Genomic DNA, 57,327 nt, shown 5'->3' on the forward strand with positions numbered 1-57,327 from the left:
CAGCCGATTTACTGCTCACTGTTTATGATGCATACAAACAGGGTGACATTTACCATCGACAGCCCTTACACATAACGTGCATAAAAACGAGACACTGCTGATATTATAGTATTCTCGTTTTTTCACTGCCTTTTCCGCCATCCAGTTTATAAGGATGGCCGTAACCGAAGGCCCCGTAAACGCCGCACGTCTTTGCAGCCGTCTGCGCCGCTTCATGTAAAGCGCAAGAGATGTCCTGTTTTTCATAAAAGGACGTCAAAAAACCTGCAATAAATGAATCTCCCGCTCCAAGTGTATCTATTATATCAGTTTCAACAATGGGCTGATAATGAATGCGCCCGTCCGCATATAAAACGGCGCCATGCTCCCCTCTGGTCATACAAACCATTTTCGCCCCGTACTGATGAGCCTTCTCCGCAAGCTGACGGCACTCTGCTTCGCTCAGATCGCTTCCTGAAAAAAACGCGTAAGTCACGTAAGGACAAACCTTCTTCATATACTCCTCCTCGCGATTTGTGGAAAAATCAAAGGAGACCGGAAGCAGCAGGCACAGTTGGGGCAGATCATTCTCGATACGGCTGTAGACGCTTGTATGCAGCAAATCGTGCTCTGCCGCAAACGACAAATCATGCTCCTGAAAAACAATCTTTAGACGAGACTGTATGCCGCCTTTATTTGATTTGACGAATACTCTGTCTCCTCTCTCATCAAGGGTGACAACCGCCATTCCATTTTCGCCGAAAGCCTGCCGAAGGTGATCTGTATTCACTTTTTCTTTCTTCAGCACCTTCACAATGTGCGAAGCGGCTTCATCGTTTCCGACAATGCCGATATAAGAAGCGGCGTGCCCCAAACGCTTAGCCAGCACCGCCACATTCAAAGCATTTCCTCCGGGATAAAACGTCTCCTGATCCTGATAATAATCCACCACATTATCTCCTACAGCAATGAGTTTCATCGTGTTCCTCCTTCATCCTTTTACACTTCCGTTTGCAATACCGCGGACAAAATACTTCTGCATCAATAAAAATAAGATAATAATCGGAGCGGCCGAAATGGTTAAACCAGCTAACAAGACGCCCCAATCCGTCTGAAGTGCATCCCTGAACTGCATCAGCCCGGCCGGAATCGTCCGTAAATTCTCATCGTCAATGAAAATAATCGCAAACATAAATTCATTCCACGTATGATAAGCGGTCAATATTCCGGAAGTGACCAAAATCGGCACACTCATTGGTAAGAATATTCTGAAAAAAACTCCAATACTTGTACACCCATCCAAATAAGCCGCTTCCTCCAGTTCTTTAGAAATGGAAAGAAAATATGAGCGGATCAGGATGATAGTAAATGGAATCCGATAAGCGGCATACGGCAATATCAGCGCCCAATACGTATTGTAAAGCCCCAGCGACTGAATAATCGAATAGAGCGGCACAAGGCTGACCTGCGGCGTCAGCATCAAACCGCCGAGACAAATCACTAAAAAGAACCCCTTGCCTTTGAATTGGAATCTCGAAAGTCCATAGGCCGCCCATGCGCTGACAAACACGGTGATAAGACAAGTCAGCACCGTTACGATGACACTGTTCATAAAGTATGAGGAAATACCCTGATTCCAGGCGGATGCATAGTTTTCAAAGTGCCATTCTGATGGCAAAGACCAACTGTTCGCAAAGATATCTTCAGAGCTTTTAAAGGAGCTCATGACCATCCAAAGAAGCGGATACGCAATCGCAATCAGATAAATAAACAAAAAAATCCACACTGATGTTTCTCCGGCGTACCATTTTCGTTTGGCCGTTCTTTTTCCTTCTGTCTGCCGGTCCGGCACGGGATCTAATTGGAACGAATCTGTCTTCTGAGGCAGCATATTAATCCTCCTTTCCTGTGTTAAAAAATTTCATCTGCATGAGCGACAATGTGAGCGTGATGAGTAAAACAACCGTGGCAATCGCGGACGCATAGCCCATCATATCCTTTGTAAAGGCGCTTTTATATAAAAAGGTGCTTAACACTTCGGATGCGTTCCCCGGCCCGCCGCCTGTCAAAATATACGGCTCGTTAAACACCGTAAAGGCGCCCGTCAGCGTCATGACCACTGCTACAAACGACATCTCCTTTGTCTGGGGCACTGTAATATGAAAAAATTGCTGGAGTTTGCCCGCGCCGTCAAGCCGTGCCGCCTCATACAATTCATCGGGAATTTTTTGAATGGACACGATGTAAAGCATAGCGATATAACCGACAGACTGCCATTGGGAAACAAAAATAACCGACATCATAGCGGTGCTGTCATCCCCAAGCCACGCCCTCGTAAACTGATCAAGCCCGACAGCCTCCAACAGCTGGTTTAAAAGCCCGATCTCAGGATTATAAATGAAGTCAAACAACAGGGCGATGACCGTCATAGAGATGACAACGGGAAGGAAAAACACCGTACGAAAAAAAGGCGACCATTTTCTTACCAGCCTGTCTTCCAGCACCGCCGCCAATATCAAACCGCCAAACACTTGGCAGACGATAGATATAACGGCATAAAGGACATTATTGGTGAGCGCCTTGTAAAAGACAGGGTCATGAAACAAATCACTATAATTTTTAAGGCCGATAAACGTTTTTTCTGGAGAAAAAGAACTCCATTGAAACAAACTGAGGAAGATATTTTCAAAGATCGGAATGTAAACGAATAGTAAAAAAACAAGAGCGGGCAGTAAAAACAAATAGGGGATTATTTTATTTTGGTTGACCAAGGCTAAACTCATCTCCTTTATAAAAAGAAAAGGCGCGAGTGTCCCACCTTTTCTTCGGTTTATTCAGCAGCCGCTCTCACTTGTTTGGCTGCTTTTTGTACGGACTTCATCACCTCAGCCGGCGTCATATCGCCTCCGAGCATTTGCTGGACACCGCTCAAGTACACATCCGCGATTTCCACATCAACATCCATATCAAACCAAGACACCATTGAGTCGGCATCAATGATTTGCTGGACGGCTTCGCGCTGCGTCGCTGTGGAATTTTCCTCTGTTGCCGTTCCTTGCACTGCGCTGTATTTGCCGACATCCTTGACCAGCTTTTCACCCATTTTTTTCGAGGTCAAAAATTGTAAAAATTCCATTGCTTCTTTCGGATGCTTCGTTTTGGAGGAGATCATAAATCCTTCTGGAGCGCCGGTCAGCGAATTGGACGATCCTTTTTGTCCTGTTATGTCAGGGAATGAAAATAAGCCTAAATTAACAGGATCAACCAGCTTGATTTCTGCTGTTTCAGCATACATCATCGCCGATTTACCGCTTTTAAACTGCTGTCTTGCGTACTCATGATCAATGGAATTTACATGCTCGTTAAAGTAAGGCATTAGCTCTTTCAGCTTCTCGAGAGCCTTTACATAACCTTCATCCGTAAATTCTCCTGTTTTTGCGTCGTAATCCCGTTCTCTCGTTTTTTCGTCCACCATCCGCTGATTCAGCGTGCCGATATAATGGGAGATCGTCCAAGGCGCCTTTGTGCCGAAGCTGATCGGTGTATAGCCGTTTGCTTTCAGCTTTTTTGACACTTCGATCAATTCTTCCCATGTGGAAGGCGGCTTCAAATTAAGCTTTTCAAAAATGTCCTTATTGTAAAAAAACGATTTGGCATCCATTTGCCAAGGTACGCCATATTCTTTTTCTTCATAAGTAAACGGCTTAATTTGTGTCCCCACTAGTTGGGACGACCATTCCGTATCATTTTTGTAGTAGGAAGAGAGATCCAGCGCCTTGTTTCCTCTGATGAACTTAGCAGCAAACTCGTCACTCCAAGAGAAGAAAACATCCGGCGGACTGCTTGTTCCCAGCATAACCTTGATTTTATCCTTATACGAATCATTCAGAACCGCTTCAGTTTGAATATGAATATCCGGATGCTCTTTTTCAAATTCCTTCACGACTTCTTCAAAATAGCGTCTTTCGGGCTCTTTCGGCCATCTGTGGAAAAACTTTAATGTGACCTTTCCGTCTGAAGAGCTGCTTTGGCTTGAACAGCCGGAGATGGCAAGCATACATACGGACGCAATAACTAGGAAGAAAACAAATTTTTTCAAAGGGTTGGCCTCCTGTGGATATCAGACTATAATGTTATATAACATTATAGTCTGACGCATAATCTATCCATTTTTTAGATCAATACTCTACCTTCCACATGTATCTTCTATGAGATAAAGGATGATTTCTTGCTTCAGCCAATGAATCTGCATAGCTTCTCAACACACGATTCAGCACAAGCGGAGCAAGATAACCCTTAACTGAATCGTCAATTGCGGAGAAGTCATAAGCGGCAGCATCCAGAACCGTCAGCTTTTTGCCATATTTTTTCGAGAAGGAAAGCGCCCGCTCTTCAAGTGGTCTTGTTTCGTCTAAGCCGAGCAGGATGATAAAAGGAACGGATTCATCAATAATTTCAAACGGTCCGTGAAAATATTCTCCGGCATGAATGGCGTGGGAATGAATCCATTGCATTTCCATGAGAATGCAGATGCTGTAGGAGTAGGCGACACCGTAGTTTGCACCGCTCGCCATTGTGTAAATAATGTTTTCTTTTTCGTGTGTCTTAGCAAATTGCTGCGCGTTGCCTGACTCCTGCTTCAGCGCTTCGTCATACACGGCTTGCAGCTTATCTAACCCATCTATCGCTTGTTCAAATTTCGTATGCTGTTCTAACACTTGCAAGGCGCCGAAGACGATTTGATAAAGCACCCCATAGTTGGTGTTGATCGCCTGGGCCGCATCTCCCCAATCATATTGGGCCACATATTGGGCCTCCTGCGCCAATGGAGAATCCGGTTTAAAGGTCATTGTGATCGTAAGCGCGCCTTTTGATCTGGCAAAAGCTGCGGCCTTTACTGTTTCCGGCGTATTCCCTGAATGAGAACACAATATGACGAGTGATTTCTCTCCAAGCTGAACCGGGTTGCGGCGGATAAATTCATTCGAGCTGTACAGATCGGAGCTGATGGCTTTTGCCTCTCTGTCAAACACATATTTACTCGGGTACATGATAGCCGAAGACCCTCCGCATGCGACGAAGAATACATGGTCAATTGTCTTCCCTTTCAAATCCTGCAAAAAAGCTTGAACCTCACGATTTACTTTTGCTGTGGCCTGACTCAAATCCTTCACTCCCCTTTTTTATTATATAACGTTATATAACATTATATATTGTTATATTAATAGGCGGAGGTGATCGTTGTCAATATTATTTTCTGAAATTTCTCAAAAGTTTATGTTATGTTTTCAATGAAGAAGAATCTTCAATTCTTTCTCATGCAAAAGCCAGAGCTTAGAAAAAGCTCTGGCTTTGTTATCAATCCGCAGACTGATGGCTTATTTATAGAATACTTTGTCTATGTTGTATTTCGATTGAAGTGTGTTGATCATATATGTTTCGTAAATTTCTCGATCCATTGGATCTTCAACTAAACATACTTCAATCTTATACACTTCGTCTCTGTGCTGTTTGATTGGTGATACATTATCTTCGAAATGCTTTTTGATTCGCTGTCTTAACTTTCTTGCTTTGCCGACAAAAAGCAGCTCATCATTAATGTTATAAAACATGAAGATGCCGCCTTTATCTCTTGGAATCTGATGAAAGTCAATGAAACCGTGGATCGGCTTTATTTTCGGTTCGTTTTCATTCGCTGACTGCTGCCGTTCGGTAATGGTTACATTTGGAGCAGGTATATCAATTTTTATCAAAATCAGTTCACGTCCTCTTTTTCATTAAAGGTAAATGCTAACACAGGTAGAAAAGAAAAGCTACAACGGCTTGCTTTTATATTTGTTTGTTATGTTTCTAATTATTATGCAAGGCGCCGGCAGGATCATAATGACTAAGGTCCAATTCTGTCTGCTTTCCGAGCGCAAGCTTTGCAAGTTCTGCCCCCAGAAAAGGCCCGCTCGTCAGTCCTGAAGCCCCGAGTCCATTGGCGATCAGCAAGCCTTTCACATTCGGCAGCGCTCCGATTACAGGCAGAAAACCAGGCGTAAACGGTCGGAATCCCACTCTTTCCTCAAGTATCGTGCTTTCTGAAAGTCCGGGCGCGATTGTCAGCGCTTTGTTTAAAATGTCGGAGACTCCTCCCGCTGTCACCCGGCAGTCACCAAGTACTGCCTCATTTTCATGTGTTGCTCCTGCTACGATCCGGCCGTTAGCGAATGCGAGAAGGTATTGGTCACTTGGCGGCATGACCACCGGCCATTCGCCAGTATCATTATCAGGCATTTCGAAATGGACGATTTGCGCTTTTTGGTATGTTACTTGAAAATCCATGCCAAGCGGCTTCAAAATCTCACTTGCCCAAGCACCCGCTGTTACAATCACCTGATCTGCAAGCAGCGTCTCATTTTCCGTTTCTATTCCGCGAACGTGATTGCCTTCATACAACAATTTGGCATTATCGTATAAAATAACGGCGCCATGTTTTCTCGCCGCGCTTACAAGAGACCGGCATAGCGCTCTTCCATTTACACGGGCCGCACCGCTGATATGAACCGATTCATACTCCTCTGATAAAAGCGGAAACAGCTTCTTTGTTTCATCCGCAGACAAGCGGGTAATCTCACCGATTTCCGGTGCATCTTCACGCCGCTTATACGCCCGTTCTTCCATCTTATCAAGCTTCGCGGCATCTGTATGGATGCTGATCGCGCCAACTCGTTTATACCCCGTATCCGTCTCTCCATCCTCTTCTAATTGTTTGATTAAATCAGCATAGTACCGGGCGCCGCCTTTGGCGAGCCTGTACCAGTCCTGATTGCGGCGCTGCGAAAGCCAAGGACAGACAATCCCAGCCGCTGCGGCAGTGGCTTGTCCGGGCTCTTTTCGATCAACTAACGTTACACACGCACCCGCTTTAGCAAGATGATAGGCTGTTGATGCACCGAGAATGCCGGCGCCGACTACAATATACGTTTTCATCTTTTAACACCTTTTCTATGTTGAATCTTTTTTATAGCCTTATTTTATTTTAACAAAACATGCGCGCGGATTCACATCGCAAGTGGATGGGTACGCCCGCTCCTGCAAGAATGTGAAACAATGAAAAAACAAACAGCACAATGATCCAGCAAGGAAGGCCGCGTTATACGTGGTGACTCCGCTTGTTTGTCTGACAATCCATTGTGCGGCTCCAATCTCGCAAAGCGGTTCATATAAAAAAGGACATGAACTGGTTTTCCCAGTCACGTCCTTTTTGATTACAGGCTGATTAACCGATTGAACCTTCCATCTCGAACTTAATCAAGCGGTTCATTTCAACTGCGTATTCCATCGGAAGCTCTTTTGTGAATGGCTCGATGAAGCCCATAACGATCATTTCTGTTGCTTCTTCTTCAGAAATGCCTCGGCTCATCAAGTAGAAGAGCTGTTCTTCAGATACTTTTGAAACCTTCGCTTCGTGCTCCAATGAAATGTTATCGTTTAAGATTTCATTGTAAGGGATCGTATCTGATGTTGATTTGTTATCCATGATAAGTGTGTCACATTCGATGTTTGAGCGTGCGCCTTCCGCTTTGCGTCCGAAATGAACGATACCGCGGTAAGTCACTTTTCCGCCTTGTTTCGAAATGGATTTTGACACGATCGTAGATGACGTATTCGGTGCAAGGTGAATCATTTTCGCCCCTGCATCCTGGTGCTGCCCTTTACCGGCAAGAGCGATAGATAGTGTCATACCGCGCGCGCCTTCTCCTTTAAGGATGACAGCAGGGTATTTCATCGTCAATTTAGAACCGATGTTTCCGTCCACCCATTCCATCGTTGCGTTCGCTTCGCAAACCGTACGCTTCGTCACAAGGTTGAAGACGTTGTTCGCCCAGTTTTGAATCGTCGTATAACGGCAGTAGCCGCCTTTTTTGACGATGATTTCAACAACCGCACTGTGAAGTGAGTTTGTTGTGTAAACAGGCGCTGTACAGCCTTCTACGTAATGAACACTCGCTTCTTCATCCACGATGATTAACGTACGTTCAAACTGACCCATATTCTCAGAGTTGATGCGGAAATACGCTTGAAGCGGTGTATCCACTTTCACGCCCTTAGGCACGTAGATGAAAGATCCGCCTGACCATACAGCTGAGTTAAGCGCCGCAAACTTGTTATCAGTCGGCGGAATCACTTTTGCCCAGTGCTCGCGGAAAATATCTTCATTTTCTTTAAGCGCGCTGTCTGTGTCTTTGAACACGATTCCTTGAGCTTCAAGGTCTTCTTTCATGTTGTGGTAAACCACTTCAGATTCGTACTGCGCAGAAACACCCGCAAGGTATTTTTGCTCAGCTTCAGGAATTCCAAGCTTGTCGAACGTTTGCTTAATTTCTTCCGGCACTTCATCCCAAGAACGTTCCGAACGCTCAGACGGTTTCACGTAGTACGTAATTTCGTCAAAGTTAAGGGCGTTCAAATCTCCGCCCCATTGAGGCATCGGCATGTTGTAGAAATGCTCAAGAGATTTCAGACGAAAGTCAAGCATCCACTGCGGCTCATCCTTCATGCGAGAAATTTCTTCTACGATTTCTTTTGTCAATCCGCGCTCTGAACGGAAAATGGAAACGTCTTTGTCGTGAAAACCGTATTTGTATTCACCAATATCAGGCATTTTTTTAGCCATCCATTTTCACTCCAATCCTTTTAATTGCCGCCTTCTTCGCCAGCGACTCCTTTTTCAAGTGCTTTCCATGAGAGGGTGGCACATTTTATACGGGCAGGGAATTTTGAAACGCCTTGAAGGGCTTCAATGTCCCCGAGATCTATAGATTCATCATACTCTTTGCCTTGCATCATGTCAGAAAAAATCTTCGACATCCGCACGGCTGTTTCAATATCTTTACCTTTGATGGCCTGCGTCATCATGGAAGCGGATGCCATGGAAATGGAACAGCCTTCCCCTTCAAACTTCGCCTCTTCCACGATGTCTCCGTCAAGTTTCATTGTCAGTCTGATTCGGTCGCCGCATGTCGGGTTGTTCATATCTACGACAATGCTGTCATCCAAAACGCCCTTGTTTCGCGGGTTCTTGTAATGATCCATGATTACCTGTCTGTACAATGTATCTAGGTTTGCATTAAAAGACATTTGTAAAATACTCCTTTGTCTTTTGAAGTGCTTCCGCCAGTTTATCAATTTCTTCTTCTGTATTATACAGATAAAAGCTCGCTCTCGCAGTAGCTGATACATCCAGCCATTTCATCAGCGGCTGCGCACAGTGATGTCCGGCTCTGACTGCTATGCCCTCTGAATCAAGAACAGTCGCTACGTCGTGCGGATGAACGTCTTCAAGATTAAATGTGACCAATCCCGCACGTTCTTCTGGCCCGTAAATCGTTACGCCGTCAAGCTGACGGAAGCGTTCAAGCGCATAGGATGCAAGCTTATGCTCATGGCGGGAAATCTCATCGAGCCCGATCTCTTCAAGAAAATCAATCGCAGCGCCTAAACCGATCGCGCCCGCGATAATCGGAGTGCCCGCTTCGAATTTCCACGGAAGCTCTTTCCAAGTCGATTCGTATAACCCTACAAAGTCAATCATTTCGCCGCCGAATTCAGCAGGTTCCATGTTTTCAAGCAGGGCTTTCTTTCCGTAAAGCACACCGATACCTGTAGGGCCGCACATTTTATGGGAAGACAGTGCAAAGAAGTCGCAATCGAGATCCAGCACGTCAATTTTGATGTGAGGTGTGCTTTGCGCCCCGTCGACTACGATAATAGCCCCGTTATCGTGAGCGATTTTGGCAATTTCTTTAATTGGATTAATCGTGCCGAGCACGTTGGACACATGCGAAACGGCGACAATTTTTGTGTTGCTTGTCACTGTCTGCTTGACGTCCTCCAAAGAAAGCGTGCCGTCTTCTTGAAGCGGTATATATTTCAAGGTTGCGCCTGTTGCTTTAGCCGCCTGCTGCCAAGGAATGATATTCGCATGATGTTCCATATAGGTAATCACAATTTCATCGCCTTGTTTCAAGTTGGCGCGGGCATAGCTGAGTGCGACCATATTGAGTGAAGTCGTGGTCCCTTTCGTAAAAATGATCTCCTGCATGGATGATGCATTAATAAACTTCCGGACTTTTTCACGCGCTCCTTCATAACCGTCTGTCGCTTTTGTTCCAAGTGTATGAACACCACGGTGGACGTTGGAATTGTAATGGTTATAATACTGGTCCACTGCTTCAATAACAGCACGCGGCTTCTGGGAAGTCGCAGCGCTGTCCAAATAGACGAGATCATGTCCGTTCACTTGCTGATGAAGGATCGGGAACTGTTCCCGAATATCTGTGATATTCATTACTTCACTTTCCTTTCGATAACAGAAACAAGCTGTTTCTTAACGCCTTCAATCGGAAGTTCTTTTACTACCGGCGCAAGGAACCCGTAAATGACTAAGCGTTCTGCTTCTTCTTTAGCGATTCCGCGGCTCATCAAGTAGTAAAGCTGAATCGGATCCACACGGCCGACAGATGCCGCATGTCCTGCAGTTACATCGTCTTCGTCAATCAAAAGAATAGGGTTTGCGTCTCCGCGCGCTTTTTCGCTGAGCATAAGCACACGGGATTCTTGTTCCGCATTTGCTTTAGACGCGCCGTGTTCGATTTTGCCGATTCCGTTAAAAATCGAAGAAGCGGCATCCTTCATCACGCCGTGCTTCAAGATATAACCTTCTGAAGCCTTACCGAAATGAATGATTTGCGTCGTAAAGTTTTGTGTTTGTTCTCCTCTTCCGACAACAACGGTTTTCGTATCGCCGTATGTGCCGTCTCCGTAGAGGTTTGTAGTATTTTCAGAAATGGTGTCGCCGTCATTCATCAAGCCGAGCGCCCACTCAATTTTGCTGTCGCGTCCGCGTGCAGTGCCGCGGCGGTTCACGTATGTTGTCACACCCGCAGATAAGTTATCAACCGCACCGTACGTCACGTTGGCATTATCACCTGTGATGACTTCACTGATAATGTTGAATACAGCTTCTTTAGGGTTTACCGTACTGATGTAGTTTTCCACATAAGTGACTGAGCTATGATCTTCAGCCACAATCAGCACGTGGTTAAATAGTGTCGTGTCATTGCTTTCGTGCACATAAACAGCTTGAACCGGCGTCTCCACCTGAACATTTTTCGGAACATAAAGGAATGCGCCTCCGTTAACGAGTGCCGCGTGAAGAGCTGTTAATTTATGCTCATCTACTTTCACGCCGTCCTTCATAAAGTATTTTTCAACTAAATCGCTGTGCTCGCGCGCAGCCGTCAGAATATCTGTGAAAATAACGCCTTTGTCTTTCAGCTCTTGTGATAAAGAAAGATAAGCCGGCGTCTGATCACGCTGAACATATAACGTTTTATCAGCATTTTCAACGTCAATCAGCGCTTTTACTTCATCGGTCAAGTCTTCTAATGAAGATAAAGGTGCATTGTCTACTGTATGTTTGTCAAACTGCGTAAAGTTCCAGTTTGTGATTTTTGTTTTGTCAGGCTTTGGCATCGGCAGATCCTCAGCTTGTTCAAGAGCCTGTAAGCGCAGGTTTTTCAGCCAGGCAGGTTCTTGCTGCTTTTCAGAAAAGCTTTTGACATATTCCTGATCTACGGATAGTTTTGTTTCTAATGTCATGTTAATCCCCCTAACGCTTACGCTTCTTGGCCAACAGTTTCGTCTTCAATGCCAAGTTCTTGTTTAATCCAGTCATAACCTTCTGCTTCAAGGCGCTGTGCAAGCTCTGCACCGCCTGATTTGACAACGCGGCCCTGCATCATTACGTGAACGACATCAGGCGTGATGTAGTTTAACAGACGCTGATAGTGGGTAATCATCAGGCAGCCGAAGTTCTCACTGCGCATTCTGTTGATGCCTTTTGATACGACTTTAAGAGCGTCAATATCAAGACCTGAATCGATTTCATCAAGAATTGCGATTTTCGGCTCAATCATCATAAGCTGAAGGATTTCGTTGCGTTTTTTCTCACCGCCGGAGAAACCTTCGTTAAGATAACGCTGTGCCATTTCCGGATCCATCTCAAGGAATTCCATATTTTCGTCCATTTTGCGGATGAACTTCATAAGAGAAATTTCATCGCCTTCTTCTCTGCGCGCATTGATCGCAGAACGAAGGAAGTCGGCGTTTGTCACACCGCTGATTTCACTAGGATATTGCATTGCCAAGAAAAGGCCTGCTTGAGCACGCTCGTCCACTTCCATTTCCAGGACATCTTTGCCGTCAAGCGTAATGCTGCCCTTCGTTACCTCGTACTTCGGATGGCCCATAATTGCAGCTGACAATGTGGATTTACCTGTACCATTCGGTCCCATTACAGCGTGGAACTCTCCGCCTTTTATTTCAAGGTTTACCCCTTTTAAGATCTCTTTTCCTTCGATTTCAACGTGAAGATCTTTTATCGTTAATGTTGAAGCAGCCATATCTATACCTCCAGAAATATATAATCATTATTCTCATTTTATTCTCATTCTAATTTTATAGCAAATGAAAAGTAAATACAACTTTAAAAATTGATTTGATTGAACGGTCTCAAGTGTAACAAAGATCAGCGCTTTATTAAAGCCGCTTAAATAGAAAAAGAGTGGAATCCCACCCTTTTGTTAAAGATTGATTTTCTCATTAAGCTGCTCAGAAAAGTGTTTGCTTTTCTCATAATCAAGCTCGCGCTGCCGTTCAACTTCCATCCTTGCGTCCAGCCGGCGGCTGTATTCTCCGTATCCGATGCCGTATGTTTTGTGCATCGCTTTTTCCATTTCCGCCGTATAGTCCAAATCAAGTTTATCCTGGCTGCTGCAAATAATGAATCAATCCCTTCAAGTATTTGCTTCTATTTTATCAATGATACAGCATCTCTTCAAAGAGGCTGAGACTTGATATGAAGTCACATAAACCATATACGTCCCGTCAGGTTAAACGAGAAAGGATTTTCGGAATATTCCTGCTATTAATGCGTTGTGCTGCCAAATTCCTGAATACATTGCTGCACAACCGTTACGCCTTGGCTTAATGCGGCGCCGCCTCCGAAAGCAGCCGCGACGCTGACTGTTTCGAGAATGTTTTCCTCAGTCGCTCCTTGATCAATGCAGCCTTTCGTATGGTAGATCATGCAGTATTCATCTTGGGCATGAATGCTGATTCCAAGAGCGATCAGCTGTTTTTCCTTTTCAGTCAGTGAATTGGCCTCAAAACACTGCTCAGTGAATTCATTAAATTTTCTTCCCATCATCGGCATTTTTTGTTCAAAAGTGCCTAAACCTTCTTTATATTGTTTTAAGGCGTTCTGCATGCTTCCACTTTCATTATATTGAGTCAACAAATATCCCTCCAGCTCGATTAAAATTCCTTTTTATTATGAACCGCTTTTAGGAAATTACACAAAAAACCCCGGATTTTCATCATCCGGGGGTTTGATTCTTATTCAGCTACTGGAAGCACAGATCCATCGTATTTTTTATCAATGAAGTTTTTAATTTCTTTAGAATGAAGAACTTCCATTAAAGCTTTAATTTTTTTAGAATCTTCTTCACCTTTACGGACTGCAATGATGTTGGCATACGGATTGTTCTTTGTAGACTCAACTTCAATCGCATCTTTTTTAGGATTTAATTTATTTTGAATCGCATAGTTCACGTTAATGAAGGCAGCGTCTCCTTCTTTGTTTTCATATGCTTTTGCAGTTAATTCAGGTGCGATTTTCTTGAACTTAAGATTTTTCGGATTTTTTGTGATGTTTTTCTGTGTCGCATCCACTGCTTCTACTTTTGAATCCAGCGTAATTAATCCGCCGTTTTGAAGCATTGCAAGCATACGTCCCTGCTCAGCCACGTTATTTGTTAAAATAATCGTCGCGCCGTCTGGAAGATCTTTTAATGATTTATACTTTTTAGAGTAAATACCGAATGGCTCAAGGTGAACCGCGCCGGCATTCACAAGGTTGTAATCTTTATTTTCTTTGTTTTCTTGGTCAAGATAAGGAACATGTTGGAAGAAGTTTGCATCAATTTCTTTTTCCGCCAACGATTTATTGTACATTTTATAATCGCTCAGCACTTTTACTTTTAGCGTGTAGCCTTTTTCTTTTAGCAGCGGCTCTGCTTCTTCGAGAATTTCCGCGTGCGGTGTTTTTGTCGCAGCAACGACAATTTCTTTTGAATCACTTGCATTATTTGATCCGCAAGCAGCCATAACCCCTGCAAAAACAATAAGTAGTGCGCCTAAAAATAACTTTTTCAATGTAAATCCTCCCTTATCGTTTATCTATTATATTCGTTATCAAATCACCGATAATCTGAAGAATAAAGACGATGATCAGAATAAACACAGTTGCAACTAGTGTGACATCACCATTATTTGATTGATAGCCTTCAACATACGCCAGGTTTCCAAGTCCTCCCGAACCGATCGCGCCGGCTATTGCTGTAGAGCCGATCAATGCGATGGCAGTGACTGTAATACCTGAGATAAGCGCCGGCATTGATTCCGGCAGCAGCACCTTAAAGATAATGGTTGATGTTTTTGCGCCCATGGATTTGGCTGCTTCAATCACACCTTTATCCACCTCGCGCAAGGCAATTTCGACAAGACGGGCATAAAATGGCGCCGATCCGATCACCAGTGCCGGCAGAGCCGCATTCGGACCTAAAATCGTTCCTACTAAAATCTTAGTAAAGCCCAGTAATAAAATAATTAAGATAAGGAATGGAATGGATCTGAAAACATTGACAACCGCCGCAATCACACTGTTAATCGCTTTATTTTGCCACAAGCTTCCTTTAGCTGTAAGAAAGAGCAGCAACCCGAGAATGATACCGATAATAAAAGCGAAGAATAAGGAAATCAGCGTCATGTACAGCGTTTCATACGTTGCGCTCCATAGTTCTGTCAAATCAACGTTCGGAAACCATTTTTCAAACATTCGTGATCACCTCTGCTTCCACCTGTTTGTCTTTAATAAACCGGATCACGTTTTGTACTTCTTCGTTTTCTCCGTCAATATGGATAAAGAGAGAGCCGTAAGCCCCATCCTTCGTTTGTGAGATTTTCCCTTGCAGAATATTAACGTCTACATTAAAATTCCTGATCATCTCTGTAATGAGAGGCTGTTCTGCAGCTTCTCCGACAAAGGTGAGCTGAACAGTTTTCCCTGATGTATTTTCATCAAGGAAATGCTGGATCGTTTCCTTTGTTTCTTCCGGTTCTGTCACTTGCTGTACGAAACGTTTCGTCATTTGTTCCTTCGGATTTCTGAAGACATCGAGTACATCGCCTTCTTCCACAACTATACCGTTTTCCATAACAGCCACCCGGTTGCAGATTTTGCGGATTACATGCATTTCATGCGTAATCAGCACAATGGTCAGACCGAGTCTTTCATTTATATCGGATAAGAGAGCCAAAATTGAATCTGTCGTTTGCGGATCAAGTGCGGATGTCGCTTCATCGCAAAGGAGAACCTTCGGATTGTTGGCGAGCGCTCTTGCAATCCCGACACGCTGCTTTTGTCCGCCGCTCAACTGTGATGGATACGATTTTTCTTTTCCTTCTAAACCTACCAGTTTAATAAGTTCATCGGCACGCTTGATTCGGTCGCTTTTTTTCACGCCGGCGATTTCTAACGGAAACATAATGTTATCTCTCACCGTACGAGACCAAAGCAAATTAAAATGCTGAAAGATCATGCTGATTTCTTGGCGGGCTTTTCGCAAGCCGCGGCCGTTTACTTCATTTATTTTGCTGTCCGCTACTTCCACGATGCCTGAGGTTGGTTTCTCAAGACCGTTAAGCAGACGGATCAAGGAGCTTTTACCCGCTCCGCTATATCCAATAATTCCAAAAATCTCACCCTTATTTATTGAGAGGGTAACATCTTGGACAGCGTTGACATCCCCATGTTTCGATTTATACACTTTTGAAACATTCTGAAGATTGATCAAAGCAATCACCTGCCTTAACACTATTCTAAGAAATCTTCCGGCGATTATTCGGCAAAAGAAAAGCCTTTCTGCACACATGAGCAGAAAGGCTTCTTTTCATCGCCTTTCTCTCATCTTCCAAAGCGAATCGCTTTGTGTGAATTGGCACCATTTCAACAATGTTGATGGTTGCCGGGCTTCATAGGGCACTTCCCTCCACCTCTCTTGATAAGAGAAATATATAGTTCTTTTTACGTCCGGAAATTCTTAATGTAGAATAGCATGGCAAATCATATGATGTCAATAAAATAAATGATGCCATCTTTTTCTATAAAATTATGAATATTCTAGTTTTATGCTTTTTGAACCCTCTGGAAAAAACCGTTTGTCAGCCAGAGGATGGCTTCAAGCTTGAGCAGCGCTCTAAAAGATCCCTTCACTTTCAGGCTTCCGCTTTGAATTAAATTTTGAAGGGAAATATCTCCATGCAGCAGATGAATGATCTCCGCTTGATTTCCATAAAAGGTCAGGTTGGACGTTTTGGGCTGAGAAATTTTTTTCATTTCTCCCCGTTCGTTTATCGAGAAGGTAAAAGCTTCTGTCTCACCTTGAAAGGTGATAAGCAGGGTTGAAGCATTCAATAGGGGTTTTAAAAACAGACGCTGATACTCTTCCTCTAACACTTCCGTTTTTTCCACTTGTACAACCTCCTATTCATTGGTCATACATACACATTTCTCTGCGGGCAGCTAGAACCCTCTATAAAACGAACGACATTTTCCATACTTATTTCCCGAGAAATATGTCATAAACGGGATGTATTGGAAGCTTTTTGTTTAATCATATCGTATAGGTAGGAAACAGAGTGAAAAGCATAACCTTTTTCAACCACTTTTCCATTTTTGAAAAGAAGAAAACAAGGAACACTTTCAATCTTGTAGGCTTTTGCGAATGTCGGAGAATAGTTTACATTGTTTTTATAATAGGCGACTTGCGGCAGCATTTCTTCAACAACAGACAGCATTTTGCCCGCGAGCTGGCAAGTGCCGCAAAAAGGAGTATATAAATATAGGAGATAGACGTCTTCTTTTATCAATTCGAGCTCTTGCTCTTGAAGTTCTTTCATTTGATTCAAACACCTCGGGTTTATCCATCAAGAAAATTTGTATGAACATTGATATTTGCGCGAAGTAATACGGAAGCAATATGACGGCTCGGCGCTGCCGCCACCTCTTTGAACGTTCTGTCGATATATAAATGGCAGGCGTCGGGCAATTCTCTCTTCAGCTGTTTTCTCAATTTCTCTCCGGATTCATCTGCATCAACCAAAATATACACATCTTTATCATAAAGCTGATCAGCAAGTTCTTCCAGCTTCGTCTGGCCGAGCGTTCCGTTTGTACACACAATACACGCAGATTCATTGAGGACGCTTTTGATTTTTTGCTTATCGGATTTCCCTTCAACTATAATGACTTTTTGTAAATCGTCCAATATCATTTGCCATCACCTGTCACATCAATTTTGAAGCGCTCAGATTGTAAAAGAAGGCAGTGAATATCACCGCCAACACATTAACACCAGCCGTTTTCATAGTCGCAATCCACGTACTTCGCGTCGCTTCCTGAAACTGCATCGGCTGTCTTATAAAATTTTTCATTTTCAAATGAAAAACCGGGTTTAAGCTCGTATTCATTCATGCCTGTCATTTGGCCAATCATTTCATCCTCATGGTATAACGACAGCCGGCCGTTTTGAAAGCGGCCTGTTACATGATCTGTCACATCAAACCTTTGTTTGCCGATAGCCATATTGGACACCTCCCATAAAATTAGAGTATCCAATTGACTGCACGGTTATCCGATGAAGCGATTAGTCTTCCTGTGTCATTTCATCGTATTGCTCTGATGTCATTAGGCTTTCAATTTCAGACGCATCAGAAGGTTCTACGACGATCATCCATGCCTTTTCGTAAGGAGATTCGTTTACAAACTCAGGGCTGTCGTCAAGGTCTTCGTTTACTTCTACCACTTTTCCGTTAATCGGCGCGTAAAGTTCTGATACCGTTTTAACAGATTCTACACTTCCGAAAGGCTCGTCCGCTTTAATTTCAGCGCCGACTTCTGGCAGCTCGACAAATACGATGTCGCCAAGCTCGGATTGGGCAAAATGCGTAATTCCGATTCTGACTTTTTCTCCTTCAACTTTTACCCACTCGTGTTCTTCTGAGTAACGCAAATCTTTAGGTGTGCTCATGTAAATCCCTCCATTTTTTTACTGCATATAATAAGAAGATACCATAATTCTTTAAAAACTTACATTACATCCAGTTCTTTTCGAATTGATCTTCTTTAAAACCAACCGTCACTTTTTCTCCGTCTGATGTAATCGGGCGTTTCAACAGCATACCGTCTGAAGCGAGAAGCTCAAGTTGCTCATCTTCCGACATGTGATACAATTTTTCCTTCAAATTCAGTTCACGGTATTTCAAGCCGCTCGTATTAAAAAACTTCTTTAGCTCCAGTCCGCTTTTTTCATAAAGCGCCTTGATTTCTTCTTTGCTTGGAGTCTGTTCTGCAATATGTATCTCGTTTATTTCTTTGCCGTGCTCTTCAAGCCATTTTTTCGCTTTGCGGCACGTTCCGCATTTAGGGTACCAGTAAAAATTCAATGACATCTTCTTCTTCACCCCCAGTAAATGATCGAGGTTATTTTAACATAGATTGTTTTAAAAACCTAAAACGTTGCTTACATGAAAAGTGCCCCGAAAAACCGGAGCACTTTGTGAGTTACACGATATATTTTTCCGCTTGGAAAATGCCTGACGCTGCTTCGCGTTTCTTCCGGATGACATTTTTCGGCGTGATACGCGTTAATTTGCGCAGCGCGGAAAGCATCATGCGAAGTGCGTCTCCTTCTTCCATTGCAATCAGTGATTCTTTCGCGTGTGCTTCAATTTCATTTAAGGCTTCTTGTGTGAAAATTTCCGTATACATCAGCTTTTGCGCGGCTTTTTCTTCCCCATGCGCCGCGATGGCTTTTTCAGTTCTGAGCACCGCTGATTCTATTGCATACACAAGGCTGACAATGTCTGCGATGTTGACAAGCACTTCTTGTTCCTGATCAATGGATTTGCCGTATTTTTGCGCGGCAAGCCCGGCGGTAAGCAGAGCAATTTTTTTCGCCTGTCTGACGATATATTTTTCCTGTTCCAACGCACCGCTTCCCGGTTCTTCCGGCATGAGCATCATCAGCTCTTCTTGAAGTGCCTGGGCTTTTTCGAACAGCGGCAATTCTCCTTTTATTGCTTTTTTCAAAAAGGTGCTAGGCACAATCATGCGGTTGATTTCATTTGTTCCTTCAAAGATCCGGTTGATCCTTGAATCACGATATGCCCTTTCCACTTCATATTCCTGCATAAATCCGTAGCCGCCATGGATTTGAACGCCTTCATCCACAATGTAATCAAGCGTTTCAGAACCGAAAACTTTGTTAAGAGAACACTCGATGGCATATTCGGCGATTGATTTTGCTACTTGCCTTCCATCCTTTTGATCTTCCTCTGTCAGAACGCTCATGTTTTCTTCAAACAATCCGACGGTTCTGTATACTGAGCTTTCCATTGCGTATAGCTTTGAGGCCATAGTGGCGATTTTCTCCTGTGTGAGCGCGAAACTTGAAATTGGCGTATTGAATTGGCGGCGCTGATTCGCATAAGCTGCTGACAGCTCGATGATTCGTTTGGAAGCGCCGATCGTCCCGACCGCCAGCTTATAGCGCCCGATATTTAAAATATTAAACGCGATGATGTGGCCTTTGCCGATTTCTCCAAGAAGATTTTCCTTCGGCACCTCTGCCTGATCTAAAATAAGCGTTCTGGTCGAGGACCCTTTAATCCCCATCTTCTTTTCTTCAGGGCCAGTGGACACGCCCGGATAATCTTTTTCCACAATAAACGCGGAAAACTTGTCACCGTCTATTTTGGCATAAACGACAAACACATCGGCAAATGCTGAGTTGGTGATCCACTGCTTCTCTCCATTGAGAATATAGTGAGTTCCCGCTTCATTCAAGACGGCGGTTGTTTTGGCGCCGCGTGCATCAGAACCGGAGCTGGGCTCAGTCAGTGCATACGCCGCGAATTTATTGCCGGAAGCCAAATCAGGCAAATAGGTTTCCTTCTGTTTTTGAGTTCCGAAAAAGACGATCGGCAATGAACCGATTCCGACATGGGCGCCATATGAAAGCGAAAAGCTGCCCGCCCGTGAGAATTTTTCCGTAATCAGCGCTGAGCTGATTTTATCAAGTCCGATCCCGCCGAATTCTTCCGGTACATCCGCTCCGAGCAATCCCAGATCGCCCGCTTTTTTCAAAAGCCTGACAGAGTGCTCAAACTGATGGTTTTCAATTTCGTCTACAAACGGGAGCACATCATTGACGATATAGTCCTCCGTTGTTTTCGCAATCATTTTATGTTCGTCTGTGAAATCCTCCGGTGTGTAAATTTGATCATATGTGACATCCTCTATTAAAAAACTTCCGCCCTTTTGCACTTTCACCGCTTCATGTTTCATTGTTCATCCCCCTTTTAAAGTAATTCAAATACGCCTGCTGCTCCCATACCGCCGCCGATACACATTGTGACCACGCCGAATTGTTCATTTCTTCGTTTCATTTCGTGAATGAGTGACAGGGTCAGCTTTGTGCCTGTACAGCCTAGCGGGTGTCCAAGCGCGATCGCGCCTCCATTAACGTTTACTTTTTCTTCGTCTATTCCGAGTTGCCTCATGACTTGAATGGACTGTGAGGCAAAGGCTTCGTTCAATTCAAACAAACCGATGTCGCTCAATTCCAGTCCGGCAAGCTTGAGTGCGCGCGGAATGGCTTCCACAGGCCCGATTCCCATAACCTCCGGCGGAACGCCTCCTACTGCAAATGAACGGAACTTCACCAGCGGAGAAAGCCCCAAAGCATCTGCTTTTTCTCTGTCCATCAGCATCACAGCCGCCGCGCCGTCACTTGTTTGTGACGAGTTTCCCGCCGTGACGGTTCCGTCCATAGCAAACGCCGGACGCAGCGATGATAAAATGTCCGTGTTCGTTTGCGGACGCACGCCTTCATCTTGGGAAAACGTAAAGCTTTTTTCACTTGGCTTATGGTCAGGCCCGATTTGTGTCACTTTCACTTCGACAGGCACAATTTCATCTTGGAATTTGCCTTCCGAAATGGCTTTTGCCGCTTTTTGGTGACTGCGTGCAGCAAATGCATCCTGATCATCGCGGGAAACGCCGTATGTTTTCGCTACCTGCTCGGCGGTATGTCCCATGCTCATGTAATACTCCGGCGCATTTTCAGCCAGCGTGATGTTCGGGCGTGTTACATGCCCCATCATCGGAACCAGTGACATTGACTCCGCGCCGCCGGCGATTGCCGTATCATATGCGCCGAGCATAATTTTTTCAGCCCCATAGGCGATAGATTGCAGGCCCGAAGAGCAGTAGCGGTTGACTGTAATTGCCGGCACCGTATGCGGAAGACCCGCAAGCGCGCCGATGTTTCTTGCCATATTTAATCCCTGTTCGGCTTCCGGCATGGCGCATCCAATAATGAGGTCATCAATATTGCCTTCATAACCGCCTGCTCTTCTTAATGTTTCTTTCACACAAATAGCTCCCAAATCATCCGGACGGACTGTTGCCAATGATCCCTTTTTCGCTTTGCCGACCGGAGTTCTCGCTCCTGCCACAATGACTGCCTCTCTCATAAACACCCTCCTAATTCCGTAAAGGTTTTCCTTTTACAAGCATATGCTGCATTCTCGCTTGAGATTTCGCCTCGCCTGCAAGGCTCAGAAATGCTTCTCTCTCTATCTCCAATAAATAGTCTTCATCAACCTCTGTGCCGAACGGAACTTTTCCTCCGGCAATCACATTGGCGAGTTTTTTCGCAATTTTCATATCGTGTTCTGACAGATAGCCTGACAGCTTCATTTGTTCTGCACCTAATAGGAGTGCCGCATATCCTGTTGCTCCGGTCACCTTGATTTTTTGTCTCGCAGGCGGACGGTAGCCCTTGTCATATAATGAAGCCGCAAGTTTTTTCGCATCATACAGCAGATGATCCTGATTGATGCTGATATGGTCAACTTCTGACAATATGTTCATTTCCCGAGCTTCTTGAGCGGAACTAGAAACTTTTGCCATCGCAATAGTTTCAAATGTTTTGATTGCGGCCGGCATGATATCGGCTCCGTCTTGAAGGCCTCTCAAATGGCGGCAGTAAAGCTCTTTGTTTCCTCCTCCGCCAGGAATCAGTCCCACGCCGGATTCAACAAGCCCCATATACGATTCACTTGCCGCTTGAATCCGCGCCGCCGGCAGACATACCTCCGTGCCTCCGCCGAGCGTCATTCCGAAAGGAGCTGCGACGACGGGTTTAGAGCTGTATTTAATATTCATCATTGTCTCTTGGAAACGCCGTATCACAAGGTCTACTTCAGCGTAATTGTCATCCTGGGCTTCCATCAAAATCATGGCGAGATTCGCGCCCACACAGAAATTTTTTCCCTGATTTCCGATGACAAGCCCTTTATAATGACGGTCTGTTTCCTCTAAAGCTTTGTTGATCATTTGAATGATATCCAAACCAATCGCGTTGCTTTTTGAATGAAATTCAAGCAGCGCCACATTATCCCCAATGTCGATCAGGCTGGCTCCGCTGTTTTTAGCAATAACACCCTTAGATTCTTTAAGAGATGCGAGGTGCAGGCGTTTTTTGTTTTCTTTCACCGCTCTGTATTCACCGCGGTCATAATAAAATAGTGAGCCGTTTTCTTTGATATAGAAGGTTTCATGTCCTTTATCCAGCATTTCTTTTATCCAGCCGGGTATCGCCGCACCTTCCTGCTCCAGCTTTTCGGCTGACTGTCTGACCCCGATGGCGTCCCACATTTCAAACGGTCCGAGTTCCCATCCAAAGCCCCATTTCATCGCCTGGTCGATAGCGAGAATATGATCGGCAATCTCCCCGGTCAGCTGAGCTGAATATAGAAGTGTTGGCGACGTGATATTCCATAACAGTTGACCCGCCCGGTCCTCTGAATATATAAGCGCTTTCATTTTCGATTTAATTCCCTTAACCTGCTTCACCGCTTCAAGACCGGCTGTTCGCATTTTTGTACGCTCGCCGTATGTGAGGGTCAGCGGGTCAAGCTCATATATCGTTTTCCCCTCTTTTTTATAAAACCCTTGTCCGGCCTTGCTTCCAATCCAGCCATTTTCAAGCATTTTATTCATGAAATCAGGCAGTCGAAAAACGTCTTTTTCTTCTCCTTCAGCTTTGTCGTACACATTCCTAGCGACATGGGCAAATGTATCAAGGCCGACGACATCAAGAGTTCTGAAGGTGGCGCTCTTCGGCCTGCCGATCAGCGGGCCTGTGACGGAATCAACTTCTCCGATTTGATAGCCGCCTTTCAGCATTTCTTGGACTGTCACTAAAAGGCCGTAAGTCCCAATGCGGTTGGCGATAAAGTTTGGCGTATCTTTTGCGGCCACGACGCCTTTGCCAAGGACGTTTTCTCCAAACGACTTCATAAATGACACAACGTCCGGTGCGGTTTCTTGAATTGGAATAATCTCCAGAAGCTTTAAATATCGGGCCGGATTAAAGAAATGTGTGCCTAAGAAATGCGCCTTAAAATCATCTGATCTGCCTTCAGCCATGTCCTGCACTGAAATCCCGGATGTATTACTGGAAATAATACTGCCGGGTTTGCGATGTTCATCAACCAGAGAGAAAATTTGTTTTTTTACCTCAAGATTTTCGACAACGACTTCAATGATCCAGTCAGCTTCGTTGAGCTTTTCGGCATCATCTTCTAGGTTGCCGGGCGTAATATAGCTGATGTTTTTGGCAGAAGTCAATGGAGCGGGCTTTTGTTTAAGCAGTTTTTTGACCGCTGTTTGACTCAGCCTGCTGCGAACTTCGGGGCTGTCTAATGTTCTGCCCTTTTTCATATCATCCTTCGTCAATTCGTTCGGCACAATATCAAGCAGCAGAACTGGGATTCCGATGTTAGCTAAATGCGCCGCGATTCCAGAACCCATGACCCCTGATCCCAAAACGGCTGCTTTCTTAATTTGTTTGTGCATGAAACATCCCCCTTGAACTTTGAATGAATAATCATTCATTTTTAAGCTAAAAAAATGAAACCCTTTTCTTCTTTCATCTTAAAAGATTTCGGTACTGAGTTCAATAGCTAAATTGTAAATTTTTCATTTCTGTCTGTTTTAGCGCTGCGTATGAACCATTCACCATAAGGGCAACTTAAAGCCGGAGGTGAAGGGAATGGTACGAGAAAGAAAAGATCCGTCCTCAGCCGCGGTGAGCGCTGCAAGCGTAAAAGGAAATGCGGGTCCGTCTCAAAAGTATGAAGGCGGAAAACGGACAAGCCAAAACCAGCAATATAAAAAACATAACATGGAGTAACAGATTGCAGCTGCTTTCGCGGCTGTTTTTTATTTTTTGATGATTCCCTTTAACACAAAAGCCGCATTGGCCGGTCTTTCTGCAATCCTTCTCATAAAATAGCTGTACCAATCCGTACCGTACGGGACGTATACCCGCATGCGGTATCCTTCCTTCGCAAGCTCCTTCTGCCGCTCCGGTCTGATTCCGTACAGCATTTGAAACTCAAATTGGCTGTTCGGAATGCGGTGCTTTGAAACGAGCTTTTTCGTAAATGCAATGATGGCATCGTCATGGGTCGCAACGGCGGTATAGTTCCCGCTTAACAGTTGAAGCTTAATCAAGTTTTGCAGATGAAGGTCGGTTCCTTTCTTATCCGGAAACGCCACCGCGGCAGATTCTTTATACGCCCCTTTCACCAGCCTGAGGTTCGGCTTAAGGGGATGCAAGTTCCTAATATCCTCTGCGGCGCGGTACAGGTATGCCTGGATGACGGTTCCCAGCTTTTCAAACTCCGGCTTCAGCCGTTTGTAAATCTGAAGCGTCCGCTCATAGCGTGAGTAATCTTCCATATCAATTGTTACGGCGACTTCATGGTGTTTCGCTTCTTTTAAAATCGCCTTCAAATGGGTTACGGCAAGTTCTTCCGAGATGTCCAGTCCGATTGAAGTAAGCTTTAGAGACAGCTCAGAGTCCAGCTGATGTTCCGCGATTGCCCCGATCACCTGCTTACATTGCGCCGCGTTTTTTTTTGCTTCTTGTTCTGTGCGCGCATATTCGCCCAGATAATCAATTGTAGCGGAAAGCCCCGCCCGGTTCAGCCTCTTGACCGTTTTCACCGCAGAAGCAATTGTGTCGCCCGCAACAAATCTTCCAGCTCCTAAACGAATGCCGTATGTCTTGGCGAGCTTGGTCAGGGTTCTGTTTTTAGATAAAAACAAAAACAGGCTTCGCAACATGTGATTCCCTCCGTTTCTTAATGAATCAGCATTTTATCTGTATACATTCGCCGGCTTAAGGAAACATAAAAAGAACAGAACTATAGGAGGCGTTTTTATGGAAAATCAGCAGCAAAACTCAGGTATGACACCGCCTGCTGTCATTTCGACAAAGGACCATTTGTATCTGAACGACATGCTGAACTGGAATTTAATCGCGATGAAAAAAGCCCATTTTATGGCGCAGCAATGTCAGGATCAAGCCTTAAAGCAAGAGCTTGACCGCGTCGGACAAATGCATCATGATCACTACCAGAGAATTTTAAACCACTTGAATCCAAATCAAGGGCAGCAGCCATCTGGCTACATGCAATAGGAGGATCAAATCATGAATCAGCAAAATCAGCAAAAAATCAGCAACCCGGAAACACCAGTGCCGGCGACTTCTCAAATGAATGACAGAGATTTCGTCAATGAGCTGCTGACAACAGAAAAATACATTACTTCTTCTTATTGCACAGCCTTGCACGAATTCAGCCATGAGTCTCTCTATCAGGATATTCAATCCATTTTTGATGAGTCACAAAAAGCGCAAAGAAAACTTTATGATCTCATGTTCCAGTATGGGTGGTACTCTATAGAGGCGGAGGATGCGCAAAAGCTGCAGCAGTCCCATCAAAAATTCCAGCAAACCCTTCAACAGCAATCGCCTTATCAGTAAGTCATACGGTAAAACCAGACCGGCGAAAGGATACGATGTTCTATGAGCATCTATCCTTTTTTGTTTTGTTTTTAATCCCTTAAGAAAAGAGTTGACTTATACTTAATCCTTATTTATATTTAATAGGCATTAATTATTTTAGTGAGTTAAATATAAATTCATATTATTTATAACAGAGGAGAAATTATGATGAATGCGGATCAAGTAATGTCTGATATTCAATTGTCACTTCAGACACTTTTCCAAAAAATACAGCCTGAAATGGTAGAAAGTATGGAAAAACAGGGTGTCACACCTGCACAATTGTTCGTTTTGGCCAGCTTAAAGAAACACGGAAGCTGCAAAATTTCTGAAATTGCAGAGCGCATGGAGGTCAAGCCAAGTGCGGTGACTTTAATGGTGGACCGCCTTGAACAAAAGAATCTTGTCGTCAGAAAACATGATACAGAAGACAGAAGAGTCATCAATATCAGCCTTACTGCTGAAGGAGACAAAAAGTTTGAAGACATTTTGACGGGAAGAAAGGCAATATTGGCACGATACCTTTCGTTTCTGACAGAAGAAGAACTGTTACAAGCAGCACAGATTACTCAAAAACTTGCTCAAGCGGCTGCTGAAACAACGGAAACATAAACATTTTTAAAGAAAAGAGGAAATGGTTGAAATGAGTACAGAAAGCAAAAATCCTAAACGCACTTTATTATTAACCGGCTTAATTATAGCCATGTTTTTTTCAGCGCTTGACGGTACGATTGTAGGAACAGCCATGCCGAAAATTGTAGGCGATCTTGGCGGTTTAAGTATGATGACCTGGTTGACTACGGCGTATCTTTTAACCTCAACGACTGTTGTCCCGATTGCCGGTAAATTAGCCGACTTATTAGGGCGCCGCGTTGTCTATGTTTCAGGTTTGATCATCTTTATGGCCGCGTCAGCACTGTGCGGAATGGCCAACAATATGACTGAATTGATTATATTCCGCGGATTACAGGGAATAGGCGGCGGTATCATGATGCCAATGGCTATGATTGTAGTCGGGGATTTATTTACAGGTAAACAGCGTGCCAAATTCCAAGGGGTCTTTGGGGCGATTTACGGTCTTGCATCCGTCATCGGACCGCAGATCGGCGGCTGGATTGTCGACACTTTAAATTGGAAATGGGTCTTTTACATTAACCTTCCTGTCGGGATTGTTGCCGTTATTTTCATTGCCAGAGGGTTACAGGGCCGCAAACAGACAGGGCCGATCAATTTCGATATTGCCGGCATTTTCACCATGGTGGTCGGTGTCGTGAGCTTGCTTCTTGCTCTTAGTTTCGGAGGTAAAGATTACGCGTGGGGTTCTTGGCAGATTCTCGGATTGTTCGCGCTCGCCCTTATCGGCATTATAGGTTTTATCATAGCGGAAACAAAAGCAAAAGAACCGATTCTTCCTATGTATCTATTTAAAAACAGAACGTTTACATTCCTGAATCTGATCGGCTTCTTTATGAGTATCGGGATGTTCGGCGCAGTCACGTTTGTTCCTTTCTTTATGCAGGGGATTGTGGGTGTCAGCGCGTCTGAATCAGGCACCATTATGACGCCGATGATGGTCTCTATGATTATTACGAGTATTATCGGCGGTCAGCTTGTGTATAAAGTGGGAATTAAGCCGCAAATTATCACAGGTATGGTGATTATGGCAGGCGGGTTCCTTCTGTTAACAACATTGGACCTTGATACGAGTAAGCTTGTGGCGACAAGCTACATGGCGATCATAGGGCTTGGCATGGGTCTGGTCATGCCGATTCTCACATTAGCACTGCAAGAGAGCTTTTCAAAAGAGGAGCTTGGAGTTGTCACCTCCTCAAGCCAGTTCTTCCGCTCCATTGGAGGAACATTTGGAATTACAGTGCTGGGGGCCGTAATGAACGCCAGATCAGGCACCCTTTTAACCGACAAACTCGTTCCTTACTTAAACTCGCTTCCGGCACAGGCCAGTTCCTTTGCCGACCAGTTTAAAGGCATGATAGACAAAGATCCGCAAGGGCTGCTTCAGTCTCTGTTCAGTCCGGAAGCAGTAAAACAAATTCCGGCGGCGTTTTCTTCACACATCGTGCCGATTTTAAAAACATCTTTGATGGATTCGCTTCACAGTGTGTTTTACGCAGGCCTCGCCTTTATTGTGATCGGAGCCGTACTCACTTTGTTCGTCAAACCGATTAAGCTTTCTAATAAAAAGGCTGGGGAGGAGCAAGAAAAAGAGGAGAAGGCAAAAGCAGTCGGATCTCCTTCCCATTAGTTTGTATGATGAGAAGCCCGCAGAATTTTATTATTTCGCGGGTTTTTTGCTGTTAGAAAATGCAGTTTATCAGTCAGAACAAAAAAGCAGTTTGCCGTGTGATGCTGCGCGGCAAACTGCTTTTTTAGACTATTTTTTTCGATGCTCTTCATTTAACTCTTTAATATGCTGAATGACTTCTTTAATGCCCTGTTTGGCGTCAGGATACGATTCGTTCCAATGCCTCACAAGCGGAGGCATGCTTTTAGCCATGTGCGTATACAATATCCATTGCTTCACGTCTTCTTTTAATTCAGCGTCTGTTTCACCAAGAAGAAGTTCTGTGTATTTTTCCAGTAATCCGTCGAGCTGTTCTTGTAGTTTTTGCTCCATTTTCACACCTTCCTCTCTGCGTAAAAACAAAAAGGAGCTGCCGCTCTCTGGCGGAATCTCCTTTGCTGCGGTACTTATCCGTGAGATGAAAGAGCCGTTTCCTGAACAATACATCTGCCCCGTCCGTGCGGAATACAAAGAGGCGTTCCAAACAGCGGGTCTTGTGTCACCTGACAGTTCATAGAAAACACATTTTGCACGAGATCACAGTTTATGACTTCTTCCGGCCGGCCCTCAGCGTAAATTTGTTTGTCTTTAATCGCAACCAAATGATGGGCGTAGCGGCAGGCTAAATTCAAATCATGGAGAACCATCACAATCGTCCGTTGTTCCTTTTCGTTCAGTTCAAACAGCAAATCCAGGATTTCGATCTGATGGGTCATGTCCAGATAGGTTGTTGGTTCATCAAGAAGAATAATATCCGTTTCTTGTGCGAGTGTCATTGCGATCCATGCCCGCTGCCGCTGTCCGCCTGACAACGAATCAACGGCACGGTCAGCCATCTCTTCCAGCTTTGTCGCTTTGAGCGCTCTATTCACTGCATCCTCATCAGCTTTTGACCATTGTTTCAGCCAGTTTTGATACGGATATCTTCCTTGCTTGACCAGCTGATGCACGGTTAATCCCTCGGGAGCAGCGGGCCCCTGCGGCAGAATCGCAAGCTCCTTCGCGACCTCTTTTGTCGGCAGTTTGGCGATTGCTTTTCCTTCGAGAAGCACAGATCCGCCCTGCGGTTTCATCAGCCGCGCCAAAGAACGTAAAAGTGTCGATTTTCCGCAGCCGTTGCTGCCGATAAATACGGTTATCTCACCTTTTGGAATCGTTAAATTTAACTCATCGATAATAACAGCATCCCCGTACCCTAAGCTCAACGTTTCTGTAGAAATTGCACTCATACCCGTAACCGCTCCTTTTCGCTGACTTTAGCAACACTTATGTATTGCGCTTTTTATACTGAATGTATGTTTCTCAAATATCATCATCTATACAAGTGATAAAATAATCACTTCACTATAAGGCCATATATCCTTCATTGTAGCAGATAACAATGACTTTGAAAATCATTTTCAATTAGTTTTTGGAACGAATGGGAATCTTACGGGCTCTTCCGGATGATGCTATTTTTTTATTTCTCTTACAGTTCCGTCGTGAAGCTTTATGTTCAAACGAAGATGGTCGTAATGGCTGTCTAAATTAAAGGATTCCAGTACATTCCGAATCGCTTCTTGATCTGTCATATGCTGATTGACCGCAAGCTCACTCAGGATCATTTTCATTTCATCCAGCGCTTCTTCACCTTCCTGGTGAATGCCTGACAGCTTATCTTCAATTTCAGCCTTTTCATTATCCCCGTTCTTTTGGTACATGCCTTCATAGCGGTTATGCTCCCCGTTTCCATAGTTCACCTGGAGCGAGAAATGATCATAAGGCACAGGCTTCATATTTGAAACAGGCGCGTTTTCGGCCGCGGAATTTCCTCGCTGTTGTTCTTCATTCAGCCGGCAGCCCGCTATCAATATCACCACGAGACAAATGGCTCCCGTCATCCTGATCACGCTCATTTTATTCACTCCTATAGTTTCCATTCTTTTTAGCTATGTCCAAGGGGAGGATTCCTCATTCATGAAGAAAAAACCGCAGCCTTATGCTTTTTCACACAAAAAAGCCGGAGCCTAAAAAGACCCCGGCTATCCTATAGCTTAAGATTCGGTCAGTTTCAAAAACTCCTCGGCATCCTGTACCGCCAGACTTATGGCGTGTTCCCAAAAATCCCGTTTGGTTAAATCAGCGCCTAAGTGCTTCATCGCCAAGTCTTCCACTGTCATTGAAGCCGTATCATGCAAGAGAGCCATGTATTTTTCTTCAAACCCGGCTTTTTCCTGTAAAGCCGAAGCGTAAATGCCAAGTGAAAACAGATAGCCGAATGTATACGGAAAATGATAAAACGGCACTCTTGTAATATGAAAATGAAGCTTTGACGCCCAAAAATGCGGATGATATTCTCCTAAAGCGCCGCAGAAAGCTTCCTGTTGAGCCTCAATCATCAGCTCATTTAATCTGTCAGCCGGTACGATTCCCTGTTTCCGCTCTTCATAAAATGCCGTTTCGAATAAAAATCTGGCATGGATATTCATGAAAAACGCGACGCTTCTCTGGACTTTATCTTCAAGCAAAACAAGTTTTTGTTCCTTGGTTTCCGCCTGTTTTACTGTTGCATCAGCAACGATCATTTCCGCAAAGGTAGAAGCCGTTTCAGCTACGTTCATTGCGTAGCCTCTGTTTAACGGGCGCACATTCAGCATGGCTTCCTGATGAAACGCGTGGCCGAGTTCATGGGCTAGTGTGGCGACGTTTGAGGCGCTGCCCGAATAGGTCATAAATATGCGCGACTCCCCGCTTTCCGGAAAACTTGTACAGAAGCCTCCGACCCTTTTTCCGCTGCGGTCTTCCGCTTCAATCCAGCGGTCTCGGAACGCTTTTTCGGTAAATGCTGAAAGCTTTTGGCCGAACGTCGCAAACTGACTGACAATCAAATTCGCCGCTTCATCATACGAATATTCCTTCACGTCATCTCCGACGGGCGTTTCAACGTCATACCAATTTAGCTGGTCGACGCCAAGGAGTGACGCTTTTCTATGAAGATAATTAACAAACGGCTTCTTATGATCGGTGATGACCTGCCACATGACGTCCAGCGTTTCTTTTTTCATTCGATTAATGGCAAGCGGCTCTTTAAGCGCATTGTCCCAGCCCCGCGCTTTATAGGTTTGCAGACGGAATCCCGCCAGATGGTTTAATGTGCTGCTGAAAATGTCCTCTTCCCGCTCCCAAGCTTTATTCAGGCGCTCCCACACTGTTTTTCTGACAGAACGGTTTTGGGAAGACAGCAGATTCTCCGCCTGTCCGACGGATAATTGTTTATCTTCATACGAAATCGTGATTTTCCCGACAATCGTGTTGTACAAATCCCCCCACGCATGATAGCCGTCAACGGCCAATCCCTCGATAAGTGTTTCTTGATCTGCACTGAGTTTTTCAGCGATACGTTCTCTTCTTTCTTGTAATATGTATGCGATTTCTTGAAGATCCTGCCTGTTAAGCAGCTTTTTCCATACAGCATCATCAATGCGGGCAAGCTTATGATCGAATGTGACGAGAGCAGACTTGAAATCCGCATTAAGCCGGCTGATGCGCGCTTTGTGTTCATTGGCCTTTTGATCATTGGTATTTTGAGACTGAAGACAAATGACAAAGGCGCCCGCCTGCTGAATTTTGACGACGATCTCTTCAAACTTGCTGAGTATTCTTACCAGCTCTTCTTCATCTTCGGCAGTCTTTGGCAGCTGAAATGCATCTGTCATTTCCTTGAAAACATGCAGACTTTGGGATAGCTTTCCGATATACGCTGTAAACTCCGGAGACCCGCTTCCCCCTTTAAAAAATGTCTCAAGATCCCACGTTTCGTTTACGCCTTGCAATGTCATGACCCAAAACCCCTTTCTCACTTTCTTTCATTATAAAACAATTCTGAATTATTGTATAAAAGTATTTTCCCTTTCAGGAAATCTTTTCTAACGGCCTTTATAGATGAATGGGCCTGATGATAGTACAATACCTTTATGAATATAGAACGGGGGAATTATTTTGAATCGAAAAATTGCGATTGTGACTGGAGCCACCAGCGGTTTCGGTCTTTTGACTGCTGTAAAGCTCGCGCAGACTTACACCGTTATCGCAACGGCGAGACAACCGGAACAAGCGAGTGCACTAAGGGAGACGGCCGCACTGCACAATGTGGAAGCGTTCATTCATATCACAGCGTTGGATGTAACCGATGAGCGGTCCATTTCAGACTTCGGGGAAACGCTGCGGGCATACGGTCCGGTCGATTTGCTCGTAAACAACGCCGGAACGGCCTATGGCGGATTTATTGAAGAATTGACAATGGATCATTACAGAAAACAGTTTGAAACCAATGTGTTCGGTTTGATAAGCGTCACAAAAACTGTTCTGCCTTTTTTGAGAAAACACGGCGGCGCCAAAATCATAAATGTCAGCAGTATCAGCGGTTTGACCGGATTTCCCGCTTTATCTCCTTATGCATCTTCCAAGCATGCGCTGGAAGGGTTTTCGGAAAGCCTGCGCCTTGAGATGCTTCCCTTCGGCATAGAAACAGCGCTGGTAGAACCCGGCTCCTACCAAACCTCGATCTGGCGGAAATCAATATCAGGCAATATGACAGCATCCGCACCCGGATCAGCCTATCACCACTACTACAAAACGATTCTGTCATATGTAGAAAAAAATGAAATCGAAAGCGGGAACCCTCAAGAAGTCGCCGATCTCATTTATCAATTAGCATTGAAAAAACGCATCAGAAAATTACGTTATCCGGTCGGAAAAGGCGTCAAGCTGACACTGCTGTTCCGCGCCCTTTTTCCTTGGTCTTTCTGGGAGTATATCCTCAAGAAAAAACTGTTCAAATAATCGTTATTTATAATAATTATAATTTAGTATTGATTTCTATATGAGATGTGGTATAATTAATTTAACAGATCACAAGGAGGACGTTATAATATGAATGCACAAGATGTAAAAAAAGAGAGCGCAGTAATTGAGAATTCAATGAACACCCAATTATCTAACTGGTTTTTGCTTTACTCTAAGCTCCACCGTTTTCACTGGTATGTAAAGGGACCGCATTTCTTTACACTTCATGAAAAATTCGAAGAGCTATATAACCAAGCGGCTGAAACAGCCGATACCATTGCGGAACGTCTGCTTGCCATCGGCGGCCATCCTGCGGCTACGCTGAGTGAGTACCTTAAGCAGGCATCCATCTCTGACGGAGGCAGCGAAACAGCCGCATCAGAAATGGTCAAGACATTGGTCGATGATTATAAACAAATCAGCAGCGAATCAAAATTCGTCATCGGACTTGCCGAAGAAAACAATGATCATGCAACGGCTGACCTGTTTGTCGGATTGATAGAAGACATTGAAAAACAAGTGTGGATGCTGTCCTCTTTCTTAGACTAAAAAAGCTGAACCCAAGGGGTTCAGCTTTTTTCATATCCGGCCAATCAGCGGGAACTGCTTTCTGTTTGCTTCGTCAGCGAAACATTGAGTGTTTTTGTTTTTCCGTTTCGAATGACTTGAATCGTTGTTTTGTCGCCCACTTTTAAATCCTTATAAAGGATTTCCCGAATATCCGCACTGCTCTCCACATCTTGGCCGTTTAGTTTGACGATGATGTCTTCAGAGCGAATGCCGGCTTTTGCCGCAGGGGAATTGGATTGGACTTCTTTTACATAAGCCCCTTTGCTCAGCTGATCTCCGAATAGGCCCAGCGTATTTTCTTGATAGGTTTGCGGGACTTGCGACATATCGACCATTTGAACTCCCAAGAACGGTCTCTCTACCTTTCCGTTTGCCAGCAGCTCGTCAACGACCGGTTCCACGTCGTTACTTGGGATGGCGAATCCGAGAGACTCTACGCCGTTTTCACTGACCTTTAGGCTGTTGATTCCGATGACTTGCCCGCTGGAATTGATTAACGGGCCTCCGCTGTTCCCCGGGTTGATCGCAGCGTCTGTTTGCAGCACATTCATCTCAACCGTTCCTTGGGTTGTATCCACATCAATCGTCCGGTCAAGGCCGCTGATAATCCCTTGCGTCACCGTACCGGAAAACTGCTGTCCGAGCGGGTTTCCGATGGCGATCACTTTTTCTCCGGTGCGAAGCTGTGAAGAATCTCCGAAGCTCGCTACTTTATCAACATTGTCTGAACTGATTTCCAAAACAGCCAAATCGGTTATTGCATCGCTTCCTACGAGCTTGGCGGTTTCCGTTTTCCCATTATATAACGTAACCGTGAGTTTATTAGCGCCCTCTACGACATGATTATTCGTAATGATATAGGCTTTCTTATTGTCCTTCTTAAAAATAACACCCGATCCTGTTCCGCTCTCACTCTCAGAACTCGAACTGCTTTCTGTGCCGAATGTATTATTTTGAGAGCTTTGAAGGTTGGAGATTCCGACAATTGCCGGCTCCAAGTCTTCTACCATGTCAGCTACGTTTGTGGCGTTCGTCACCGGCGTTGTTGTAAAATTGTCTGACTGCACCTGCTTATTCGCTGAAACGGTCTCGGTTGTCTGATTATGGTTAGACGGCAGATGAGGCGCGATGCCGAGCATCAAACCTCCGCCGATAATTCCGCCTAATACCGGACTCAGCCATGCGGCTCTCCGTTTTTTTTCTTTTTTTACGGCCGTTTCTTTCTGTTCCATTTCTAAAGCCGATGCTGTTTCTTTGCGTCCGGCCTCCTGAGAAACAGGCTGATCAAGCAATTTTTGTTCCTGATGCTCAATCAGCTCTGGCTTGTCTGTATGTGACGGTTCATCATTTGAATGAAGGGGATCATTTTTGTCATCACGTCTATAATCCATTTTCGCACGCTCCTTTTACGGTTTTCCATTTATCATTACATATTTATCGCATATACAAGTTCAATTGTCCCTATAATGAGGAGAAAAGCAAAGCACCAAAATAGTGTATGTTTTATCATATAACATTTTCCTCGCTTTTTTCATTCCTTTCTTCCCTTATATACATCATAAACAAACATTGTGGGATAAAAATGAAAAGAATATGTGAAATTATGAAAATCCGCCTGAGTTGTGTTAAAACTAGTTATAATGACGTTGAAAGGATGTGAATTGCCTTGTCATATACCATTTATCTAGTTGAAGATGAGGATAATCTGAATGAATTGCTTACAAAATATTTAGAGAACGAGGGCTGGAACATTACATCTTTCACAAAAGGGGAGGATGCCAGAAAACAGATGCAGCCGTCACCCCATCTATGGATTCTCGATATTATGCTGCCTGATACGGACGGCTACACTTTAATAAAAGAAATAAAAGAAAAAGACCCTTATGTGCCGGTCATCTTTATCTCCGCACGTGACGCTGATATTGACAGAGTACTTGGCTTAGAGCTTGGGAGCAATGATTATATTGCAAAGCCCTTTTTGCCGAGAGAGCTGATCATTCGTGTTCAAAAGCTTTTGCAGCTTGTATATAAGGAGGGGCCTGCGGCGCAAAGGACTGAAACGATCGTGTCTTCCTATAAAGTCGCCGAGGAAGCCCGGGAGGTTTATGATGAGAAGGGGAATTTAATCAACCTGACATCGAAGGAGTTTGATCTGCTGCTCTTATTTATTCATCATAAAGGACACCCCTATTCCAGAGAAGATATTCTCTTAAAGGTGTGGGGACATGATTATTTCGGAACCGACAGAGTCGTCGATGACCTCGTACGGCGGCTGCGCAAGAAGATGCCTGAATTAAAAGTGGAAACCATTTACGGGTTCGGCTACAGGATGATGACATCATGAAAAACAGGCCGCTCGCTTTTCAGATTTGGGTTGTCATATCAGGGATTTTGCTGGCTATATCTATTTTATTACTCGTGCTTTTTTCTAATACATTAAGAGATTTCTTTACTAATGAGACGTATACAACGATCGAAAATGAGCAGCATGTGCTGACCGAGTACCGTCTTCCCGGTTCAATCGAAAGGCGCTATTACAGTGAGGAAGCAACAGCCCCCACGACTGTGCGATCCGTGCAGCACGTGCTCTTGCCTGAAAGTGAAGATGCTGCCAGCGACAGGAATTTAACAACGCTGTCATCATCATTTATTCATAAGGTGTACAAGCTGGCGAACAAGCAGGATGTAAAAATGAAACGCTATAGCGAGGATGTAAACGGAGAAAAGGTGTTTTTTGTTATTAAAAAGGGGCTTTCGGTAAATGGCCAATCTGCGATGATGCTCTCCTACGCTCTTGATTCCTACCGGGATGATCTGGCGTTTACTTTATTCAAACAGCTGCTGTTTATTCTCACAGGCGTCATCTTGTTAAGCTGGATTCCCGCGATTTGGCTTGCAAAGTACTTATCACGTCCGCTTGTCAGCTTTGAAAAGCACGTCAAACGCATTTCGGAACAAGATTGGGATGATCCGGTTATCGTTGACCGCCAAGATGAAATCGGGAAACTAGGCCATACAATTGAGGACATGCGCCAAAAGCTGGTTCAAAAAGATGAAACAGAGCGAACGCTTTTGCAAAATATTTCTCATGATTTAAAAACCCCGGTGATGGTCATCAGAGGTTATACGCAGTCCATTAAAGATGGGATTTTTCCTAAAGGGGACCTCGAAAATACGATAGATGTCATTGAAGGCGAAGCGGAAAAATTAGAGAAGAAAATTAAGGATTTATTATATTTAACCAAGCTGGATTATTTATTAAAGCAAAATGTGCATCATGAAACATTCAGCATTGCAGAAGTGACTGAAGAAGTGATCGAGAGGCTGAAATGGTCTCGAAAAGAATTGTCGTGGGTCATTGATGTAGAAGAAGACACCGTAATGCCCGGTGATCCTGAACAATGGAGCAAGCTGCTCGAAAACATACTGGAAAATCAAATCCGGTACGCTGAAACAAAGATTGAAGTCAGCATTAAAAAGGATGTTCAGAACATCTTCATCACGATTAAAAATGACGGGCCCCATATTGAAGATGAGATGCTTACCAGCCTGTACGAGCCTTTTAATAAAGGGAAGAAAGGCGAATTCGGCATTGGTCTCAGCATCGTAAAACGTATTTTAACTCTTCATAAGGCGTCAATCGCAATCGAAAATGACAAAACGGGAGTAACCTACCGTATAGCAGTGCCAAAGAAATAGACTGTGATTTTTTGCAGTCTTTTTTATGTGAAGGAATAACCGTTAAAATCTCTGTAGTTCGTTTTTATCGGCTGTTTGCATTGATGAACCCATTTCTTCTCAGACAAGGTTTGCTTAGGATAAGTGACTTTTTCAACTTTAATCCCTCTGTTTCGTAAGCGGCTGATCATTTCGTCCAATTCTCTCATGTAGATTCACCCTTTCACGTGAATTTTGACCGTTTGGTCATCTCACTTTATAATATAAATAATACAGGATAAAAAAACAAGTTACAATAAGGTTAAATTTATAATATACAGATATGACCCTATAGTCATATCCTCATATCTTTTTTTGTCGTAACCGTCAGCCTCCGGGCTCCGAAAGGGTGGAACCATTGAAGGAAAAAGAGAAACTGATTATTGAAGCTGCAATTAAACTGTTTGCTCAAAAAGGGTACAAATCAACTTCGGTACAAGAAATTGCCGATGAATGCAAAATGTCTAAAGGCGCTTTTTATATTTACTTTCCTTCCAAGGAAGCGTTGCTCTTATCTATGCTGAACTACTATTATGATAAAATGTTTACCCGAATCCATCATATTCAAACAAAGAGCGGCAATCCAAGGTCAGCCTATAAGGAGCAGCTTGCTGTTTTTTTTGAAAATATTCTTGAACATAAAGACTTTATTACTATGCAGATGAGAGAAGGATCTCTTCCTTATACGGAAGAAGTCGAGCAATGCGCGAAAAAAATACGTCAGGCTGTTCTTCAGTTTCACATTGACAGTCTATTGAATATGTACGGAGCAAAAGCAGAGCCTCATACAGCCGAGCTTTGTTTTTTGATCGAAGGAATCAGTCAGATTTATCTGGAATTAATTATTGTAACAGGGCAAACTCTGAAACCTGAGCAATTAGCGGAAACGGTCATTAAGAGAATTGATGACATGGTGAATGGGATGGCAGAAAGAAATGAAGATCCTTTCATCTCGCTTGATGAAGCGAGCTCGCTGTTTGGGCCCCTGTATCACGGAAGGCCGGACCCTCTTAGTGAGTCTATTATCAAAGAGATTCGCATAAAGATCGGCAAGATGAACACAATCTCTGCGCCGGAATTTACTGAAAGCCTCGATATTCTTGAAGCGGAGATGAAGAAAAAAACACCGAAACAAGCAATCATCAAGGGGATGATTCTTAACCTGAAGGAATCGGAAGCAATTGCCAAAGAGGCAGAACAGCTCCGTTACTTATTAAAACAGCAATTTATTTAGAAGGAACGGCTGCTTATACAAGCAGCCGTCTTTTTTCTATTACGCTTTTGGTTTCACCATATCCTCAGGTTTGACCATCTCGTTAAATTGCTCTTCTGTCAGCAATTCAAGCTTGAGAGCCGCTTCTTTTAAGGTCAATCCCTCTTTATGGGCAAGCTTCGCGATCTTCGCCGCATTTTCGTAGCCGATATGCGGGTTCAGCGCTGTCACAAGCATAAGAGAGTTTGACAGGTTTTCCTGAATGGTTTCTTTATCTGGCTCAATACCGACAGCACACTTATCATGGAACGAGTTCATTCCGTCACTGAGAAGCTGTACTGATTGAAGGAAGTTATAAATGATAACCGGCTTAAATACGTTCAGTTCGAAGTTCCCCTGACTCGCAGCAAAGCCGATTGTTGCATCGTTCCCCATGATTTGCGCAGCAATCATCGTAAGTGCTTCGCTTTGTGTCGGATTGACTTTACCCGGCATAATAGAACTTCCAGGCTCATTTTCAGGGATAACGATTTCTCCGATTCCGCACCGCGGTCCGCTCGCCAGCCATCTGACATCATTGGCGATTTTCATTAAGTCAGCCGCAAGAGCTTTTAATGCGCCGTGTACATAAGTGATTTCATCATGGCTTGTAAGCGCATGGAATTTATTCGGAGAGCTATTGAACGTTTGCCCGGTCAGTTTCGTGATCTCTTCTGATACGAGTTCCCCAAACTCCGGATGGGCGTTGATTCCCGTTCCGACAGCCGTGCCGCCAATCGCAAGTTCACGGATTTTTTCCGTTGCTTCCAAAATCATTTCCTTTGAGCGGTCCAGCATATAAACCCAGCCGCTGATCTCCTGGCCGAGCGTTAACGGCGTTGCGTCCTGAAGATGCGTACGGCCGATTTTCACGATATCCTGATATGCTTTTGCTTTTTCATCCAGCGTATTGCGGAGCTGATCAAGCGCAGGCACAAGCTGCTCATAAATGGCAAGGACTCCCGCCACGTGCATGGCAGTCGGGAATGTGTCATTTGAGCTCTGGCTGCGGTTGACGTCATCGTTTGGATGAATCGTTTTATCGGAGTTCTTTTCTTTTAATAAAGCAGTCGCCCGGTTTGCCACCACTTCATTCATGTTCATATTGCTTTGCGTGCCGCTTCCTGTCTGCCATACGACAAGCGGGAAGTTGTCATCGTACTTGCCTTTGAGCACTTCATCACATACCGCTGCGATTGCTTCCGCTTTTTCAGAATCCAAATTGCCGAGTCGTTCATTGGCGATAGCAGTGCTTCGTTTCAAAATTGCAAACGCCTTCACAACTTGCTTCGGCATTTTCTCAGAACCGATTTTGAAGTTCTCCTTGCTTCGCTGTGTTTGGGCGCCCCAAAATTTATCAGCAGGAACTTTTACTTCTCCCATGGTGTCTTTTTCAATTCTGTATTCCATTTTTATGTATCCCTCCATAACTGTTGCTTCAATAGAAAATAATTCGCCGGCTGTCCTTGAAATCCTTTTTATTTTTCAATCTTTGCTGATTTTAATTTCAAGTCCAGATACACACGCAAGTCCTTAGAGTATTTATATCTCGGATTCGTTTTCCCATACTCCTTTGACGTGTATGCCACTTCATAATTTTCTTCAAACGATTTGATGATTTGTTCGATTTCTTCTTTTTTCCCCGCCAGTCTGACCTGTGCCACCTTATATCCTCTCATTCCTCTAAAAAACTTGTATCAAGAAATACTGTAACACAGTATATCATTTTTTTAACAGGAAAAGATAACCTCTAATAAGGATTTGCGACAAGAGGTGAGCGCGTTGAAACACTCTGAGTTTAAAGAATATATCCACGACAATTTAGCATTGGTGCTTCCTGATTTAAATCAAAATGACGATCTGATTCAAAATAAAAAAATGCTCGCCAGCGGGCTTGTATTTTACTATATGTATTTTAGCGAACTCATTGATCAAAGCAAAGTGCAGGACGCAGTCAAGACACTGACAAAGGATGAAGACACACTCACTTTGGATCAGTTAAAAAACCGCCTCGACCAAATCGATGCCCGCCCCGTAATGACAGTTAAGGATACGGTGAATTCCGTGCTCAGAGGCAATTGCGTTATATTTGTGAACGGATTGAATGAAGTTTATATTCTATCAGCGAGCAAAAAAAAGGTCAGGAGTTTGACGGAGCCTACATCTGAAAAGGTTGTCAGGGGCCCAAAGGTTGCCTTTGTAGAAGATACAGACACAAACGTCGCTCTGATCAGACAAAGGACGAATCACCCTAAGCTTGTTGTCAAAAAAATGCTCATAGGAAAAAACAAGCTCAAATACGCCACCATTATGTACATTGAAGGCAAAGCGAAGAAGTCCGTCATCGAGGATGTAAAAAGCCGGCTCAAAGAAGTGAAATTAGATGATATTCAGGATTCCGGCACATTAGAAGAGCTGATTGAAGACAATAAATATTCACCGTTTCCGCAAATTCAAAATACGGAAAGGCCGGATAAGGTCTCCTCCGCCCTTTTTAATGGTCGTGTGGCGATTTTTGTAGACAACTCTCCGTTTGCGCTGCTTGTGCCGGCGTCTCTCGGCGTTCTGATGCAGTCACCTGATGATTATTATGAACGGTGGATCTCCGCGTCTCTCATCAGAACACTGCGATTTGTTTCTATTTTTCTCACCTTGTTTTTATCATCGATTTATATCGCTCTCGTTTCGTTTCAGCAAGGGCTGCTGCCAACTTCTCTTGCTGTCACGATTTCAGCTAACAGAGAAAATGTTCCGTTTCCGCCTATCATTGAAGCCATGCTGATGGAGATTACAATTGAGCTTTTGCGGGAAGCGGGACTTCGGCTTCCTAACCCGCTCGGCCAGACCATCGGCCTTGTGGGGGGAGTCGTCATCGGCCAGGCCGCGGTTGAAGCAAACCTGGTCAGCTCCATCATGGTGATTGTAGTAAGTATCATCGCGCTTGCTTCTTTTACAGTTCCGCAATACGGAATGGGGCTCTCCTTCCGTGTGCTCCGGTTTATTTCTATGATTACCGCGGCTACTCTCGGCCTGTACGGCATCATTTTGTTTATGCTGGTTATTTATACACATTTAACAAGGCAAAGAAGCTTTGGCTCGCCCTATTTTTCACCTAATGGATTTTTCAGTTTGAAAAACGCCGATGATTCCATTTTCCGGCTTCCTACAAAAAATGAACCAAAAGAGGCGAATGATGCAAATGAGCCAAAAGAAGACTCCAACTAAAATCAACAGTTATGAAGCAACGGCCATTATTTCAAACACCATGCTCGGCGCGGGGCTCCTGTCACTGCCAAGAACGCTTACGGCAAAAGCAAATTCCCCGGACGGCTGGATTGTCTTAATGCTGGAAGGTCTGATTTTTATATTTCTCATTTTCTTAAACACAAAAATCATACAAAAACATCAATATGAATCCTACTTTGATTATGTCCAAGAAGGATTCGGCCGTTTTTTGGGCAGTTTGCTGAATCTGGGAATTACCGGTTACTTTATTGGCGTCGCCAGTTTTGAAGCAAGGGCGATGGCTGAAATGGTGAAATTCTTTCTGCTTGAAAACACGCCAATTCAGGTCATCCTGTTAAGCTTTATCTTTTGCGGCATCTATTTAATGATTGGCGGAATGAGTGATATATCAAGACTTTTTCCTTTCTATTTAACAGTGACAATTATCATTCTGCTGATTGTGTTTGCATTCAGCTTACAAATATTCGACATTAATAATATGCGGCCTGTGCTTGGACAGGGAATGAGCTCTGTTTTTAATTCCCTTACTATCGTCTCCGTTTCTTTCTTAGGTGTGGAGGTTATGCTGTTTTTGCCTAAGTATATGAAAAAAAGAAAACAGATGTTTAAGTCATCGGCAATTGGATTTTCCATCCCGATTTTCTTATACATCATCACTTATGTCATTGTGGTCGGCTCGTTGTCCGTCCCTGAGGTCGTATCCATTATTTGGCCGACGATCACCCTATTTCAATCCTTTGAAACAAAGGGGCTGTTTGTTGAACGATTTGAATCATTTTTGCTTATCGTTTGGATCATTCAATTTTTCACCACTTATGTGATGTACACGTTTTTTGCAGCATCCGGTCTGAAAAAAGTGTTCAGGTCTTCTAATAAAACGGGAATCTTCATCATCTCCGTTGTCACTTTTTTCATTTCTCTATGGCCCAAAGATGCGAATCAAGTCATGGCGTTTAGTGATTATCTGGGCTATGTTTTCTTAGGGCTGTTTGTGACGCCCTTTGTTACATTTCTATTGGTTGCATTGAAAAGGAGGCTGAAAGCGCAATGAGAAAACCCATCCTCTTATTCATCTTGTGCACAATTCTGTTAACCGGCTGCTGGGACAGCCGCAACCTTGAGGATTTAAGCCTAATTATCGGGCTGGGGCTTGATAAACCGGAAAACGGCAAGAATCTGGAAATTTCACAGCAAATATTAATTCCTAGAAAAATAAGCGCTCAGCAATCCTCTTCAGGAGATCCGACGAAAATCTCCACGACCCAAGGGGAAACCGTCCATCAAGTTTTCAGGACGGCAGCTTTAAAAAATCGCCCTTCCTTCTCTCAGCATTTGCGCGTGATCTTGATGTCTAAGAAGCTGCTCTCCAATGATATTCAAATGGATGCGCTTCTTAATCAGTTTGTAAGAGATAACGGAACAAGGCGAAGCTCCCATGTATTTGTCGTAACTGACAAAGCAAAAGACATCTTAAAAATCAGTGATGAGGGCGATCCTGCTTCTAACGTTATCTACGAATTAACAGACAATAATAAGGTGACTATCAGAATGATGGAAGCTGTCACATTAGGGGATGTTTCAAAGAAAATGACGGCAGGAGATTCATTTGTTATTCCTCGCGTGGGTGTCCAAGCTGGCAAAATTGAAGTTGATGGAGCCTCTGTTATTAAAAACAAGTACTGGCATGCTGATTTGTCCCCCGGACAGGTGCAAGCCATGAATTTGTTTACTGGAGAAGTGAAAGGCGGTGTAATTGACGCCCAACATGATGGGGAGCTTTTTTCCTACGAAGTCTATTCCAGCCACAAAAGCATTAAAACCTCATATCGGGACGGAAAATTTAAATTCGTCGTGAACAGAGAAGTGGAAGGGCGCTTGTCAGAGGACTGGAACCCGAAAGAAAACTCGTTTCAGGATTCGTATATAAAAGAGATTGAGGAAGCGACAAAGAAACAAATCCAAGCTCAAGTGACAGAGTTTATCACTCTGCTGCAAGATGATATTAAAACCGATATAACCGGTTTAGGAGACCAAGTGCGGATTCATTATCCTCAGCATTGGAGAAAAATCTCAAAAAAATGGGATCAAGTATTCAGCGAATCAGATATTGAGTACCATGTGAAGGTGATTGTCAGAGACTTCGGGACAAAAGGTGTCACGCAATAAATGAAGCGCCGCATGGCTTGAAAGCGCGGCCGGTCTACTTGACGAGTTTATTCCGATGGGCATAGACAGCCGCTTGAGTCCGGTCGGCGACTTCTAGTTTTGATAAAATATTGGTGACATGGGTCTTTACGGTCTTTATTGTGATAAACAGTTCTTCACCAATTTCTTTATTCGTTTTGCCTTCTGCCACGAGACAGAGTATTTCCAGCTCTCTTTTCGTTAATGTTTCATGCGGGAGTGCGCTGTCATTTGAATGGCGCAGTCTGGACAAAACCTTTCCCGCCACTTTCGATTCAAGCTTAGGCTCTCCTTTGCTTGCTGCCCGGATGGCGTCGGCGATTTCTCCCGCTTTTGATGTTTTCAACAAATAGCTGAGCGCTCCCGCTTCGATGACAGGATACACTTTGTCATCGTCAATAAAGCTTGTCAGCACAATAATTTTCGGATCATCGAGCACGCCGCAAATTTGTTTTGTGGCTTCGATGCCGTCCATTCCCTCCATCACAAGATCCATCAAAATGACGTCCGGTTTCAATTGCACGGCAAGCTGTACGCCCTGGCTTCCGTCTGAGGCTTCGCCTATCACTTCAATATCCGCCTGCGCTTCTAAAAAAGCCGCAAGACCCATTCTGACCATTTCATGATCATCAATCAACAACACTCGAATCACTGTCGGTTCTCTCCTTTTTCTTCTGGGAAAATCGGGACTTTTACGTCGATTTGTGTTCCTTTCCCTTCTACTGATATGATTTCCGCGACTCCGCCGACTTCACTTGCCCGTTCCTTGATTGAATGTAAGCCGTACGAAGATGTTTTAACCTTATCCATCGTAAAACCCGCGCCATTATCAATGACCTTCAGCTGAAGCTGCCGATTTTTTGATCCGAGGCGCACTGAGACTTTAGAGGCTTTTGAATGCCTGAACACGTTAGAAAGCGCCTCTTGGACAATTCTGAATAAATGGTCTTCCACACCCTTTGAAACTCCCGTGTCCTGAATATCCCATTCTATATCCATCGGCTGCTTTGCTTGAAATTCATTTAACAGTTCGATTAAGCCTTGCTTTAATCCTTTTCCTTCTAAGGTGACCGGTCGTAAGTGGAGAAGCAGCGCCCTCATTTCATTTTGGGCCTCTCCCGCCATGTTCTCTACCATTCTGATCCGTTTGACTGTTTTATCATCCGCTTCCTTTAGATTTTCCAAAACAGCGGACGTCATCATCGAAATGGCAAAGAGCTGCTGGCTTACGGCATCATGGAGATCTCTTGCTAGCCGCTGGCGTTCTTCTGAAATAACGGATTTCTTCATTTGCACCTGCCACTCGGCCCTTTCATTTGACAATTTTTGCAAAGAAGCGACTTGCAGCTCCACCCGTTTCGCCATTTCATTCAGCTGATCAGCGGCAAGGCCGATTTCGTCTTCTCCAAGCGGCGGCACCCGATACGAGAAATTGCCGTTTTCAAACTTTAAAATTGATTCTATCAGCTTATCAATTCTCGTTTTCAAATGGTTGCCGTACATGTACCCCGATGCGAAGCCGACAGCAAGGCTGATAAGCAGCAAAATCAAAATAAACGGAATGCCGAACCAGCCGGATGATAATAACAGCACAGGATCAAGCTGATAATAAAACAGAAGAAGCCCGATTAAGGCGGCACATAAGAGCAGGCTGATCCCTGTTGTCATGCGGATTGCACGCCATTGAATATTGGCGAGTATTTTTTTCCTCATAAATATTTCACATCCACATCACCGATAAATAAGGAAATCGATATTTTGACCCGCCGTTTTGCTTGGCTGTAATCAGGTGAAGCCGCATACAGCTTTGTGCTCATGCCGCTTGTTTTCGATCCGATAAGGTCAATGTCTCCGATAAAGGCAGAAGAACTGACAGATACCTCAAGATCAGCCGGTACATAAATATCGACATTCCCGATCACTCCGCTGATGACGACGGTGCTTTCACCTTCCGGAATAATGGCTTTCGATAAATCAATTTTCACATCGCCGATAAAACCAGAAACATTTAAGTCATTCAGATCAAACGGATTTTTCATCAGTCTCAGCTCACCGATAAAAAAGCTTTTCAGTTCCGTCTGTTTATAATCGGCTTGGCCGGAGGACTCAGGCTGTTTCTCCTTTTTGTCCAAATTGATTTTCTTATCCTGGTCAAACACGGCTTTTCCTTTCACAAGCCTGTAGCCGGCATAAATTAAAAAAGCGGCGAAGGCATAGCCAAATAGGTTAAACGTAATGCTGAACAGGTTTTTCAAAAAAAGAAAAGCGGCAAAGATATACATGACAGATCCAAGCCAGTGGCGGGAATATTTTTTCAAAAAATAACCGGCAATCAGAAAAAAGAGCGGCCAAAAGAGTAAATCTCCGATGCCGATAATTTGTAAAAACATACTGATGCCAAATAGAGCAATGATAAGTCCAAGAAGCTGTTTTTTTGTCATTCTCAGCTGTTCCGCCTCCTTTCTCCTGCCAGATTGCTACCGGATTGTAACATTCCCGCTTGTCACTTTAATCTCAATCTGCTGTTTTCCGCTGCCCCGTTTTCCTGTCAGTTTGTTTTGATCAAGATTTTTATCATCAAACGAATACGATGGATTAATATTCCCGCTTGTAGTTGCGGCATTCACTGTAAAATCACCTTTTTCAGGAAGCGACATTTTAACATTGCCGCTCGCCAGCTTGAGAGATGCGGGGGAGTTGATTTCCTGAAACGAGGCATTGAGATTTCCTGATGACATCTGCACATCAAGAGATCCTGACACATTGGCCAGGCTGGCATTGCCGGATGCAGAGCGTATGCTTGCCGTTTTGGTCTCAAGCTCTGACAAAACCGTATTTCCTGAAGAGCCTTTCACTTCAAGGTCCTTGATTTTTGCATTCTTAAACGTCATATTTCCGCTCGATGACTTTGCACTCAAATCCCGGAGAGCCAAGCTTCCGTTTCCATCAAGATCTATATCGCCGCTGGATGAGCGAACGAGAATTTCATCTTTATAGGCATACGGAACCCGGACAACAAGAGAGGACTGATGAAAGAAATTCAGAAATTGAAATCCTTTTTCCTTTGCTGTCAGCCCCAGTGTTTTTCCGTTTTCCGTTACATAAAGTTTCCCAGATTTTCCTGTTATGCTTGCCGAAATGTCGTTACGCTCTTCCGCAATGACATGTACATGAATGTTTTCTGCGGAAATCGTCATGCTGTTAATCTCATGCGGCGACGCGCTCGCTGATTCTGCTTCTGTGCCTTCTAATGGAGAAAATCGTTCAGCAAGCACGTCTTTCATCATAATAGCTGCAAAAATAAAAACGCCCGCAACAATCAGCAGTTTGCCAAACATTTTTTTCATTTGTTTTTCATCCTTTTTATTCATTCATTCTATTATAAGGGAAAAGGCCTGTAATTGATACGTACATCTGGGGAAGGACTTTTTTCAAAACCCTTCCCCGCTGCACCATTATTCATTTACTGCTGATGTTTGTTCCGCTTTTTTTAATGAGAGAGAGCGCATTTTCTCAAGTTCCGCTTCAACTTCTCCTGCGAATTCAGTCCGGCTGTATTCTGTTCCCGCTTCAGCTGACTGAGAATAATTCGCGCGCACTTCCATTTCTTCTATTCGGTTTTCCATTCTCAAAAATTCACGGTACGCGCTTTCGTTGTCAATTTTGTCGAATGACGCATTCATATGCTCTTTGGCATTTGCCGCGTTAGCGCGGGCGATAAGCGCCTGCTTTTTGTCTTTCACGTCCTGAAGTCTGACTTCAAGCGTGCTGAGCTGTTCTTTCAGTTCTGCCAATTGTTGATCGGCATGCTCATAGGATGCTTTATGTTCGGCCGCCTTGCCCTCCAAGTATTTCATTTCTGTAAGCGCCTTTTTCGCCAGCTCTTCTTCGCCTGCATCAAAAGCCAGCTGTGCTTGATTTTTGCGTTTACCAGCCGTTTGGCTTGCTTCCTCATATTTTTTCTTAAATTGATGGGCAATCGTATGCTGTTTGACAATCGTTTGCTTTGCTTTTGCGATATCACTTTCCATGTCACGGACATACTGATTCAGCATAACCTTCGGATTTTCCAGCTTATCCAGACCTTCATTAACAGATGCGACAAACATATTTCTTATTCTTTTTAAAACCATTATATTTCCTCCTATTTGGTTACTTTTTTTTCAAAAATTCTTCCCATTCGGCGTCAAAATTAGATTCATAAGCTGCTGAAGCAGGCTCTGGGTCAAAGGATGCTGTACGGCTTTCGTCTGAACCGTTTTTCATCATCTTCCAGCCGAAGTAGACCATTACCGCCGCCAGAGCGATTCCGACCAAAAATGGCAATGAACTGACAAGCATCATAGCGCCGATTCCGCCGAAGATGATCCCTGTGACGGTTTTGCCTTTGGCGAATCTTTTTATTCCTGCATATAACAACAAACCGCCGATCGCGAGCGGGATAATAAAGGCAAAATTGCCTCCTCCGAAAAAGACAGAAATCCCAAATACGATTAATAGAAATCCGCCTGCTGTTTTTACGTTTATGTTCATGCTGATCCTCCTTTCGTATTCCATGTCTTTACTATAAACAAATTGCAGAAGCGGCAAAACGAGTCAGAGATTGATTTTGTCATAAGACCAGAGTCGTATTCTGTGCAGGACCCTAAACAAAAAACGCCCATGCTTTTGTATGGGCGCCTTGAAGATTTATATATGTACACTTGCTTCTCTTTCTCTTATTAAATCAGAGCGTTGGGCTTTGGCAAGCTTGGTGAACAGCAGAATTCCGATTCCCGCGAGAATTTCAATCGCGCCTCCGACCGCAATAACCTTCCCGGAACCAAAGGCATTTGCAGCATATCCGCAGGCAATAGCGCCGGCGGGAAGTGAAAGATTCGAGATCATATGGATGACCGCGTATACCTGAGGCTGATCTTCTTCATCCACGGACGTTTGGATAATGGTGTATTCCGGAACATTGATCGCGCTTACCGCAGCACCGAATGCAAATGCGGCGAGGAATACAAGCGGCAAAAACGTGTTCATTCCTGTGATAAAGAAGGCGATTCCTTCTATGATACCGGCTGTTACAAAAAGCAGCCCGTATTTATTCACTTTCACTTTCGCAAGGAGGAATCCCATTAAAAACGCACCGCCGGATGTGACTGCCTTTAAAAGAGAAAACGTGATCGGCAGACTGTTTAACTCCTCTGCCACATACACCGCGCTTAACGCCTCCCACGGTGCGGCTGCTAAGTTCATGAAGATACAATAAATCGCCAACGGATATAGAATTTGATGTTTTCTTACAAGAACAAAGCCTCTTTTTAATCTGCCAAAATATGTACCTCTTTGTGTGGCTGCCGGCAGATCCATTGTTTTTGTCTGAACCGTTTTATATTTGATAAAGAGAACTAAAAAGCCTGAAATCAGGTAAAGGATGAGGGCAAAGAGCATCGTATACGCAGGGCCGATAAAAGTCAGGATAGCTCCGCATAGCGTAAAAGCGCCGAGCCTAACAATTTGGGCGGAAGACTGCAGCAATGCATTCGCTTTTTGAATCCCCTGCTCGTTTACGATTTGCGGAATAATGGCAACGGATGCCGGGTTGTAGGCAGCGCCTGTCGCTGAATGTAAGATCATAAGTGCCATAACGAACCATAAAGGAGAAAAACCATTGAAATAACATATAGGAATTATAAGTACAACTGCCGCTCTCGTTATATCTGAAAAGTACATCCAGAATTTAAGCGTGTTTTTTTTCATAAAAGGCCCTGTGATCGGGGCTAAAAATGCTTCTGGCAAAAAGGTGACGGCGATAAGAAGGGCCGTACCGATCGCACCTTCCCCATCATAAATCAACAACCATAAAATTGAATTAAACGCAAAACTGTCTGCGGATATCTTTATCAGTCTGGAGTAAAAAAGATAGTTGAAATTTCTCTTCCAGACGCTTTCCCCATCAATGAATTTCACCATCTATCAGAGCCCCCTCGATTGCCTATATTTTACAACTGCTTACAATATCTCATTTTCCCACTTTTCAGTCAATAATTCATAAGGTTCATTTTATTGTCATAAAAGGGAGAGAATTGACAAAGGAAGAGAGACGAATATGCCACACATAGAAAAAAAGCCGGTATACCGGCTTTTTTTGAAGCTTATAATTCGGCGCTGTTTCTTTTTCCAAAAACGATGGCGCTTCTTTCATATTCCACATCGGCAATGCCGAGCCTCGCATTTGCGATTCGTGCAGCAGCGAAGAAATAGTCAGATAAACGGTTGAGATAGCGGAGGGTCACGTCATGGATGTCTTCTTTTTTCATCAGCGCAACGACCTGCCGTTCCGCTCTTCTCGTAATCGTACGCGCCGTGTGAAGGAGGGCGGACACTTTGGAGCCTCCGGGAAGGATAAACTTCTCAAGGGCGGGGGCTTCTGCTGTATAAGCGTCAATACGCGTTTCCAAAAAGGACACCGCTTCTGCCTTTAGCTTGCACTCTTTATTTTCCTTAACTGCCGCCAAGTCCCCGCCGCAATCAAACAGCTCGTGCTGAATCGTAAGAAGCTCTGCCTTTAAATCATCAAAGCCCTGATGTTCTGAAAGCTCAGCCAACGCAAGTCCGACAAAGCTGTTCAGCTCGTCAACCGTTCCATAGCTCTCCACTCTCAGACTGTCTTTATCCGCTCTTCCGCCGATCAAGCTTGTTTGCCCCTTGTCACCTGTTCTTGTATAAAGTTTCAACTCGCATTCCACCTTTTCAGCGTTTTTTTATTTCAACCTGTTTACCGCCTCTTTCACACACTCGTTTGCTCCAAAGCGGATCAACTGCATGAGCCGCTCTTCGCCGGCTGTTTTCGGTGCAAGCCCGGTTTCCTGGGAGGCCGCTATGAGTACGCCTCCATCCGCTGCTTGCTCACCAGCGCCGAGGGCTTTTCCTCTGGCTTCTCCCGCTGTCATTACAGCACGCACAAAGGCTTCGTCTGAAAGATAACCATTTATGAACATCCAAATCGTGAAATGGGACGATACGGAAATACAAACGGACAGGTCTCCATCTTCAAATGTCCGGCATATGGGCTGACCAGGCTTGTCAGCAGAAGCCATCGCGCATGTTTCCTGGAGAGTAAAGCCCTCAGCCGTCAGCAGATCGGCTAACTCTTCTTTCGTATGGGCCGGCATCTGCTTTTGTATAAATGTCCGGCTCCATGAAAAACCCGACCCAATGCCGGAAGCGGACAGCACGCGGAGCGGCGTCTCTGTTTGTAAGAGGAGGCAGTCCCGTTCCGATTTCAATAAAGATGCAAAGGGTATGATATCAGGCCTCTTAAGTACTGGCTGCTCGGGTTTTATGGCAATGAACGGTTTAGGTGATTCATGATGGACTAATGTATTTACTTCCGTATCATAAACCGTTTTGATTTTCCGTTCAGTTATGGCGTGCTCTGGTTTTCGCTTTTGGCCCGCCGTTCCTTTTTTCATAAACAATAACCAGTCACAGTACAGACTGGCCGCATTCACATCGTGAAAAATACCGACGGCAGCCAGCCCTTTTTCTCTCGTAAGCCGCTTCACTAAATCGAGCAATTCCTTTTGATACGACATATCAAGAAAATTGGTCGGTTCGTCTAACAACAAAACATCCGGCTGTTGGGCCAAGGCCTGAGCCAAGTAAACCCGCTGCTGCTCTCCCCCGCTCAGATCACGGATGGACTTCTGCGCGAATAAGGCCACCCCCGTCTGCTCCATCACTTCTTGAACAATCGCTTCATCTTTTTCGTCCATCTGTCTGAATAACCCTTTTTGAAAGGGGTATCTGCCGAACGAAACGGTTTCTTTTACGGTGAAGGTAAAGGTTTGGCTCGTTTTTTGCGGCAAAACCGCCATGATTTGCGCGAGCTCTTTCGGTTTGTACCGCGCAAGAGGCTTTCCGGCCAGATGAACGGACCCTTCCGCCGCCGGCAGAGTGCCTGCCATTGCATTTAAAAGTGTTGTTTTTCCGCTGCCATTAGGGCCAAGAATGCCGAGAAATTCGCCTTTTTCAACAGAGAAGCTTATATTCTTTATGATACGCTGGCTTCCATATCCTCCCGACAGGTTACATACTTTAATCATGCGTTTTTCCTCCGCGATGCTGGCGTAAAAGAATGAGTGCGAAGACCGGAGCCCCGGCCAAAGCTGTCATAATTCCGATAGGCAGCTCAACGGGCTCAATTAAAGTCCGTGAGACCACATCAGCAAGAACGAGAAAACCCGCGCCGATCAAAGCAGACAGCGGAAGCAAATGCCGGTGGTCAGTTCCCCAGATCAGCCTTGTAATATGCGGAATAACCAGGCCGACAAAGCCGATCGTCCCTGATACAGCGACAGCGCTCCCCGTCAGAAGGGAGCCGGCAATCAATATAATGATTTTTCTCCGCTGAACGCTGACACCGAGCATTCTGGCCTTATCCTCTCCATATGTCATGACATTCAGCTCTCTTCCATTAAGGATCAATAACACCGCTCCTGTCATAAAAAAAGGCAGGAATAAGATCACATAGCGCCAGCCCCGCATCGACACACTTCCAAGCAGCCAATGGACAATCGGAAGCAGGTCATTCCCCGTCAGAGCAATCACAAGCGAGATCAGAGCGCCCAGAAATGAGTTTGTGATGATCCCGGTCAGGATGAGAGTTGAAACGGACATGGAATCATGGATAAGCCGGCTGAAGGAGAGAACGGTTAACATGGTCGCCAATGCAGCCGCGACACTTATAACCGGCAGTGTAAAGCCGCCGATCATAGGAAGCTGCAAACCGAAAAACAATGTCATCACCGCACCGGCGGAAGCTCCTGATGAGACGCCCAATGTGTAGGGATCAGCAAGGGGATTTTTCAGAAGCCCTTGAAAAGCTGCGCCGGCTAATGAAAGAGCAGCACCGACAAGCGCTGCCAGCACGACTCTCGGCAGGCGGATGTTCATCATAATATTGGTATACATCGGATCATATGAACCTGCCGCCCCCCCCAACCCTTCATGCCAAAAAATACGAAGAATGACAGAAACGGGAATCTCTAAACTGCCGATAGAGATTCCCATCAATATACTGCCGGCCAGAAACAGCAGGCTGATCATATACGCTGCGAAGCGATTATTTTGTAAACGTGTCAGGGTAAATGCTTTCCGCAAGTTCTTCGACCCCTTCAATTAAGCGGGGGCCGGAACGTGTAACCAGATCAGGATCAACATTATAAACGTTATGATGCTTCACTGCATTTATCACATTCCAGCCATCGCGTTTTTCCACATCTGCGGCTTTTTCTCCGTCAGCTGTGACGATCGCGTCAGGGTTCAGCTTAACGATCGCTTCATCTGTCATTTGCACCCAGCCGGTTTGGCCAGATGCTGCATTTTTCGCGTGGATGACATTCAGCATTTCATTCATAAACGTGTCTTTTCCCGTGGTATAGATTTCGGGGGCAGGAGACACCTCGACAAATACCGTTTTTTCATCCTTTTCAGAAATGGTTTTCGCTTTGTCTTTAATCTCCTGCAAGTCTGACTTCATGCTGCTGATTAGTTTATCAGCCTTATCTTCAGCGCCGGTTGCTTCCCCTATCATTTCAATTGATTGGTATACCTCTTGAAACGAATGCGCGTCATTTACGGTCAAGACGGTGATACCCGCGTCTTTCAGCTGTTTCATAGCGTCCGCAGAGCTTGATATCGCCGATTCATGGGCAAGGACAAGGTCTGGCTTGAGAGAAATGACTTTCTCGACATTAACGTTCATATCTCCGACCTTTTCAACCTTCTTGACTTCTTTTGGATAGGTATCGTTTGTCGTAACGCCGATTACCTTGTCACCCAGCCCGAGGGCATATGTAATTTCTGTGTTGCTCGGCATAAGAGAGACAATTTTTTTCGGTTCTGTTTTGATGGTGACGTCTTGTTTTGAGGCATCATCAATTTTAACCGGGAACGCTTCAGAAGATCCTGGCTCCTGGTCTGCCTTGGAGCCGCTTTGGCTGTCAGCTCCGCTGCAACCCGTCATCAAAACGGCTGTCAAGACGAGCGCTGTCCATATCCCCGCGAACTTTTTCATATAACTTCCTCCTGTGGATGTATTAAAAAAGCATCTCTACGACGGTAAAGATGCAGTAAACAACAAATAAGCATTGTTTACACATCATCTGTCCTCGCAGACTACGTGTTGATCAAACAGGCAGGTATCCTGGCTTTTGGCGCAATGGCCAATTACAGTGGCGGGACCGCACCGGCTTCGACCGGTTTCCCTATTAAGCCGGCTATTTTCACGTACCGGCACCCATTTGACATTCGTATCCTTTTTTCGGAGTAATTATACTATAAGTCTGTGAGGCTTGTATACGTGATATCATTGGCTTTTCAAGCTCCTTGTATGTATGAAAGCAAAATTCTCGTAAACACTAAAATTCATCCTGTATACTAAGTACCATTATTGTGAAAAAGGAATGATTTGATGGATTTACAATTAAACAATAAGCTTGTTGTTGTAACAGGCTCGACATCCGGCATCGGCAAAGCCGCAGCGAAAAGCTTTTTGCAGGAAGGTGCGGCGGTGATCGTGAACGGGCGAAAAGAAAAAACAGCGAAGCGTGCGGCAGAAGAGCTTGCTTCATACGGAACGGTTTACGGAATCGCCGCCGATTTGTCCAATCCTGCTGAAGCAAAAGACTTCATTGAACAAGTCAATCAAATCGGCGAAGTTGATATTCTTGTCAATAACCTCGGATTTTTTGAAGTGAAGGATTTTGCAGAGGTGACGGATGAGGAGTGGCATCAATATTTTGAGGTGAATGTGATGAGCGCGGTCCGTTTGAGCCGGCATTTCCTTCCAAAGATGCTTGCTGCAAACAGCGGGCGTATCCTGAATATCGCGAGTGAAGCCGGGGTCAAACCGCTTCCGCAAATGATTCCGTATTCCATGACCAAAACAGCGTTAATCAGCTTGTCCAGAGGGATGGCTGAAATGACAAAAGGCACAAATGTGACTGTTAATTCAGTGCTTCCGGGCCCTACTTGGACAGAAGGCGTGGCCTCCTACATGGAAGGGGCAGCAAAGGCTGAAGGACAGGACACCCATACATTTGTAAAAGATTATTTTAAAGTGAATGAACCGACATCACTTATCCAGCGCTATGCGACTGCCGAAGAAGTCGCCAATACGATCGTCTTTTTGGCTTCGGATGCAGCTTCAGCAATCAACGGAACGTCCCAGCGCGTAGAGGGCGGGATTATCCGGTCCATTTAAACGATAAAAAACGCACCCTGCTCGGGGTGCGTTTTTCACTTATAGTGTACCTGAGAATGGCGCCGGAACATATCCGCCAGTTGTAAGCCGGACGGAAAACAGGCCGCCCGCATGAGGCTGGTTGTATCTTTCGGTTTCCGTCATCTGCTCTGTCGCCGTCGTAATATAGAGGGTTTTTAAATCTTCACCGCCGAACGCGCAGCATGTCACATATTTGGCGGGAACCATGATCGAATCAATCCACTTTTTTTGGAACGGATCAATTTTAGCGACCCTGCCCCCGCCAAACAATGCAACCCAAAGCATACCATCACGGTCGATCGTCATCCCATCCGGCGAGCCGTCAGATTCTTGGAAGCGATAAACTGTTTCCGGATTTGACACATCACCGCTGGCAGGATCGTATTGATAACAAACAATCTCCTGTGTCGGTGTGTCAATATAATACATTAGTTCACGTTTTCGGTCCCAATCCAGTCCGTTTGATGTTGATACATTGTCTTTAATCTTTACAAGCCCGCCGTCTGCCTCCAAACGGTAAAACGAAGCTGCTTCCTGTTTTCCTTCCATGCTTGTCGTTCCTGCCCACAGCCTTCCTGACGGATCACATTTTCCATCATTAAAACGAAGGCTTTTGTCCATATCTTCCGGCTGCTTGATCGGAGTGAGTTTATTCTCTCGAAGGTGATAAAGGTAAAAACCGTCTTTCATTGTCATGATCAGCTCATTACTTGAATACTTAGCAAGTGATGTTACAAAAGATTTGAATGATACAGTATGATTTTCTTTATCTGCGGGATCGAACACATGGAGCCGGCTTCCCAAAATATCCACCCAATACAAGCACTTTTTCTCCTCGTCCCATAATGGGCCTTCTCCAATTACAGCCCTTGTGTCAGCTTCTAAAACAGCTTCCATTATAAAAAACACCTCTCTGCTGGTTTGTTGTGCTATTGTTATTCCCTGCAAAGAGGCGCCTGAAACAGATCCCTGCTTTACTCTTTTTGGAACAAGAGCGTGATGACAGTGCCGATCCTCATTCTGCTGTTCACATGAATGGTTCCGTTATGAAGATGCACCAGCTCCTTGGCAATCGCGAGACCCAGCCCGGTTCCGGCTGTTGAATCTTTTGTATTCGTTCCTCTGTAATAACGGTTAAACAAGTTGGTAATGGTCTCTTCGTCCATCCCTTTGCCATTATCCTTTACTTTCAATGAGAGATGTTCCTTAGAATCCTCCAATATCACTTGAATCGCCGTCCCTTTATCATTATGCTTCACCGCATTTGCAAGAAGGTTCTCTAAAATACGCCGAAACCAGCCTTCATCAATCGGAAAACGGATATTCTGCTCCCCTGAAACAAATGAGACATCATAACCTTCTGAAAACGGATTTTTCTTAAAATCCTCAATGACATTTTGGAAGAATGGAACCACATTGATCAACTGTCTATTCATCGGCAGAGCGGCATTTTTCAGACGGTAGGTTAAATTTAAATCCTCGATCAGCTTTGACATGTATTCTGATTTTTCCCTGACGACATGCCCGATTTCTTTTACCTCTTCAGCCGACCAGTCGTATTGTTTTGATTCGAGCATCATACTGTAGCCGTAAATTGTGCTGAGCGGTGTTTTTAAATCGTGAGAGAGGCCCGCAATCCATTCTTCTCTTGTGGTCTGAATTTTTTCCCTGTTTTTCTTGTCTCTTTTCAAAGTTTCTGTCAGCTGGTCCATTGATTCGAAAATCTCCCCAAAGAAACGGTACGGCTGTTTTGTTTTGCCCTTTTTATTTTTGCTGACAGGCCGCCCTTTTCGGTTTCTTGGTTCTTCCAGCCGTCCTTTTGATAGATTCACAAGCCATTTGATCGTGTGCAGGATCGGCAGGCCGAATCTGAAGGAATAAT

At 44.5% G+C, this 57,327-nt stretch carries 61 protein-coding genes, 2 pseudogenes and 2 riboswitches (2 of these 65 cut by a window edge); of the genes and pseudogenes, 15 read left to right on the forward strand and 48 right to left on the reverse strand.

Going from position 1 to position 57,327, the window contains the following annotated elements; all coding sequences use genetic code 11:
• Positions 1–75, forward strand: the end of a protein-coding gene (locus AAHT65_RS02165; protein ID WP_010789864.1) for a GntR family transcriptional regulator. The gene continues 654 nt to the left of window position 1, outside the view; only the last 75 of its 729 coding nucleotides appear in the window; the start codon falls outside the window, past its left edge; the stop codon is at positions 73–75.
• A 28-nt stretch (positions 76–103) separates the two neighbouring features.
• Here AAHT65_RS02165 and AAHT65_RS02170 read toward each other — a convergent pair whose 3' ends face one another.
• The 26 genes from AAHT65_RS02170 to AAHT65_RS02295 all read right to left on the reverse strand — a co-directional run bounded on the left by AAHT65_RS02170 (position 104) and on the right by AAHT65_RS02295 (position 24,076).
• Entirely contained in the window at positions 104–958 is an 855-nt protein-coding gene (locus tag AAHT65_RS02170) for a fructoselysine 6-kinase (protein ID WP_003327034.1), read from the reverse strand.
• 12 nt (positions 959–970) lie between these two features.
• Entirely contained in the window at positions 971–1,870 is a 900-nt protein-coding gene (locus tag AAHT65_RS02175) for a carbohydrate ABC transporter permease (RefSeq protein WP_010789866.1), read from the reverse strand.
• Position 1,871: 1 nt separating this feature from the next.
• A complete protein-coding gene (locus tag AAHT65_RS02180) occupies positions 1,872–2,750 on the reverse strand; it encodes a carbohydrate ABC transporter permease (protein ID WP_106272706.1) in 879 nt (292 codons plus the stop codon).
• A gap of 59 nt (positions 2,751–2,809) precedes the next feature.
• A complete protein-coding gene (locus AAHT65_RS02185; RefSeq protein WP_343310912.1) occupies positions 2,810–4,078 on the reverse strand; it encodes an ABC transporter substrate-binding protein in 1,269 nt (422 codons plus the stop codon).
• Between the two features lie 79 nt (positions 4,079–4,157).
• A complete protein-coding gene (locus AAHT65_RS02190; protein WP_343310913.1) occupies positions 4,158–5,144 on the reverse strand; it encodes an SIS domain-containing protein in 987 nt (328 codons plus the stop codon).
• 213 nt (positions 5,145–5,357) lie between these two features.
• On the reverse strand, positions 5,358–5,732 hold the full coding sequence (locus AAHT65_RS02195) for a nucleotide excision repair endonuclease (protein ID WP_003327028.1): 375 nt from the start codon (positions 5,730–5,732) through the stop codon (positions 5,358–5,360).
• Between the two features lie 97 nt (positions 5,733–5,829).
• The gene (locus tag AAHT65_RS02200) at positions 5,830–6,954 is read right to left on the reverse strand and encodes an NAD(P)/FAD-dependent oxidoreductase (RefSeq protein WP_088117926.1); all 1,125 of its coding nucleotides are present in this window, start codon (positions 6,952–6,954) and stop codon (positions 5,830–5,832) included.
• Positions 6,955–7,243: 289 nt separating this feature from the next.
• Positions 7,244–8,641 (reverse strand): Fe-S cluster assembly protein SufB, encoded by a 1,398-nt coding sequence (gene sufB / locus AAHT65_RS02205; RefSeq protein ID WP_003327026.1) that lies wholly within the window; start codon positions 8,639–8,641, stop codon positions 7,244–7,246.
• 20 nt (positions 8,642–8,661) lie between these two features.
• On the reverse strand, positions 8,662–9,105 hold the full coding sequence (gene sufU / locus AAHT65_RS02210; RefSeq protein WP_003327025.1) for a Fe-S cluster assembly sulfur transfer protein SufU: 444 nt from the start codon (positions 9,103–9,105) through the stop codon (positions 8,662–8,664).
• Positions 9,095–10,315, reverse strand: a complete 1,221-nt coding sequence (gene sufS / locus AAHT65_RS02215) for a cysteine desulfurase SufS (protein WP_343310915.1) — start codon at positions 10,313–10,315, stop codon at positions 9,095–9,097. The genes sufU and sufS overlap by 11 nt, the downstream gene beginning before the upstream one ends.
• Entirely contained in the window at positions 10,315–11,628 is a 1,314-nt protein-coding gene (sufD, locus tag AAHT65_RS02220) for a Fe-S cluster assembly protein SufD (protein ID WP_003327023.1), read from the reverse strand. The genes sufS and sufD overlap by 1 nt, the downstream gene beginning before the upstream one ends.
• A 17-nt stretch (positions 11,629–11,645) precedes the next feature.
• Positions 11,646–12,431 (reverse strand): Fe-S cluster assembly ATPase SufC, encoded by a 786-nt coding sequence (gene sufC / locus AAHT65_RS02225; protein ID WP_003327022.1) that lies wholly within the window; start codon positions 12,429–12,431, stop codon positions 11,646–11,648.
• 180 nt (positions 12,432–12,611) lie between these two features.
• On the reverse strand, positions 12,612–12,764 hold the full coding sequence (locus AAHT65_RS02230; protein WP_106034020.1) for a hypothetical protein: 153 nt from the start codon (positions 12,762–12,764) through the stop codon (positions 12,612–12,614).
• A gap of 191 nt (positions 12,765–12,955) precedes the next feature.
• Positions 12,956–13,297, reverse strand: coding sequence for a carboxymuconolactone decarboxylase family protein (locus AAHT65_RS02235; protein WP_370499861.1), 342 nt, complete (start codon positions 13,295–13,297; stop codon positions 12,956–12,958).
• Between the two features lie 128 nt (positions 13,298–13,425).
• On the reverse strand, positions 13,426–14,244 hold the full coding sequence (gene metQ / locus AAHT65_RS02240; protein WP_343310916.1) for a methionine ABC transporter substrate-binding lipoprotein MetQ: 819 nt from the start codon (positions 14,242–14,244) through the stop codon (positions 13,426–13,428).
• A gap of 13 nt (positions 14,245–14,257) precedes the next feature.
• Positions 14,258–14,926 carry a methionine ABC transporter permease MetP gene (metP, locus tag AAHT65_RS02245; RefSeq protein WP_010789871.1) on the reverse strand — a complete coding sequence of 223 codons (669 nt, stop codon included), beginning with the start codon at positions 14,924–14,926 and terminating at the stop codon, positions 14,258–14,260.
• Entirely contained in the window at positions 14,919–15,944 is a 1,026-nt protein-coding gene (gene metN, locus AAHT65_RS02250) for a methionine ABC transporter ATP-binding protein MetN (protein ID WP_088117930.1), read from the reverse strand. The genes metP and metN overlap by 8 nt, the downstream gene beginning before the upstream one ends.
• 107 nt (positions 15,945–16,051) lie before the next feature.
• Positions 16,052–16,158, reverse strand: a riboswitch (SAM riboswitch).
• Positions 16,159–16,276: 118 nt separating this feature from the next.
• Positions 16,277–16,621 (reverse strand): SCP2 sterol-binding domain-containing protein, encoded by a 345-nt coding sequence (locus tag AAHT65_RS02255; protein ID WP_010789873.1) that lies wholly within the window; start codon positions 16,619–16,621, stop codon positions 16,277–16,279.
• A 107-nt stretch (positions 16,622–16,728) separates the two neighbouring features.
• Positions 16,729–17,049, reverse strand: a complete 321-nt coding sequence (locus AAHT65_RS02260) for a thioredoxin family protein (RefSeq protein ID WP_343310917.1) — start codon at positions 17,047–17,049, stop codon at positions 16,729–16,731.
• 20 nt (positions 17,050–17,069) lie between these two features.
• A complete protein-coding gene (locus AAHT65_RS02265) occupies positions 17,070–17,423 on the reverse strand; it encodes a toprim domain-containing protein (protein WP_003327013.1) in 354 nt (117 codons plus the stop codon).
• Positions 17,424–17,497: 74 nt separating this feature from the next.
• Complete coding sequence (locus AAHT65_RS02270) at positions 17,498–17,734, reverse strand: YusG family protein (RefSeq protein ID WP_003327012.1); 237 nt, start codon at positions 17,732–17,734, stop codon at positions 17,498–17,500.
• Positions 17,735–17,795: 61 nt separating this feature from the next.
• On the reverse strand, positions 17,796–18,179 hold the full coding sequence (gene gcvH / locus AAHT65_RS02275) for a glycine cleavage system protein GcvH (protein WP_003327010.1): 384 nt from the start codon (positions 18,177–18,179) through the stop codon (positions 17,796–17,798).
• Positions 18,180–18,243: 64 nt separating this feature from the next.
• Complete coding sequence (locus AAHT65_RS02280) at positions 18,244–18,600, reverse strand: arsenate reductase family protein (RefSeq protein WP_003327009.1); 357 nt, start codon at positions 18,598–18,600, stop codon at positions 18,244–18,246.
• 112 nt (positions 18,601–18,712) lie between these two features.
• On the reverse strand, positions 18,713–20,497 hold the full coding sequence (locus tag AAHT65_RS02285) for an acyl-CoA dehydrogenase family protein (protein WP_010789874.1): 1,785 nt from the start codon (positions 20,495–20,497) through the stop codon (positions 18,713–18,715).
• Between the two features lie 14 nt (positions 20,498–20,511).
• The gene (locus AAHT65_RS02290) at positions 20,512–21,687 is read right to left on the reverse strand and encodes an acetyl-CoA C-acetyltransferase (RefSeq protein WP_003327007.1); all 1,176 of its coding nucleotides are present in this window, start codon (positions 21,685–21,687) and stop codon (positions 20,512–20,514) included.
• A 10-nt stretch (positions 21,688–21,697) separates the two neighbouring features.
• Complete coding sequence (locus AAHT65_RS02295; RefSeq protein WP_343310918.1) at positions 21,698–24,076, reverse strand: 3-hydroxyacyl-CoA dehydrogenase/enoyl-CoA hydratase family protein; 2,379 nt, start codon at positions 24,074–24,076, stop codon at positions 21,698–21,700.
• Between the two features lie 196 nt (positions 24,077–24,272).
• On the opposite strand from AAHT65_RS02295, the gene AAHT65_RS02300 reads away from it, so the two are divergent.
• The gene (locus AAHT65_RS02300; protein ID WP_003327004.1) at positions 24,273–24,413 is read left to right on the forward strand and encodes a YuzL family protein; all 141 of its coding nucleotides are present in this window, start codon (positions 24,273–24,275) and stop codon (positions 24,411–24,413) included.
• Positions 24,414–24,442: 29 nt separating this feature from the next.
• Here AAHT65_RS02300 and AAHT65_RS02305 read toward each other — a convergent pair whose 3' ends face one another.
• Positions 24,443–25,351: a proline dehydrogenase gene (locus tag AAHT65_RS02305; RefSeq protein ID WP_343310919.1), complete on the reverse strand. Its 909-nt coding sequence runs from the start codon at positions 25,349–25,351 to the stop codon at positions 24,443–24,445.
• 97 nt (positions 25,352–25,448) lie between these two features.
• On the opposite strand from AAHT65_RS02305, the gene AAHT65_RS02310 reads away from it, so the two are divergent.
• The 4 genes from AAHT65_RS02310 to AAHT65_RS02325 all read left to right on the forward strand — a co-directional run bounded on the left by AAHT65_RS02310 (position 25,449) and on the right by AAHT65_RS02325 (position 28,335).
• Positions 25,449–25,706 carry a hypothetical protein gene (locus AAHT65_RS02310; RefSeq protein WP_063637949.1) on the forward strand — a complete coding sequence of 86 codons (258 nt, stop codon included), beginning with the start codon at positions 25,449–25,451 and terminating at the stop codon, positions 25,704–25,706.
• A 12-nt stretch (positions 25,707–25,718) separates the two neighbouring features.
• Positions 25,719–26,051 (forward strand): spore coat protein, encoded by a 333-nt coding sequence (locus tag AAHT65_RS02315; protein WP_003327001.1) that lies wholly within the window; start codon positions 25,719–25,721, stop codon positions 26,049–26,051.
• Positions 26,052–26,237: 186 nt separating this feature from the next.
• Positions 26,238–26,684 carry a MarR family winged helix-turn-helix transcriptional regulator gene (locus tag AAHT65_RS02320; RefSeq protein WP_034717770.1) on the forward strand — a complete coding sequence of 149 codons (447 nt, stop codon included), beginning with the start codon at positions 26,238–26,240 and terminating at the stop codon, positions 26,682–26,684.
• Between the two features lie 22 nt (positions 26,685–26,706).
• Complete coding sequence (locus AAHT65_RS02325; RefSeq protein WP_010789880.1) at positions 26,707–28,335, forward strand: MDR family MFS transporter; 1,629 nt, start codon at positions 26,707–26,709, stop codon at positions 28,333–28,335.
• A gap of 129 nt (positions 28,336–28,464) precedes the next feature.
• Here the strand turns inward: AAHT65_RS02325 and AAHT65_RS02330 are convergent.
• The 4 genes and pseudogenes from AAHT65_RS02330 to AAHT65_RS02345 form a co-directional block, all read right to left on the reverse strand.
• Positions 28,465–28,753, reverse strand: a pseudogene (locus AAHT65_RS02330) (YusU family protein); the annotation flags it as partial.
• A gap of 28 nt (positions 28,754–28,781) precedes the next feature.
• Positions 28,782–29,603, reverse strand: coding sequence for an ABC transporter ATP-binding protein (locus AAHT65_RS02335; protein WP_010789882.1), 822 nt, complete (start codon positions 29,601–29,603; stop codon positions 28,782–28,784).
• Positions 29,604–29,825: 222 nt separating this feature from the next.
• Positions 29,826–30,269: a YusW family protein gene (locus tag AAHT65_RS02340; protein WP_199679733.1), complete on the reverse strand. Its 444-nt coding sequence runs from the start codon at positions 30,267–30,269 to the stop codon at positions 29,826–29,828.
• Positions 30,270–30,407: 138 nt separating this feature from the next.
• On the reverse strand, positions 30,408–32,192 hold the full coding sequence (locus tag AAHT65_RS02345; RefSeq protein ID WP_106359992.1) for a M3 family oligoendopeptidase: 1,785 nt from the start codon (positions 32,190–32,192) through the stop codon (positions 30,408–30,410).
• A gap of 160 nt (positions 32,193–32,352) precedes the next feature.
• On the opposite strand from AAHT65_RS02345, the gene AAHT65_RS02350 reads away from it, so the two are divergent.
• Both AAHT65_RS02350 and AAHT65_RS02355 read left to right on the forward strand, forming a co-directional pair.
• The gene (locus tag AAHT65_RS02350; protein ID WP_106272692.1) at positions 32,353–33,195 is read left to right on the forward strand and encodes an oxidoreductase; all 843 of its coding nucleotides are present in this window, start codon (positions 32,353–32,355) and stop codon (positions 33,193–33,195) included.
• Between the two features lie 90 nt (positions 33,196–33,285).
• Positions 33,286–33,747 (forward strand): Dps family protein, encoded by a 462-nt coding sequence (locus AAHT65_RS02355; RefSeq protein WP_088117939.1) that lies wholly within the window; start codon positions 33,286–33,288, stop codon positions 33,745–33,747.
• Positions 33,748–33,791: 44 nt separating this feature from the next.
• Here the strand turns inward: AAHT65_RS02355 and AAHT65_RS02360 are convergent, their stop codons facing one another.
• Entirely contained in the window at positions 33,792–35,159 is a 1,368-nt protein-coding gene (locus AAHT65_RS02360) for a S1C family serine protease (protein WP_216412381.1), read from the reverse strand.
• A gap of 275 nt (positions 35,160–35,434) precedes the next feature.
• Here AAHT65_RS02360 and AAHT65_RS02365 point away from each other — a divergent pair, with 275 nt between their 5' ends.
• Positions 35,435–36,112: a response regulator transcription factor gene (locus AAHT65_RS02365; protein WP_010789890.1), complete on the forward strand. Its 678-nt coding sequence runs from the start codon at positions 35,435–35,437 to the stop codon at positions 36,110–36,112.
• Positions 36,109–37,467 (forward strand): sensor histidine kinase, encoded by a 1,359-nt coding sequence (locus tag AAHT65_RS02370; protein ID WP_003326985.1) that lies wholly within the window; start codon positions 36,109–36,111, stop codon positions 37,465–37,467. The genes AAHT65_RS02365 and AAHT65_RS02370 overlap by 4 nt, the downstream gene beginning before the upstream one ends.
• A 23-nt stretch (positions 37,468–37,490) precedes the next feature.
• On the opposite strand, the gene spxO is transcribed toward AAHT65_RS02370, so the two are convergent.
• Positions 37,491–37,655 (reverse strand): anti-adapter protein SpxO, encoded by a 165-nt coding sequence (gene spxO, locus AAHT65_RS02375; protein WP_088117941.1) that lies wholly within the window; start codon positions 37,653–37,655, stop codon positions 37,491–37,493.
• A gap of 188 nt (positions 37,656–37,843) precedes the next feature.
• On the opposite strand from spxO, the gene AAHT65_RS02380 reads away from it, so the two are divergent.
• The gene (locus AAHT65_RS02380; protein WP_106272688.1) at positions 37,844–38,719 is read left to right on the forward strand and encodes a TetR/AcrR family transcriptional regulator; all 876 of its coding nucleotides are present in this window, start codon (positions 37,844–37,846) and stop codon (positions 38,717–38,719) included.
• Between the two features lie 39 nt (positions 38,720–38,758).
• Here AAHT65_RS02380 and fumC read toward each other — a convergent pair whose 3' ends face one another.
• The gene (fumC, locus tag AAHT65_RS02385; protein ID WP_003326982.1) at positions 38,759–40,147 is read right to left on the reverse strand and encodes a class II fumarate hydratase; all 1,389 of its coding nucleotides are present in this window, start codon (positions 40,145–40,147) and stop codon (positions 38,759–38,761) included.
• A gap of 68 nt (positions 40,148–40,215) precedes the next feature.
• Positions 40,216–40,401, reverse strand: a complete 186-nt coding sequence (locus AAHT65_RS02390; protein WP_003326981.1) for a YvzF family protein — start codon at positions 40,399–40,401, stop codon at positions 40,216–40,218.
• Positions 40,402–40,519: 118 nt separating this feature from the next.
• Here AAHT65_RS02390 and AAHT65_RS02395 point away from each other — a divergent pair, with 118 nt between their 5' ends.
• From AAHT65_RS02395 to AAHT65_RS02405, 3 genes are read left to right on the forward strand one after another with little or no spacing between them, the layout of a single operon-like run.
• Positions 40,520–41,962 carry a spore germination protein gene (locus AAHT65_RS02395; RefSeq protein ID WP_343310920.1) on the forward strand — a complete coding sequence of 481 codons (1,443 nt, stop codon included), beginning with the start codon at positions 40,520–40,522 and terminating at the stop codon, positions 41,960–41,962.
• The gene (locus AAHT65_RS02400) at positions 41,937–43,034 is read left to right on the forward strand and encodes a spore germination protein (protein WP_063638384.1); all 1,098 of its coding nucleotides are present in this window, start codon (positions 41,937–41,939) and stop codon (positions 43,032–43,034) included. Before AAHT65_RS02395 ends, AAHT65_RS02400 begins: the two co-directional genes overlap by 26 nt.
• Positions 43,031–44,149, forward strand: a complete 1,119-nt coding sequence (locus tag AAHT65_RS02405; RefSeq protein ID WP_088117943.1) for a Ger(x)C family spore germination protein — start codon at positions 43,031–43,033, stop codon at positions 44,147–44,149. The genes AAHT65_RS02400 and AAHT65_RS02405 overlap by 4 nt, the downstream gene beginning before the upstream one ends.
• A 34-nt stretch (positions 44,150–44,183) precedes the next feature.
• Here AAHT65_RS02405 and AAHT65_RS02410 read toward each other — a convergent pair whose 3' ends face one another.
• From AAHT65_RS02410 to AAHT65_RS02460, 11 genes and pseudogenes are all read right to left on the reverse strand, one after another.
• Positions 44,184–44,819, reverse strand: a complete 636-nt coding sequence (locus AAHT65_RS02410; protein ID WP_003326976.1) for a response regulator — start codon at positions 44,817–44,819, stop codon at positions 44,184–44,186.
• Positions 44,797–45,880: pseudogene (gene liaS, locus AAHT65_RS02415) on the reverse strand (two-component system sensor histidine kinase LiaS). Before liaS ends, AAHT65_RS02410 begins: the two are co-directional and overlap by 23 nt.
• A complete protein-coding gene (liaF, locus tag AAHT65_RS02420) occupies positions 45,877–46,608 on the reverse strand; it encodes a cell wall-active antibiotics response protein LiaF (RefSeq protein ID WP_063637960.1) in 732 nt (243 codons plus the stop codon). Before liaF ends, liaS begins: the two are co-directional and overlap by 4 nt.
• A 36-nt stretch (positions 46,609–46,644) precedes the next feature.
• Positions 46,645–47,514 carry a LiaG family protein gene (liaG, locus tag AAHT65_RS02425; RefSeq protein WP_088117944.1) on the reverse strand — a complete coding sequence of 290 codons (870 nt, stop codon included), beginning with the start codon at positions 47,512–47,514 and terminating at the stop codon, positions 46,645–46,647.
• Between the two features lie 108 nt (positions 47,515–47,622).
• Positions 47,623–48,300 (reverse strand): stress responsive protein LiaH, encoded by a 678-nt coding sequence (liaH, locus tag AAHT65_RS02430; protein ID WP_061570653.1) that lies wholly within the window; start codon positions 48,298–48,300, stop codon positions 47,623–47,625.
• Between the two features lie 19 nt (positions 48,301–48,319).
• Positions 48,320–48,700 (reverse strand): hypothetical protein, encoded by a 381-nt coding sequence (locus tag AAHT65_RS02435; RefSeq protein WP_003326971.1) that lies wholly within the window; start codon positions 48,698–48,700, stop codon positions 48,320–48,322.
• A 156-nt stretch (positions 48,701–48,856) separates the two neighbouring features.
• Positions 48,857–50,128 (reverse strand): MFS transporter, encoded by a 1,272-nt coding sequence (locus AAHT65_RS02440; protein WP_063637963.1) that lies wholly within the window; start codon positions 50,126–50,128, stop codon positions 48,857–48,859.
• A 182-nt stretch (positions 50,129–50,310) separates the two neighbouring features.
• Positions 50,311–50,892: a cob(I)yrinic acid a,c-diamide adenosyltransferase gene (locus AAHT65_RS02445; protein ID WP_343310921.1), complete on the reverse strand. Its 582-nt coding sequence runs from the start codon at positions 50,890–50,892 to the stop codon at positions 50,311–50,313.
• 27 nt (positions 50,893–50,919) lie between these two features.
• Positions 50,920–52,263 (reverse strand): ATP-binding cassette domain-containing protein, encoded by a 1,344-nt coding sequence (locus tag AAHT65_RS02450; RefSeq protein WP_343310922.1) that lies wholly within the window; start codon positions 52,261–52,263, stop codon positions 50,920–50,922.
• Entirely contained in the window at positions 52,256–53,320 is a 1,065-nt protein-coding gene (locus tag AAHT65_RS02455) for an iron ABC transporter permease (protein ID WP_343310923.1), read from the reverse strand. The genes AAHT65_RS02450 and AAHT65_RS02455 overlap by 8 nt, the downstream gene beginning before the upstream one ends.
• The gene (locus tag AAHT65_RS02460; protein ID WP_343310924.1) at positions 53,283–54,236 is read right to left on the reverse strand and encodes an ABC transporter substrate-binding protein; all 954 of its coding nucleotides are present in this window, start codon (positions 54,234–54,236) and stop codon (positions 53,283–53,285) included. Before AAHT65_RS02460 ends, AAHT65_RS02455 begins: the two co-directional genes overlap by 38 nt.
• A 102-nt stretch (positions 54,237–54,338) precedes the next feature.
• A riboswitch (cobalamin riboswitch) is annotated at positions 54,339–54,477 on the reverse strand.
• A 155-nt stretch (positions 54,478–54,632) separates the two neighbouring features.
• Here AAHT65_RS02460 and AAHT65_RS02465 point away from each other — a divergent pair.
• Entirely contained in the window at positions 54,633–55,424 is a 792-nt protein-coding gene (locus tag AAHT65_RS02465) for an SDR family oxidoreductase (RefSeq protein ID WP_343310925.1), read from the forward strand.
• Between the two features lie 39 nt (positions 55,425–55,463).
• Here the strand turns inward: AAHT65_RS02465 and AAHT65_RS02470 are convergent, their stop codons facing one another.
• Both AAHT65_RS02470 and AAHT65_RS02475 read right to left on the reverse strand, forming a co-directional pair.
• A complete protein-coding gene (locus tag AAHT65_RS02470) occupies positions 55,464–56,342 on the reverse strand; it encodes an SMP-30/gluconolactonase/LRE family protein (protein ID WP_343310926.1) in 879 nt (292 codons plus the stop codon).
• A 77-nt stretch (positions 56,343–56,419) separates the two neighbouring features.
• Positions 56,420–57,327, reverse strand: partial view of a HAMP domain-containing sensor histidine kinase gene (locus AAHT65_RS02475; RefSeq protein WP_343310927.1) — the 3' portion only. The gene runs 835 nt beyond the window's last position; only the last 908 of its 1,743 coding nucleotides appear in the window; its start codon lies off the right edge, out of view; it ends in the stop codon at positions 56,420–56,422.

Origin of the sequence: Bacillus atrophaeus (genome assembly GCF_039519175.1) — a bacterium.
Taxonomy (GTDB): domain Bacteria; phylum Bacillota; class Bacilli; order Bacillales; family Bacillaceae; genus Bacillus; species Bacillus atrophaeus.

Bases quoted from the DNA above. Each gene is read 5' to 3' on its own strand.
- sufB (WP_003327026.1), bottom strand. From the start codon at position 8,641: ATGGCTAAAAAAATGCCTGATATTGGTGAATACAAATACGGTTTTCAC.
- sufS (WP_343310915.1), bottom strand. From the start codon at position 10,315: ATGAATATCACAGATATTCGGGAACAGTTCCCGATCCTTCATCAGCAA.
- metP (WP_010789871.1), bottom strand. From the start codon at position 14,926: ATGTTTGAAAAATGGTTTCCGAACGTTGATTTGACAGAACTATGGAGC.
- AAHT65_RS02265 (WP_003327013.1), bottom strand. From the start codon at position 17,423: ATGATATTGGACGATTTACAAAAAGTCATTATAGTTGAAGGGAAATCC.
- AAHT65_RS02315 (WP_003327001.1), top strand. From the start codon at position 25,719: ATGAATCAGCAAAATCAGCAAAAAATCAGCAACCCGGAAACACCAGTG.
- sufD (WP_003327023.1), bottom strand. From the start codon at position 11,628: ATGACATTAGAAACAAAACTATCCGTAGATCAGGAATATGTCAAAAGC.
- AAHT65_RS02400 (WP_063638384.1), top strand. From the start codon at position 41,937: ATGAGCCAAAAGAAGACTCCAACTAAAATCAACAGTTATGAAGCAACG.
- AAHT65_RS02405 (WP_088117943.1), top strand. From the start codon at position 43,031: ATGAGAAAACCCATCCTCTTATTCATCTTGTGCACAATTCTGTTAACC.
- AAHT65_RS02465 (WP_343310925.1), top strand. From the start codon at position 54,633: ATGGATTTACAATTAAACAATAAGCTTGTTGTTGTAACAGGCTCGACA.
- AAHT65_RS02450 (WP_343310922.1), bottom strand. From the start codon at position 52,263: ATGATTAAAGTATGTAACCTGTCGGGAGGATATGGAAGCCAGCGTATC.
- AAHT65_RS02260 (WP_343310917.1), bottom strand. From the start codon at position 17,049: ATGAAAGAACTTCAAGAGCAAGAGCTCGAATTGATAAAAGAAGACGTC.
- AAHT65_RS02295 (WP_343310918.1), bottom strand. From the start codon at position 24,076: ATGCACAAACAAATTAAGAAAGCAGCCGTTTTGGGATCAGGGGTCATG.
- sufU (WP_003327025.1), bottom strand. From the start codon at position 9,105: ATGTCTTTTAATGCAAACCTAGATACATTGTACAGACAGGTAATCATG.
- AAHT65_RS02340 (WP_199679733.1), bottom strand. From the start codon at position 30,269: ATGAGCGTGATCAGGATGACGGGAGCCATTTGTCTCGTGGTGATATTG.
- AAHT65_RS02310 (WP_063637949.1), top strand. From the start codon at position 25,449: ATGGAAAATCAGCAGCAAAACTCAGGTATGACACCGCCTGCTGTCATT.
- liaF (WP_063637960.1), bottom strand. From the start codon at position 46,608: ATGACAAAAAAACAGCTTCTTGGACTTATCATTGCTCTATTTGGCATC.
- AAHT65_RS02170 (WP_003327034.1), bottom strand. From the start codon at position 958: ATGAAACTCATTGCTGTAGGAGATAATGTGGTGGATTATTATCAGGAT.
- AAHT65_RS02370 (WP_003326985.1), top strand. From the start codon at position 36,109: ATGAAAAACAGGCCGCTCGCTTTTCAGATTTGGGTTGTCATATCAGGG.
- AAHT65_RS02325 (WP_010789880.1), top strand. From the start codon at position 26,707: ATGGTTGAAATGAGTACAGAAAGCAAAAATCCTAAACGCACTTTATTA.
- AAHT65_RS02235 (WP_370499861.1), bottom strand. From the start codon at position 13,297: ATGCAGAACGCCTTAAAACAATATAAAGAAGGTTTAGGCACTTTTGAA.
- AAHT65_RS02360 (WP_216412381.1), bottom strand. From the start codon at position 35,159: ATGGATTATAGACGTGATGACAAAAATGATCCCCTTCATTCAAATGAT.
- sufC (WP_003327022.1), bottom strand. From the start codon at position 12,431: ATGGCTGCTTCAACATTAACGATAAAAGATCTTCACGTTGAAATCGAA.
- AAHT65_RS02285 (WP_010789874.1), bottom strand. From the start codon at position 20,497: ATGAAACATGAAGCGGTGAAAGTGCAAAAGGGCGGAAGTTTTTTAATA.
- gcvH (WP_003327010.1), bottom strand. From the start codon at position 18,179: ATGAGCACACCTAAAGATTTGCGTTACTCAGAAGAACACGAGTGGGTA.
- AAHT65_RS02175 (WP_010789866.1), bottom strand. From the start codon at position 1,870: ATGCTGCCTCAGAAGACAGATTCGTTCCAATTAGATCCCGTGCCGGAC.
- AAHT65_RS02355 (WP_088117939.1), top strand. From the start codon at position 33,286: ATGAATGCACAAGATGTAAAAAAAGAGAGCGCAGTAATTGAGAATTCA.
- AAHT65_RS02200 (WP_088117926.1), bottom strand. From the start codon at position 6,954: ATGAAAACGTATATTGTAGTCGGCGCCGGCATTCTCGGTGCATCAACA.
- fumC (WP_003326982.1), bottom strand. From the start codon at position 40,147: ATGGAATACAGAATTGAAAAAGACACCATGGGAGAAGTAAAAGTTCCT.
- AAHT65_RS02320 (WP_034717770.1), top strand. From the start codon at position 26,238: ATGATGAATGCGGATCAAGTAATGTCTGATATTCAATTGTCACTTCAG.
- AAHT65_RS02305 (WP_343310919.1), bottom strand. From the start codon at position 25,351: ATGTTGCGAAGCCTGTTTTTGTTTTTATCTAAAAACAGAACCCTGACC.
- AAHT65_RS02230 (WP_106034020.1), bottom strand. From the start codon at position 12,764: ATGGAAAAAGCGATGCACAAAACATACGGCATCGGATACGGAGAATAC.
- AAHT65_RS02270 (WP_003327012.1), bottom strand. From the start codon at position 17,734: ATGGCTATCGGCAAACAAAGGTTTGATGTGACAGATCATGTAACAGGC.
- AAHT65_RS02280 (WP_003327009.1), bottom strand. From the start codon at position 18,600: ATGTCATTGAATTTTTACTGGTACCCTAAATGCGGAACGTGCCGCAAA.
- liaH (WP_061570653.1), bottom strand. From the start codon at position 48,300: ATGGTTTTAAAAAGAATAAGAAATATGTTTGTCGCATCTGTTAATGAA.
- AAHT65_RS02335 (WP_010789882.1), bottom strand. From the start codon at position 29,603: ATGAGTGCAATTTCTACAGAAACGTTGAGCTTAGGGTACGGGGATGCT.
- AAHT65_RS02345 (WP_106359992.1), bottom strand. From the start codon at position 32,192: ATGACATTGCAAGGCGTAAACGAAACGTGGGATCTTGAGACATTTTTT.
- AAHT65_RS02435 (WP_003326971.1), bottom strand. From the start codon at position 48,700: ATGAACATAAACGTAAAAACAGCAGGCGGATTTCTATTAATCGTATTT.
- liaG (WP_088117944.1), bottom strand. From the start codon at position 47,514: ATGAAAAAAATGTTTGGCAAACTGCTGATTGTTGCGGGCGTTTTTATT.
- AAHT65_RS02470 (WP_343310926.1), bottom strand. From the start codon at position 56,342: ATGGAAGCTGTTTTAGAAGCTGACACAAGGGCTGTAATTGGAGAAGGC.
- AAHT65_RS02460 (WP_343310924.1), bottom strand. From the start codon at position 54,236: ATGAAAAAGTTCGCGGGGATATGGACAGCGCTCGTCTTGACAGCCGTT.
- spxO (WP_088117941.1), bottom strand. From the start codon at position 37,655: ATGAGAGAATTGGACGAAATGATCAGCCGCTTACGAAACAGAGGGATT.
- AAHT65_RS02300 (WP_003327004.1), top strand. From the start codon at position 24,273: ATGGTACGAGAAAGAAAAGATCCGTCCTCAGCCGCGGTGAGCGCTGCA.
- AAHT65_RS02440 (WP_063637963.1), bottom strand. From the start codon at position 50,128: ATGGTGAAATTCATTGATGGGGAAAGCGTCTGGAAGAGAAATTTCAAC.
- AAHT65_RS02290 (WP_003327007.1), bottom strand. From the start codon at position 21,687: ATGAGAGAGGCAGTCATTGTGGCAGGAGCGAGAACTCCGGTCGGCAAA.